Here is a 55,081-nt window from a genome sequence, read left to right as displayed (position 1 = left end):
GTACAGAAGGCGCAGAGCGCCTTCTGAAAGACCGTCAGCGCAGAGCGCTGACCGGCCGGCCTGAAGGGCCGGCCGAGAGCCGGCCCGCGAAGCGGACCGGGGGCGGTAGGGGGGTACTGTCTCGAATTCGGTTCCGCTTTCCGGGAGTTGGGGTCAGAGAATGGCTGGCTAGGTGGAGGGGTTGGCCTCGTGGTCCTGGCGGGCCTTTTCTGGGGTTTCCCAACAGGCTTTCAGGTTGTCCCGGCGGTGTTTCTCTGCGGGTGATCCTGATTCCCTGTGGTGCAAGACCATTCTAAGGGGCCGGTACCCTCAAATTCAAGCTGTGTAGCGGGAATTGACGGGGTATCCACTCCCCGAACCCCTGGGGCCGCCGGTGATGTCCAGGGTGGCCCTGTAAGGGCCGTAGCGGCAGCCTACAGGGGGCACAGCGGGTCAGGGAAGGGTTTTCCGGGGTGTGGTCCATGTGGGGCTGTGGAGAGTTTTCCGGGGGCCGTTCGAGGGTGGCGTTAGATTCAGGATCCGAGTTGGGCGGTCCGTTAGATTCGGTGGAGTGGAAGGCGTTAGATCCGGGCCGCTCCAATCGGCCTATGCGGGGCGGGCGTTAGATTCGCCGGTTAGGGTGCGGGCGGCCCTTTCCGGGGGCGTTAGATTCGCGCTGCGGGTGTGCGGGGTGTTAGATCCGGGGCCGCGCGGGGGCGGGGTGGGTGGCTTCGATGGGGGGCGGTCGGGTGGGCTGCGCGGGTCGGTCCGGGGTGGGGTGGTGGTCGCCGGGGGCGGGTTGGGTGGGGTGAGGTTTCTAGTTGGTGGGTGGTTTGGTGAAGCGTGGTGGGGCGATCCCGTTCCGATGTTGCGTATTCACGCTTCGATGTGTACTGTAGTTATCACGAGGTCGGGGGAACGAAGAACCGGCCGAGAAACCACCAACTGACCCTGATGGAGGGGACCCTCATGTCCGGTACCAAGACGTTCACCACCCCGGCCGGTAACACCTACTCGTACGCGGTCGAGACCGGCGAGAACGGCGAGGCGGTCTACGACCTGTCCCGCGTCCTCCAGGACGGGGTCTTCCCGATCGGCACCGTCGTGGTCCACCCCAACTGGGAGCTGTTCCCGAAGACCGAGGGTCTGCTGAACGTCCAGTTCGGCAAGGGCAGCGGCACCGACCGCCACGAGCGGACCGACGCCCCGAAGCTGGGCGACATGGAGCTCCCGTACGTGGTCGGCAGCCACCTGGTCAACCCCGCCGACCTGACCCCCGCCACGGACAACGCGGGTACACCGCTGCTCAAGTTCCGCAAGCGCATGCTCGGGGCGGCCTACCCGACCAACTCCCCCGCCGAGAACGCCAGCCAGGACACCTTCGAAAAGGTCCGCGACCTCATCACCGCACTGGTCACCACCTACCAGACCGACAAGACCACCCCCAAGCGCGAAGCCACCTACACCAAGTTCCTCAACAACCAGCGCGCCGAAGCCATCCAGACCCAGATCACCCAGCTCGACGACAAGGCCCAGGCACTCACCCTCTACCGCGCCGAACTCATCGAAAAGCTCAACGGATACAAGACCAACTAACACCCCAACCAGGGCAGGGCGGCCCCCAACCCCACCAACCCCCACCAGGGGCCGCCCCACGCCCCACAAGCCCAGCCCCAGCCACCCCCCACCCAAAGCCCGGCCCGGGGCTCACCCGCCCCCACCGGGCCCCCGGGGCCGGGCCACCCCGATCGCGAAGAGAAGAGGTGTAGGCACCATGACGGTCTACTGGGTGTTCGTACCGCAGACGGGGCCGCAGTTGCGAACAGGAGGGATGGAGTTCGCGCCGAACCTGGCCGTACCCAGCTCGGCGCTGCAGATGCGAGTGAAGAACAAGGTCAGCCGGGTGTACTACGACGGTGTACTCCGGACTCCCAAACAGCAGCCACTGGAGCATTTTCCGAGCGCAGACAGATCCGCCAGGATGCTCGTATGGCGACGCCCAGCGTCAGATCCGGTGCCCGCCCTGACCGAGCCCCCCGACGAGGTGTGGACGCTATCGAGCGGCGGACGAGTCATTCGACACCCCCCGAGCGCCGCAGGCAAGAACTGAAACGACGGGGCCCCAGGCCCTGAATTACGCCACGCTACCGACCCCAGGGCCCACCGCCGACTGTCCACCACACACCCGCAAGGACTTCCAGTGACACAGCCAATCTTCACCACGCGAGAATGCGAATGGCTCGACGAAGCGCTTGGAGCGCTCAGCGACGTCGCCGGTGAAACACTTAGCGACGAGACTGCGGCGGAACTGCAAGAACTGAACTTCAAAATCTGGCGCTTGGGACCGGAGCGACAGCGCGACCGCCAGCCCGAGATACGCACTTGCCCCGGATGGGGCGCGCAGTGCGGCAACGAGACGACAGGGGAAGCGGACCTCTGCCCCGACTGCCACATGGGGCGCCTCGACGCGCAGTCTCCCCGCATTCCTCTCTAACCCCTCCTCCACACGGTCCCGTGCCGGGACCACAGACCAGGGCCGGGCAGCCTCAACCCCTCCGGGGGCCGCCCGAGCCCACCACCGGACGGGCCCCGGCCCACACCCCCTCCAACGCGGGGCCGGGGCCCGGCCACCCTCAGCCCCCGGCCGCCAAACCAGCCGGGACGTCAGCCAGCACCGAAAGGGCACCCGATGACTACCAACGAGATCGCGGAGTTGCTTGGCCGCGCGGCAAGCGGCGACCCTGAGGCCGCCGCCGCGTTCAGGCGAGCGCGGGCGCTGCGAGTCCACGCGGCGGAACGCGTCAACGCCAGCGCACGGACCGCCGCATGGCGAATGATCCGGAAGGCTTCCTAAGGTCGGCCTCGCGCCCCTCCCCTCCCTTCCTCGCGCCCCACTCAGCGTCTCGCTGGGTGGGGCCGTTTGCGTTCCGCAGCCCTTCCCCGCTTCCCCGCTCCAACTTCACCGGCCCGCGCTTGGCACCCTCCCGGTCCGCTGACTCCTCACGATCGCTACGCCTTGCCCTTGGGGCTCTGGTCCGCTCTGACTTGTCATCCGTCCCGCTCTCGTCTGTCCCCGTCTCCTTAGCTGGTCTCTTCGGTTCTGGTGCTCTTCGGCTTCGTCGTCTCGCTCTTGTCCGTCTGGTTGCTCTCGCTGTTCGTCTGCTCCTCTTCCGCTTCCTCCTCTCCTCTCGCTGTCCTCCTCTCGACGTCAGTTCCTCAGCTCTCACCTTTCCGCCGACTCTCCTTTCCTTCGTTCTGTCATCGCTTCCCTCCTGTCGTTCGCCTGTGGCTCTCTTCGCTCAGTCCTCAGTTCCCTTGGGGTCTCTTAGAGAAGTAGTCGGCGCTCCCCAACCCCCTTGACCATCCTCCTGAAGTGCAGGTTTCCGCGTCGATGGCGCAGCGTGGGGGCAAGTTGCAGAGCAAGCTGAAAGGCAAGTTCTAGAGCAAGTTCTAGAGCAACTTGTGGGGCAAGTTGTAGGGCAAGCTGGCCTCTGACGGTGGTCTGCGGGGCCAAGTCCTGTCCGTCGCGGGGGGGGGGGGGGGGGGGGGGGGGGGGGGGGGGGGGGGGGGGGGGGGGGGGGGGGGCGGCGGGGGGGGGGGGGGGGGGGGGGGGGGGGGGGGGGGGGCGGGGGGGGGGGCGGGGGGGCGCCCCCCCCCCCCCCCCCCCCCCCCCCCCCCCCCCCCCCCCCCCCCCCCGGCGGTTGGGCTCTCTGGTGAGGGGAGGAGAAATCTCCCTCCTTTCCATGGGGGAGATTTCTCAGTTGCCATGGGGGAGATTTCTCTCCCTCTAGAGTCAGGGGAGAGAAATCACAGTCCGAGGGAGCGGCCCCCGGGACTACCGGCGCCTGCGCAGGTTGGGCGTGCAGCTCGGCGCCGGCGGTGCCGCCCGGGACGCGGTGGGGTCATGCTCCCTGCGGCGCCACGCTGGCCGCGACGGGCTCGCCGTCGGAGATGCGCCCGTCGAGGCAGAGCTCGCGGTAGCCGGTCGTGTAGGTGAAGCCGTGTCCTTCGCAGGTGGCGCAGTCCGGGGCGTGGCCGGTGGGGGCGCCGAGGCAGAGGATCGGTTCCTGGTGGACGGCAGTGTAGATGCCGTCGCCGTGGCAATCCCAAGTGAGCACGGTGAGGACTTCCCCGGTACCGGCGCAGCCCCCTGCGCAGTCGTGCGGGTGTGGGTCGCCTTCTTCCTGGTCGTCGAGGTCGCGGAAGGCGTCTAGGAGGTAGGCGCGGGCGCGGAGGTCGTTCAGGGCGGGCCGACTGTCGAGGGTCCGCAGGGCGTGGCCGGCTGTGGCTGCGGCTGCCGCCGCGGCGTTGTCTGTCGTGGCTGTGGAGGTGGCCCAGTCGAGGAGGAGTCCGCGGGTGATGAGGTGTCGACGTTGTTCGTCGGCGACGTCGACAGCGGGGAAGCGGGGCGAGCGGCTGAGGGCGGCCCAGGCGTAGCTGTCGAGCATCTGGTGGACCAGCCACGGGCCCGGTCGGTTGATCGGGTACCGGGGTGGCAGAGAGTCGTCTGTGACGTGAGCTGTTCGGCATGAGTCGCCGTGGCTGTGGTGGTGGAGCCGGGCGTACTGGGCGCGCAGGTGGTTGAGGCCGTTGCGGGGGTGGTCGTCGAGGGCCAGGCCGTCGACTTTACGGAGGAGCTCGCCGTGGTCGCGGGCGGCTTCGTAGAAGTCGGGGTCTCGGGTGCGCAGGGCGAGGACGTCGCAGAGCGCGCCGGCGTGGAGGAGCTGCAGGCGGCGCAGGGCAAGGGTGGTGGTGCTGTCGGGGTCGTGTTCGCGGGCATAGGTGAGGCGGTGGTGCGCCCATCGGGCTTCGAGGATGAGCCGGGTGATGGAGGGGCGTTCGTCGCGGTATGCCTTGACGACGTGTTCGGGGTGGAGGATGACGGGCACGAGGAGTCGCTTTCAGGTCGGTCGGCGGTTGGCAGGCTAGGGGTTGGCGTCGCGCCCTGGGTCAGGCGGGAGTGGAAGGGCGTGTCGCGGCGACGTCGGCCAGGCGGTCGAAGTGGGCGCTGCGCGGGGCTGCGGCTCTGAAGACACGGTGCGCGGCACCGGCTGGAGCATCGGGCAGGGCGAAGACGCGGCCGCGGTTGAGGAGGGTCAGAAGGCGGGCGGCGTGGAGCTCGCATCCGTCAGCGCCGGTGTTGCCCGCATCGAGCACGGTGACGGTTACGGGGGTGAGATCCAGCGGCAGGGCTGCGGGGCAGTGAGTCATCGCTCCTCATCTGATTGCGTCGGGGTAGTGCGGGGCCATCCGGGGGTTGGCCCCGCATCGGGGTGGTCGGGACAGGCGGTGGTGGGGCGTGTAACTGGTCGCGTGGCAGCGGGTCGCCGGGGAGAAGAACACGTCGGTCGGGTGGGCTCCGGGTGATGGGGTCAGAGGAGGCCGAGGGTGGGCAGCACGCCGCAGCCTTCGTGGCTGATGGGCCAGGCGATCTCGGTGTTGGCCGGACGCCAGTGGTTGGCGACGCGGGCGTGCTGGGGGTTGAGCTTGACCGTCATCTCGGTCCGCCAGTTCCTGAACTTGTCGCGTTTGGCGTCCGGGTTGGTGACGGTCATCTGCACGCCTTGGTTGTCAACGACCTGGTCGCCAGCCTGCACACCTTCGAGGAGGGCCGCTTCGACGTAGACCCTGGCGTTGAGGAACTGCTCGTAGAAGGCCGAGCGGCGTTGGATGGCGCGTCGGGTGCGCGGGGTTCTGTCGTCTACGGCGCGGCCGTGGAGCCGGAGGAGTTCGCGGTAGTTGCGGAGGTACGCGGTGCGTTGGGCGGCGGGGCGGTCAGGGGTGGAGAGCATGTCGGTGACCTCTAGGCGGAGGGTGTCGTAGATGGCCGCCCGGTGGATCGGGTAGAGGCAGAGGGCGACATCTACTCCGAAGGGCGTGGCGTAGACGCGCTGGACGGTGGACCGTCTCCCGTAGTGGCCTCGCACCGTTTGGCTGAGCAAGGGTGAGTCGGGGACGGGGTGCAGCTCGGGGTGGAGGAGGTGTTCGTAGGGGTCGACGTCGCCGGGCGGACGCGCTGGCATGAGGGTCTCCTTGGGATGGTCGCTCAGATCCGGTCGTGGAGATCGGTGTCGTCGTAGATGGCCTTGGGGACTTTCTTCCAGCCGGTGCGGCTGCCGTCGCGGAGCTTGAGCTCCCACGTGCCGTCTTGCCAGTGGCGGCCGGACTCCTTCCGGCCTGTGTACTGGCGCTCGCACTGCTTGGTGGGCTGTGTGCTTCCCGGGTTCGAGCTGGGAGAGTTGGGCTTGGTTCCGGATGCTCCGCCGGTCGTGAGCGACTTGCCGGGCTGTGTGCCGCCGGAGGTACCCGATGACGAGCTGTTTGTGTCGGTCTTGCGGGTGCGGCCTGACGAGCCGGACTTGCCGCCGCTGCTGCTGGATCCGCCGGAGCGGCCGGTGGTGAACGAACTGGTGCGGATCGTCGTGCAGTTCTCGCGGTCGACGTCTTCGTAGTCGACGATCCAGCGGCCAGTGTTGGCTCGCTTGTCGATGACCTCGCCGTGCTGGACGGGCTTTTCGGCGCAGCCGGTCAGGACGAGGGCAGCGCCCGCGACGACGGTGCCGATTATCAGGGTGCGGGGCGTAGGCACGATGGACTCCAGGGCGGTGTGTGGGTGCGCTCGTCTGCTACAGGTGCTTTCAGCGGGCGGCGTGTGACACGGATCCGGAACTTTCTCCGTCCGCAACGACACTACATATTGAAACAACAATAGGCAACATCTAGTTGGGGTCCCGACGCCTCACTCGTTGCGGCACTTGGTGCCGGGCATCGCTCGGTGCTTCAGCATCTCGTCCGGAACTTCAACAAGGAGACGCCTACTTGGCGTTGGCCCAGGTCAGGGAGGTGAGCCCTGCCGTCAGAGTGCGGATGCTGAAGGACTGGATGAGATGGAACGAGGCTTCGGCAGTGCGCTACGAAACTTCAGCGCGCAGGTCAGGGACCTGTCCCGCTGAAGTCCCGGATGACCCCCGACACTTGGAGTTGAAGCAGTGCGGGTCCGTCCCGGCCCTCAGGCGCCGCAGCGAAGGCCGCCGGTCAACGCACCATCTGGATGACCCAGGCGAGCAGGCACACAACGGCGATGATTGCCCACATGCGCAGGGCGGCCGGGTCCTTCGCGATCGGCTTGGCGTTGGACTCGAAGACCTCGGCTGTCGGGACCATTCCGGGGTGAGCGGTATCCCGGTGCTCGTCGCGCTTGGCGGCGGCCTGGTCCTTCGGTAGCCATCCGGTCGTCTCCCTGCACAGGCCGCACTCGTACCGCCACGCCACCGCAGGGCCCCTTCCGCCGATACTCCGGTCTGGTGCGACGGTACCGGTGGTTGCACCCCATGGGATGGGAACGGGCCGGTAGAACGCGGTAGATGGGCGCCGTAGAGGCATCTAGCGCGGCGATAGATCCGCAGGTCAGCCGGTCGTAGAGGTGACCGGTAGACGGTTGGCTGGCCCCCTTCCGGGGAGGGGAGTGGCGGTCGCGGACGGCCGGTTGTCAGCGGCGGAGGTGCCCCTTCCAGCCAGCGCCGGAAGGGGGCGGGGGAAGGGCGGTTCAGCCGGCTCCTGCAGGGGGTTGTGCGAGGGTGATTTCGAGGGGTGGGGCGGGGGGCTCGGCGGCGGGTGCGGCGGGGGCGTTGAGGGTGCCGTCGAGGACGAGCTGAGGGGGGAGGCGGACAGCCCGGCCGAGGGCGTGCTCGAGGTCGTCGACGTGGACTCCGAAGTAGTTCCGGCCCCGGATCCCCATCTGAGTGCGTACAGGGATGCCGAGGGTCTTGCACTTCTGTCTCAGCATGGGCTCGGTCCAGTCGGCCAGTATCCCGGCCGAGTGGAGGATCTTGAGCAGGGTGTCGGTGTGGACGCCCTTTCGGTCACCTTTGGGGTCCGTGCGGACGGCGAAGGCGACGTTGTGCTCGACGAACAAGCCAAATGCCGCGTCGGCTTCCGCGGGGCTGGCCACGGGCGTCTCGGGTTCTGGGTGCTCCTCCCCCGCATTTTCATGATCATTTAGGGTGCTGGGTTCGAGCGGCTTTTCCTCGGCCGGGGCGGGATCGGGGGCAGCTTCCAGGTCCTTCACCGTGCGCCCGGCCGACAGGCCGGTGCGGACGGCGACCGCGGTGACCAGGACGAAGGCGGTGCCGCCGTAGGCGTACCACAGCCCTGGATGCTTCTCAGCGACGTAGATGGCGATGTAGCCGGTGACGCCGAGGGCGAGCAGGCGGACGCCGAAGCCGCCGCTCTCCTTGTCGCCGGCGCGCAGCCAGGCGCCGACGTAGCGCAGCACGACCATGGTGGCGTTGGCCACCACGGGCACCTCGCGGACGAACGGGATCTCTTCAAGGGTGGGCCGCCTGGGCTTCTGTTTGGCGGTCTTGGTCTCGTCTGGTTTGCCGGTCATGCGCCCACCAGGGACAGCGCGGCGGTGGCGACGGCGATGATCGCCCTCCAGACGGAGAACTGGGCGGCTGACATGGCGGCGGCGGTGAGCATCCCCCACAGGGCTCCGGTGAACGGCACGATCGGCGCGAACGCGGACAGCACGAGCAGGATGAGCACCACGGCGGTCATGCTGCCGACGCCCAGATCGGGGTTCGCGGCCACCTGGCGCGGGATGTCCTGGATGGCGGTTCCGAGGTCGTGGGGCCAGGAGTCGGCGCGCAGGAAGGCGAGCTCGGCGAAGAAGCCGACGGCCTGGGCCGGGCCTCGGGCCAGCTTCTTCTTGCCCTTGCCCTTGATGCCGTAGATCAGCATGACGATCAGGACGATGCTGATGCCGGTGGCGGAGATCGGGCCGAGGGCGCTGGTTCCGGCCCCGGCGGCGAGCAGGCTGGTCACGGGTCTTCCTAGAGGGTGGGGGCGGAGAAGAGCAGGACGGCGATTCCGGCGGAGGCGACCGGGATGTGGGTGAGGAAGCGGACTGCGGCGCAGAACGAGGGCAGCCGGTGGAGCCACTTCTCTACGAAGGAGGTGATGGCGCCGCCGGCGATCGCGGCGAGCAGGATCACGCCGGCGCCGACGATGAACGGTGTGGTCGGTTCGTTGCTGCTGGCGGCAGCGTCGTGCATGACTGCGAGCGTCCACTGGGGCAGGCCGGTGTCCCATCGGGCGGTGAGCATGCCCCCGCCCCAGGCGCCGACGGCCGCGGCTGATCCGTTGTGCAGGATGAACCGCTGCCATGGCGTGAGCGAGGCCCACCAGCTGGTCAGGGAGCTGCGGTTGATGCGGCGTGGGCCTGTCCCCTCGTCTGCGGGCGGAGCGAGGGTGTCGGGTCCGGAGCCGTAGTAGTGGTTATGGACCTCGTGGGCGCCCGGGTCCGGTACCTGCGGATCGGCCTTCTTCTGGACGCGGAACCAGTCGGGTTTGTCGTGCACCGGCTCCTGGCCCTCGTCGCCGGGGTCCGTGACGGTCGGGGCGTCGACCTTGTTCCGGCGCCGGGGGGCGTAAGGCGGCCAAGGGACCTTCGGCGCCGCGCCCGCCGCGCGCCCGTCCTGGCGCGGTGGCCGGTCGGCGGGGGCCTCCTGGTCTTCGGCGAGCGTCGGTTCGTCCGCCGGAGCCTGCTGTGCAGGGGGGTCGGTGAGCTCGATGGTCTTTCCGGGCGCGGGGAGCCGGCCGCCGCCGCGCGTCGTGGAGATCAGCCGGGTGAGGGTACCGGGCCGTTCCGGTTCGGGTTGCTCCGCGGGCGGTGCAGGGGCGTCTTCGACTCTCTGCTCGGCGTGGCCGACGGGCCGGACGCCGATGCGGGACAGGACGCGGCGCAGCTGTGTCTCGTCGGCGCCCACGGTGTCCTTGGTCTCGGGTGCCGGAGCCGGTTCCTCACCGGTTGTCTCGTCGGGCGTCTGGTTGCGCCGGCCTCGGGCGAAGGGGGTGATGCTCACCGGGTGCTCCCCTGGCTGAAGGTGGGGCGCGGGACGAGCATCAGGCGGGGCCGGCCGTGCTGCGGCATGGCGCCGGCGGCACGGGCCGCCGTACGGGCCTCCGGCACCGGGCGGCGGGACGCTGCGAGGAGTGCGAGGGCTTCGTTGACGTGCTGGTCGAAGGAGGTGGCGGGCATGGTGGTCCTCACGGTCGTGCTCGTGGGCGGCCTTCGGGCGCCCTGCGGAGCGGGGCGTCAGGGCAGGTGTCGGGTGCCGGCTGTGGCGGGGACGAGGAGACCGCTGTCGTGCTGCTCGTAGCGGTCGCCCACGCGCGGATCGAGAGGGGAGAGTCCGTCGAGGGGCGGCAGTTGGCCGGCTGACGGTGGGGCCGCCGGGTGGGCCTCAGGGTCCGGGACCGGACGCAACGCCTCGTTCGCGATGGCGAGTGCTTGGTCGAAGTGATCCGGCTCGCCGTCGGCGATACCGCGCGTGGCGGCGGCATGGGCTTTGATCGCCTCGGGCAGCCACTCGTCTTGGGTTTCCAGGAACCGCGTGGCCCGCGGGTTGCCGATGCCGACGGCGTCGGCGGTCTTGTTGATGCTCCAGGCGAACTTGCCGTCATCGTTGCGCGGGACGGTGGCGACCAGGGCGGCCATGACCTCCGCGTCGGTCTTCGGCCTCGCGCGTGGTGCATCATCCTGCTCGTCGTCGACGTCCGGGTGCGGCAAGGGGGTGTCGCCGTCGTCGATGTCGCCTTCGGGCTCGCCACCCTCACCCATCCCGGCCTTGACCTGGTGGTTTTCGCTATCCACCGGGTGGGATGAGGGCACAGGATGGGGTTGTGCGACCTGGGATGGGATGGTCGGGATGGTGCCGATCAGGGTGTTGAGGATGCCCTCGAATGCGACGGGATTCCTCAGGTTCATCCCGGCGATGTCGGACTGGCGTACGCGCAGCTGCAGTCGGGCAACGACGCGGTTCAGGATGACAGGGTCGGAGCATCCTGCCCGTTCGCTGGCATCCTGGGCGCGGGCGTCGGCGTGCATCTCGGCGAGGCGGTATGCCCAGCGGGTCATCCTGGCGGTCCGCTTGACCGCGTCCTGGGCGCGGCGCAGCCGGTACCAGCGGTAGGCGGCCCGGGAGATGCGGACCTCCACGGTGGCGTCTTCCTGGGCCAGGTCCTGGCGGGCGGCGAGCAGCAGCGCGACGCGGAAGGCCTCGACGGGGTGGAGCAGTCGCACCAGGGCGATGCGGCGGTCCGGACGTCCGCCCTTGGTGCGGGCGGCGCGGCGCTCTTCGAGCGAGCCGATTTCCCAGAGCACGGCGGCCAGGACCGGCCAGACAGCGCGGACAGCGCCGCCGAGGAGGGATCCGGCTTCGGCCGCGGAGAAGACGGCGCTGATGACGGCGAGGATCCAGAAGAGTGCTCCGGACAGGCCGGGTCCCTCGCCGTCGCGGGCCCGGCGGCGGGCTCGGCGGCCGCAGACCATGGCCGCGACGTCGAGCGCGACGAAGGGCAGGAGATCGAACGGGGCGTCCAGGCCCATCTGGTGGCGGCCGACGCGGCGCAGACCGGTGGCCGACAGGGCGGCTGCGGCTGCGGCGATGACGACGGTGAGCAGGTCCTCGACGCGTCGGCCGCGGCGGTCGGCGGCAGCGGCGCGCTCGTCGTCGGTAAGTGCGGCCAGGGCAACGCGGCGCCGGCGCAAGGCGATTGCTGGCCCGAGGGTGAGGACGAGCGTTCCGAGGACGAACTGCCAGCTGCCGAGGAGTTCGGCCAGGGCCACGCCGCGGGGGGCGAGGTCGTGTGTCACGGGGAGTCCCTCCGGGCGAGGTTGCTGGCCGCTTCGGCGGCCCGGGTGCGCGCCGGTTCGTCGGTGGGCGGGGTCGGGTCCTGGGTGATCCAGTCCCTGTAGGCGTCGCGCTCGGCGGTGGCCTGGCGGAGCAGGACCAGGAGCAGCACGGTGAGCGGGTTGGCGGGCGGTACGTCGGCGCCGGCGGGTACGAGGACGGGGAGTAAGTGGACGTCGTCGCGGTGGGCGAGGGCGCTGACCAGGGCCCGGTTGAGGGCGTGTTCGTCGCCGGCGGGGGTCATGCGGCGGCCGTCCAGCCGGCGGCGCGGCGGTGGGCGGCGACGAGCTCGTCGCGGTGGCGTGCGGCCTCGTGGATGTTCTCGATGTTCTCCAGGCGCTTCTCGGGCTTCCCGGAAGAGCCGAGGTACTGGCCGGTGAGCCGCTGCAGTTCGGCGCCCGCGGCGATGCGGGCGCGCTGCTCGACGGTGGCACGCTCGTCTGCGGCACGGGCGCGCTGCAGCCTGGTGGTCTCGGCCATCAGCCGGCGTTGGAGTTTCTCCGGGGCCAGGCCGCCGCGGACTCCGACGGTGTCGTCGGTGCGGAGCGCGAGCTCGGCGCATGCGGCCCGTACCGGGCAGACGGTGCAGTGGTCGCGGACGGTCCGGGTGCGGCGCTGGTGCCAGTCGGCGTCCGGTTCGCCGTCCTCCTGGTAGAAGTTGTCGACGTCCGGCTGGACGGTGTGGCACACCGAGTGGGTGATGGCCCGGCGCAGTTGCGGAGCCCGTAGCTGCTGAGCGATGAGACGGCCGTCGTGGCCGGCCAGGTATCCGTCGGCGACGAGGTCGTCGAGGGGCTCGGTGTCGGCGATGTACTGGGCGATGCCGTCCTCGGTGATTCCGCGGGCGCGGGCCGGCGCCGGCGGGTGGGCTGCCATCATGGTGTTCACGCGTTCTCATCTCCTGTGACGAATCTGGTGGGTGAGGCGCGCTCACGGCCTCCGGGGGGACCAGCCCCGGGGGCCGCTTGCTTTTCAACACGCCATCTGCCTTAACTGCCTTAATGCAGATGCGTCAGATGATGCATGCGAATGGCGATCACGTCAAGGAAGAGGTGGAGCACGTGAGCCGGGAGCTCTGGCGGGTGCGGCAAGATGTGCCCATGACGTCCCATCACCCGCACGAGCAGGTCGCGGCCGCGCTGCGCGCCGACATCCTGAGCGGCAGGTTGACACCGGGTGAGAAGCTCCCCGGTCAGCGCGAGTTGGGTGAGCAGTACGACGTCGCCCCGAACACCATGGCCCAGGCCCTGCGACTCCTCGAAGAGGAGGGCTTGGTCGAGATGGCCCCGCGCCGCCGAAGCCGAGTGCTGCAGCCGGCCGCCGCCCTGGAGGCCCGGCTGCACGAGGACGGGCTGGTCCGGCCGACGGATGCCGGCAGCAGCGGCCACAACGACCTCAGGACCGGGAGCCCCGGCACCGACGCGGCCGCAGTCGAGGCCCTGGCCCTCGCCCCGGACGCCGCGCTGTCCGTCCGGCAAGCGGTGCTGCTGCAAGCCGGCGCTCCGTGGGCGCTGCAGACCCTCTTCACCCCGGAGGCGATCGAGGCGTTGGGAGCCGAGGCCGCCACCCTCGCACCGTTCACGGCGGGCCCGCTCCGGATCGAGAACAGCCACACCAACCGCTGGACAGCAAGGTCTGCCACCACCGAGGAGTGCTCGCTCCTCAGATCCAAGGGCGGCACCCCTGTATTCGAGATCCGAAGAGTCGGCTTCACAGAAGAACGCCCAACTTCATACCTGTTGACGGTAGTACGGGCGGATCGCGTGACCATCCGTACAGGAAGCGGCACTTAGTAGCGCCCTGCGTCAACTGCCCCTTTTGGCTGCACTTTTGAATGCCGAGCTCACAACGTGCTGAGTGCGTGTGCACGACGGCCGTCAGGGGATAGGCTGACTTTCGCTTGATCCACTACGCCTCGTCCCCGGGCCCCCGGCGCACAGCGCCGAGGCTGAGCCCCGCGAACCGAGAAGGCGGTTCTCCCATGACCAGTTCCGCGCAGATCCCGAGCCGTTTCACCGCGCCGGGCGCGGCGCTGCCGTGGGCGCTGCCCGGCACGCTCGGGCCCGAACATGCGAAAGCCCCCTGGAAGGGGGAGTTGAGGATGTCGTAGATCTTCCGGGCGGGCGCCTCTAGCAAGGCTGCTCCTCGCCCCTCTCCGCCGGCTTCGGAGTTAGCAGCTCCTCTGCCGGCCGTCACCGCTCAGTCCTGGGTTAGCAGCCCATTTTGAGCGAGGGCCAGACCGAATGGTCCGGCAATTACTGCCCTCCAGCAGCAATCCCCCCGAGGGGGTTTGTCGTTTCCCGGGGCGACCCGGGAGAACGGGGTCCATCTTGCAGTACACCTATGCCCTTTGTCAGCTCGGACGCCACCGAAGCACGCCGTTCACGGCGGATTTTCGCCCGTCCGTGACGTCCGGTCGACGCAGCGTGCTCGCGCACTCGGTCCCGGTTTCGGCCCCGGACTGCCGTGGCGTGCAGGTCTCCAGCGGTCTGCCCTTGACCAGCGCCAGCCGGTCCCCCTTGACCAGCAGCGCCGACGCCTCGCTCGCGACGCCTGCCCGGAGGCTGTTCACAGGCCTGGTCAAGGGGGTCTGCCGCCGCCGGGAGCACCCCCTTGACCTGCAGGTCACAGGCTCGCCAGGGATTTCTTCGGCCGGACTGTCACACCGTCGGCCTTTCCGACACCCGTAGCAGCTGAAGGGCCTGTTCCTTCAGATCCCGTCCGAGTGCCTCTGGCCAGACCCCAGACCGCGCGTCCCTTGCCGGACGCCGTCGAGACCCAGCGCACCCCAGTCGCCGCTCCGCGGCACCGGTGCGCCAGGAGAAGCGTGCCCCGCACAACAGCACGACCGACCAGCCCGCCGACGGGCGGTCAGGCGCGCCCTCAGCGCCGCCAGCGGGTGAAGGTGCCCCTGCGCCTCGTCGCCAACGCGCACTATGCCGACGTCGCGCTGACCGCGTACGTGAAGATCGCCGCGCTGGCGTCGCGTCCCGAGGGGTGCACGGCGGCGACCGTGACCATCGCGGAGTACCTCGGGCTGTCGAAGTCGTCCGTCGAGCGCGGCATGACGCAGCTGATGCGGCCCGGGCCCGACGGCGTCATCGAGTTGTCCTCGACCCGCCGTTCCCTGCCCGGCGGGTGCGGCACCTCGGCACGACGCCGTGCCCGGCCGCTGTCCGCGACCGAGCGGTTCGTATGGATCCCGGTGGCCGCGTCCGAGGACCTCACCCCGCGCCAGCTGCGCGCGTACGCACTCATCGCCTACGCCCAGGCCCAGCGGATCCCGCTCACCGAGTCGGAGATCGCAGGCGCGCTCCATCACCACAGCGGTCGGCGGGCCGGCCAGCCGCTCACCACCGCAGCCGCCGGGGAGATCGTCGACGAGCTGGAGGCGACGCGGTGGATCACCGTGGAGCGGCGGGCCGGCGTACGCGGCCGCCACCACTTCATCGCCCACGACATCCCGTCCGCCCTTGCCCAGGACCTGGTCTGTGGACAACCGTCCGCTACGGGCATCAGGCCCCCCTCCACCCCAGGTCCTGGTGAGGGATCGGGTTCCTCGGCTGGTGAGGGATCACTCGCGAACAAGGAAGAACCTAGGACTGACCGACCTGATGACGAGCGAGCCCCCCTCTCACCCGCCGTAGGCGAAGTACAGGTAGGTGAGGGTGTGGAAAAACCTGGTGCGCAACTGCCGCGCGTCGAGGGCAAGGGCGAGCTCGCGCTGCGCGCGGATAACCACCAGACCCCCTTGACCAACCCCTTGACCAGTCCCTCGGCCACCCCCTTGACCACCCGCACCGGCGCCTACAGCGGACCTGAGCTCACCATCAGCGCCCGGGTGCACGCCGTCCTTGAGCCGGTGCACCGGCTCTTCCGGCAGACCAGCGTCTACATGCAGCGGCGTATCGCCCGCGAAGTCGGCCGCCAGCTGCGCTCCGGCGTTGACGACGACCGGCTGAGGCGCCGTCTGGAGACGCGGGCCTGCCGGACGTTCGCCGACGAGATCCGCGATCCCGGCCGGTGGATTCTCGGCCTCGGCCTGCCGCACTGGGGCTGCGGGATCTTCGACTGCGAGGCCGGGGTCCTGTGGAGCAGCGGCCGCCGGTGCGCGGTGTGCGAGGAGATCGTCCACGACCGGCGCCGCGCCGCCGTGCAGTCCGAAGCACCCCCTTCCGCCGTCCACCCCGCCCCCACTGGCGCCGCCGTCCCGCGTCCCGCCCCCATGGCTCCCCGGGGCCGGTGCCCGGAGTGCGGCTGCGCCGTCCTGGTGCTGAACGGGGCGGAGCCGGTCCGGAGGTGCAAGCCGTGCCGCGAGGAGCACGAAGGCGCGCCCCGGCCGTCCGCAGTGCAGCCCGCGGCGTGCGGGGGTTGGGACGGCAGTGGATGCACCCGCCCGGCGCTCGGCTCCACCGGCCTCTGTGTCCGGTGCCGAACCTGCCGGATGGAGTGGGCCGCATCGTGAGCCGTCCACTCCACCGGTCGAGGCCGGCCACTCCAGGGTGGCGTCGGGTCCCACCAGGCTGCGTTTCACGTGGCCCCCGTTGACCGGCTTGCGCGAATGCCGATTTCTCCTTGACCCGCAGCCTGGTCAAGGAGAAGCCCGGGTCCCACCCCGGGCTGTGTGAAGTGGGGACGAGCGAGGGGACGGTGTGTCCGCACGCCACCGACACCGCCATCGAGACCGAGGCGCTGCCCACCTCCACCCCACTTCGGACCCTCGCGGAGACCACTCCCCATCGCCCGGCATCGCGCACTCGGTGGGCTCCATCCGGTGGAGCCGCGTACTCGGTGGAGCCCACCCGATGGAGCGCCGTCCACGCCATCGGGTGGAGCCCACTGCGCGGTGGGACCGATGGGCGCCACCCGATGGCGCGGGGGTCTGGTCCATCCACTCGGTGTGCCCCATCGGACCCGATGCACCGATGCCACCTACCCAGTGGACCGGGGGTAGCGGGTGGGCGACTGCGGCCCGGGCCGTAGCCCGGATCTCGGTGAGGGCGGCGTGTGCCGACCAGCCGGGGTGATCGCCGGCAGGCACCTTCGGCGATGTCTCCGATGCTCTCGCCGTCCCCCTTGACCAACTTCACCGCCACACGTTCGTCCGGCGGTCACCCCCCTTGACCAGCCTTGTCCCACCCCCTTGACCACGGCCCGGGCAGCTGCCGTTTCCCCTTGACCTGGGCGCGTGTCAAGGAGAAACCCGCAGGGGCCCGGCGAGCCAGAACCGTTGCGGTCGGCGCACTGCACCGACGCCGACGCTGGCCTGTCCTGCGAGGCGGAGGGCGAACAGCGGCAGTACGACGGGGCGAGCCGGGCTCCTCCCCAGGGCGCGTACCGGAGCTCGGCGTCGTGCAGGACGACGTGTGGAGGCGGTGGCGGCCGGGGTGTCTCCAACCCGAGTCGGCGATGGGGTCCATCGCGATGGGCGGAGGGGTGGGAGTCCCGGCCCCACTCCGGATCGCGGGTGTGTGGACGTACGCGAGCGGCGCAGTGGATGACGCCGACTGCGATGGCCCGAAATCCATCCACTGCGGGTGGCCTCCACCGCGCCATCGATGGGAGTGGGCTGCATCTGTCGGCTCGCCGAGTGGGCGCCATCCCCCTTGACCACTCCATCCACCCCTTTGACCACAGCCCCCTTGACCGGCTGAGCCACTCAGTGCCGAAGACCGGTTTCCCCTTGACCTCGTCATGTCGGCATCGCCGTCAGACCGCGGTCAAGGGGGGCCTCGGGAGTGTGAGCGCCATCGAGACCAGATGGCGCGAAAGGACGGACACGGACGTGGCCACCACCCAGCACACCCCGGCATTCGACTCCTCCGAGTCCACGACCCGCTACACCACGCTCACCCTGATGAACCGCGACTGGGACGACCTCTGCCGTGACCTTCGGGCGGCGGACCGCGTCGCTATGTGGGCCGAGGAGCACCCGGACCTCACTGGCGCCGCCGGCCCCCAGGACGTGGTCGACAAGGTCTCCGCCTGCCACCGCCGCGGTGACGTGGACGGTCACGACCGCCTGATGCACCTGCTGGTCGAGCGAGCGGGCGGGACCGGTTTCGACGCTCACCTCGCGTGGCGGGTGGTGGTGCGGGTCCTGCTGCCCAAGGCGGTCTTGATGGCCAAGTCGCAGCGGCGGTCCTACGGCCTGCCGTGGGACGACGTCTGCGCGACAGTGCTGGGCGCCGCCTTCGAGGTCGTCCGTACCTACCCGCTCGACCGGCGGCCGCGGCGGATCTTCAACAACCTGGCCCTCGACACCCTGCAGCTGACCCGCCGCACCCTGGCCGCCTGCACCGATGAGGTGGAGGAGGTCCAGGAGTTCGCCGCCGGTGTCGCGCCTCTGGCCGCGGCCGAGTGCCACACCCGCTACGTGCACGTCGTCGCCAGCGAGGACCCCGACACCCCCCACCGCACGGTCGAGCTCGTCGACCTGCTGATGCGCGCCGCCCAGATGGAACTCGTCGACGCCGACGAGCCTCCCCTGTCGCGTCACGAGGCCCGGACGGAAGTCCTCGGCCTGCTGCTGTGGGCGGTGGAGATCGGAGCGCTGAAGGAGCTGGAGGCGCAGCGCATCGCCCGGTACTACCTGTCCGCCTCGCACGACCCCTCGCAGCGGCACATGACCACCCGGTCCATGGGCCACGAAGGGAACCTGCTGCGACAGCACGCCAGCCGTGCTCTTCGCACGCTGCGCACGAAGTCGGACCTCGGCCAGTACCTCGCCGCGGCCTGAGAGCAGAGGCCACCGCCGCCAGCCGGCTCGGCCGCTCGCGGAAGTCGCTCGAAAAACCTCGGCCCGGCTGTCACACCGCGCGCTTCTCCCACACCTGTAGCAGGCGAGAGGCCCGCCAGAGCGGTCCAGCCCCACCTGAACGCCCCGCCCCAACCTTCTCGACTCCGGGAGAACCCACGTGACGACGATGCCCCCGGCCGGCACCGGCCGACAGCTGCTCGACGCCGACGAGGCCCGCGTGGCCCGTGCCTCGCGCGAGCTGACCAAGATCGCCGCCGCTCTGGTGAGCCGGCCGATGGACCGCGACCTGCACGAGCAGATGCGCGCCTTCCTCAGCAGGGACTCGGAGCCCGCTCTGGCGTCATGGGACGTACTGCTCTCCCGTACACCGGCCGAGCTCAAAGAGCGCATCTCGACCGTCCTGACCGTCCAGGCCCTGCGGACGGCGTCGTGAAGCGCCAGCGTCGGCAGCGGAAGGCCGACGAGAAGAGGCAGTTCGTCGAGGCGGAGGCCTGGGACGAGGAGGTCGAGGAGCCGCAGGAGTCGCCGGCGGACGAGCCGGATGAGACCGGGTGGAAGACGAGCACGGCCCACCTGGCCGGTATCTCCCGGATAGTCCGCGTCGGTGTCTGGGCGCTCGTGGGGTCCGGCCCGGCCCTCGGGATGCTGGCGTTCCTCAGCTCGTCCGGCCCGGCCCAGGGCGCCACCAAGCCGGTTGCCGCGGCGCCGCCGGCGTCGCCGGTCGGGCCGGCCGGCTTCGCCGAGCTGTTCGTCTCCGCCTACCTGCAGGCCGGCCAGGGCACCGAGCGGGACCTGGCGCCGTACTACTCCGGCTCCGTCGCGCTGGCGGTCAAGCCCGGGAACCGCGAGGCCACGCAGTCCACCGTGATCGCCTCCCGTGAGATTCAGCCTGGCTACTGGTCGATCACCGTGGCCGCGGACGTCACGGCGCACGACGACAAGGGCAAGGCGAAGCGCCTGGGTGTGCAGTACTTCCGCGTCGGCATCCAGGCCACGGGCCCCGCCGGTGGCGGCGGCACCGAAAAGGCGGCACCTGCTGCGGGCTATGGCGCGACGTCCCTGCCGGCGCAGGTGGCTGCGCCCACGGTCCTCAAGCCCGGCGGCCTGGCGTACGAGACCGATCGCGGGTCGAGCAGCGCGGACCCGTCGGTGGAGACCGCACGCGGGTTCCTGTCCGCCTACCTCACCGGTTCGACCGAGATCGACCGCTACACCTCGCCTGGCACGCGCCTGCAGGCCATCAGCCCTGCGCCGTATGCCGCGGTGAAGGTGACCGGCGTCCAGGACGACTCGCTCCACGCCGGCCAGCAGAAGGTTCCGGCGGACGGGGCGGTGCTCCATCAGCTGGTCCAAGTCGACGCCACGGACCAGGCCGGCAGCGCTGTCTCGCTGAGCTACGCGCTCACCCTCAAGTCCCGCGCCGGCCGCTGGGAGGTCGCCTCCGTCGACGACGCCCCAGCCATCCGCGCCAGCGGCACACCGTCCGCGGCGCCGCACACCACCACCCCCAGCCCCGGCGTCCGGGCGGCGACTCCCTCGCCGTCGCCGTCGAGCTCCTGAAGAAAGAGGAAACGTTCATGTCCACGCTGGCCGCCAACCCCGACCACGTCGTCCTTGCCGGCGACGTCCTCGACTGGGCCAACACCAAGACGGGCCAGGTCCGCGCGCTGATCCTCACCGTGGCTGTCGTCATGGCGATCATCGCCGTGCTGATGGCCTGGTGGAAGACGCGTTCCTTCGTCGGCACCCTCGTCGCCTTCGCCCTGGCCGCACTGGTCCTGTGGGGCATCAGCAACCTCTCGGTCCTGCAGACCAAGGTCGGCTCCGAGGTCACCGACACCAACGCCATGTCCTTCCACCCGGGCGCCAAGACCGGCCCTGCCGGAAACGGCCCGGACTGGCAGCTGTCGTGAGTGCCTCGGACGAGGAGCTGGTCGGGCACTCGTACACGCGCGCCCGTAGGCACCCACTGGTCATAGGCAAGCTCCCGGGAGCCGGGCGGCTCCCGGGAGGGCCCTACACGATCACCCAGGTCATGACCATGGTGATCAGCTTCGGGCTCCTCGTCATGACGAGGGACCTGTGGGCCCGCTTCGGCGCCTTGAACTTCATCCTCATGGTCTTGGTCCCGTGGGGCCTGGCCTGGGTGCTGCGGTATGCGCGGCTCGACGGCCGGGACCCGGCACGCGCCGTGCGCAGCCTGGTCATCTACTCCTCCACCCCGGCCCAAGGGCGCCTGTCCGGCAAGCCTCAGCGGGTCGCCCGACCGCGGCTGGCGACCGCCACCTGCACGGTGCGCGTCCGGTCCTCCGAGCGGCCCGACCCGGTGGCGGCCGTCGCGAAGCCCTCCCCCTCACCCGTACCTGCGCGCAGAGCCCGTTCTGCGTCGGCTCCGGGCCCGGTGCCGGCGGCGGTTTCGGCTGCGCGGCCGGAGCCGAAGACCGGGCTCCAGGCCCTCCTCGCCTCCCTCGACGAGCAGTAGCCAGCCACCTCGCCATCACCACCAGCACAGAAGGAAGAACCCCCATGCGTCTCCCCGTCCGGCACATCAGCGGCCACCTGATCTGGACCACCGCCGCCACCGTGTGGGCGGTGTGGCGCGTCGACACCGAGAACTACACCCACGCCTCCAAGTCCACCAAGCGCGAGAGGCTGGACGCGCTGGAGTCCCTGTTCAAGTCCCTGCGGGGAGAAGCCCTCCTGCTCAGCCTGTGCCCGAGCGTCGACGCCGCGTCGGTCGTCACCCGCATGACCGCCGGCGTCGACCTCGACGCCTCCCCCGAGTACGTCGACCTGGCGCTCAAGGTCCTCGACCAGCTCCAGGACCTCGAACTCACCGGCCGCGTCGACTTCCTCGCCATCCCCCTGCCCCACCTCGACCTCAAGCAGAGCACCAGGGCCGTCCTCTCCTCCCTCCAGGCCGAAGTCATGGGCGCCCTCGGCCTGCCCACCGCCCCGATATCCCTCTCAGAGGAACGCCAACGCCTGGAGCAGGCCACCCGCCTGGCCGCCGGCTGGCCCTCCGGCATCAAAGTGCGCCCCGCCACCGAAGCCGAAATCCTGTGGATCTACGGGCACAGTGCCCGCCGCGGCCTGAACGAGCCGCTCCTTCCCGAGGACGGCGCGCCGCGGGCACTTCGCGGCCGCGGCCACACGGTGACCGCGCACACCCAGGTCATCCTCGACGAGGGCGGCCGCGGCAACCGGCCCACCAAGGGCCCCACCAACCCCTTCAAGCGCCGCTACCTGCGCGCCACCAGCGAACACGGAGACTCCTACCAGGCGTTCTGCGTGCTCTCCGAGATGCCGGAAGCCTTCCGGTTCCCCGGGAGCGAGTACCTCGCGGCTTTGGATGAGTTCAACTTCCCCGTGGACTGGGCCGTCCGACTGCGCGTGGAATCCGGCGCAAAGGCCGAGCCGAAGTCCCGGCGCCAACAGCGCGAACTAGCCCACCAGCGCGGCGAATACGACGGCGAGACCTCCGGCGTGCCGGCCTCCCTCGACAAGGCGAGCTTCGCGCTGGACGAGTACCGCGACCGCCTCACCGCCTCCTCCACCGAGGTCGAGATCCGCGCCACCGTCGCCACCTGCGTATGGGGCACCACCCCCGAGGAAGCAGACGAAAAGGCAACGTCGCTGGCCAACCACTTCGGCGGCAACGACTACACGCTGGTGCGGCCCACCGGCGACCAGGTCGCGCTCTTCCACGGCATGCTGCCCGGCACCAAGACACCCGCCCCGATGCTCGACTACACCCAGTACCTCCTCGCCCGCGACTTCGCCATGTCGATGCCGTTCTGCGGCGCCGGCCTGGGCGACGACTCCGGCAGCCTCTTCGGCCTCCAGCTCAACGGCGGCGGCGTCCGCCCCGTCCTGGTCGACTTCTCCCACGGCCCTCGCGTCAACGCCTCAGCGTCCGCCGCGTTCGTCGGCGAGCTCGGCTCCGGAAAGAGCGTCGCGATGAAGTGCGCGATGTACAGCATCCTCACCACCGGCCACCGGACCGGACAGAGGAACTCCCGCGGCCGAGCCCTGGTCATCGACCGCACCCCGCAGCAGGAATGGTCCCGGTTCGCAAACGCCTGCCCCGGCACCACCCAGATCATCAACGTCGACGAGAACGCCGGCGTCAGCCTGGACCCCCTGCGCGTCTTCCGCGGCCCGCGCGCCGCCCGCTACACCGAGTCCTTCCTCACCCCGCTCCTCGACATCGGCTCGATGAGCATCGAGGGCATCACCCTCGCCGAAGCGATCGAGGCCACCCGGCTCGGACCCACGCCGAGCATGACCGCCCTGATGGACACCCTCGCCGACCGGGCCCGCACACCGGACCCGGACGAGCCGAACGACAACGCGGTGCGCGCCGCCGCCTCCGAACTCGTCCGCAAGCTCCGCTCGCTGGCGAAGAAGGACTTGGGCCGGGTCATCTTCGACCCCACGCTGCCGGTCGTGCGCATCACGGACGCCGACTCCATCGTCTTCGCCGTCGACCGGCTGGGCCTGCCCACCAAGGAGGAGCTGTCCGAGCACCGACTGCCCTCGCTGGAGGTCGAGAAAAGGTTCGGCTGGCGGCTGATGTACCTGATGACCGCGCTGTGCCGCGAGATCGCGTTCGCCGATCCCAACGAGTTCACCGGCGTCTTCCTTGACGAGTGCTGGTGGCTCACCTCCTCCGCCGAGGGCTCCAACCTGCTGCTCGAACTCATCGCCGACGGCCGCAAGCACCACGCCGGCGCCTTCGCCGGCTCACACGACCCGTACGACATCGGCCCGAAGTCCGAGATCGGCGACAAGATCCGGGCACTGCTGTCCCACATTTTCGTCTTCCGCCACCGCGGCAAGGCCCTGGCCGCGCGCTGCCTGGAGTTCCTCGACCTCGACCCGGCCGACGACGAGATGCTCAAGGTCATCACCGAGAACCTCTCCCCGCTCAACGTCAGCGAGACCGAACGGGTCCTGCGGGCCGGCGAGGGTCTGTACCGAGACCTCCGTAAGCGGATCGCCGGCATCAAGGTGCTGATCCCGGCAGACGAGGACGCGGCCGCGGCGATCACCACGACGCCCGGCCAGGGCACCGAAGAGGATGACGAGGCTGTGGAGTTGGCCGCGGTGGCGGACGGAGCCCTCGTATGAGCCCCGCACCGCGGCAGCTGGCCATCCGGCGACGCCTGGGCCTGATCGGTCTCCTGCTGGCCCTGTTCACGATGGTGCTGGCGCCCGCCGCTTTCGCCGACCCCTCGCCCACCCCCACACCAAGTACATCGGCCTCTCCCACACCGGACAAGCCGGCCAACGGAGACAAGGAGGGCCCCGAGGCCGACAAGAAATCGAAGGACGGCAGCGACGGCATCCTTCAGCCCTTCAACGTCACCGACAAGGACGGCGTACCCATCTCGGCGTACTCCGTCAGGACCGACACCGGTGGATGGAAGGACATCGACCTCAAAATCTGGAACATCCTCGCGCAGTTCCTCTTCGGGGTCGCGAAATGGGTCATCGGTTTCACCTGCTGGCTGATCAAGTGGGCGTTGAACTTCGGCCTGGCGGAGATCCTGATCGGGCCGGTAGACAACATCTCCAACACCATCAAGCACCAGGTGATCGACCGGCTCGGCCTGCCCGGGCTGTTCCTCTTGTTCGCCGGCTTCTACGCCGGCTGGCTGATCCTTTTCAAGGAGCGCTCGCGCGGCTTCGCCGAGATCGGCGTCTCTCTCGTCGTCGCCGCGGTGGCCACCACCGTGCTGGTCTCCCCCGCCCAAGTCCTCCTCGGCCAGCACCAGCAGGAGCAGCCGCAGGGCTCGACCATGCTGCTCTCCAGCCAGGGTCTGCTGGGCAAGGCCAAGGACTTCACCGTCGAGGTCGCTTCCATCGTGCTGTCCCACGACCCGGCGAACGCAAAGGGCAGTTCCGACCCGAACAACGTTGCCAAGCCGATCACCGACGCCCTCGTCGACGCGTTCATCGTCAAGCCGAACGAGCTCATGGTCTATGGCCAGACCTTCGACGGCGCGTGCGACAAGGAGTTCCGCCAGTTCAAGCTCACCGAGTTCCAGGTCAGCGAGACAGGGCTGAACTACTGGGAAGCCCAGAAGATGGACTCGATGTATAACACAACCATCATCGATACGCTGAACAAGTCGGCCGCGAAATTTCAAGCGGCATGCGGCGGCACGATGACGACGGAAGCCAAGCGTGCCTCTGCAGACCTGGTGTTCAGTGCCCTGTTCCTTGCCGTCGCCGCCATCATCGTGGCTGTCCTCATGGTCCTCGTCACCGGCGGCTTCCTCACCGCGCAGGGCTGGCTGGCTTTCGAGGCGATCCGCGGCCACTGGGCCCTGTGCGCCGGAATCCTGCCGGGCGGCGGCCGCGCCACGCTGTGGCGCTGGTTCTCCGCAGTCGTCAAGGCCGTCCTGGGCGTCATGCTTGCCATCCTGTTCCTGGCAATCTTCATTCTGATCATCCTGGCCCTGATCGATTCGGACACCGGAAATGTCCTAGCCGTCAAATTCATCGTCATCGACGTCACGGCTATCGCCGGCCTGGCCGGCCACAAAAGGATCAAGCAGACGGCACAGAACATCGCGGTCAACCTCAACCGCAAGCTCGCCAATGCCCGCGTCGGCGGCTCTCGCCGCTCGGTGTTCACCAGCCCGGGCCGCTACGCCGAGACCGCCCCTGGTCTGAAGCAGATATGGGGCGAGGCCCGCGGCGAAGCGCGGCGCATGAGCCAGCCAGTCGGCAAGGGGCTGAAGACCGCCCGCAACGCCTGGGTCGGCTCTCCGCAGGCGAACCGCAAGGCGAGCCGGCTGCGGACTGCGACCCGACTGGCCACCAACGCCGCGGCCGCCATCGGCACCGGAGGCGCGAGCACGGCGGCGAAGGCCGCGGCACAGCAGGCGGCCAAGCAGACCCTCAAGAAGCGGCTGGCCACGGCCGCAGCGAACAAGATGTCCCAAACCCGAGGCGGCCGGGCCACCTTGAAGACCGGCAAGGCAGCTGCCGCCACCGCCAAGTACGGCACCAAGGCGACGAAGTTCGCCTTCATGGCCACGGTGGGCGCGCCCGTGGGAATCCCCCGCGGCGTCGCCGCAACCAAGCGCGGAGGCGCTGCGGCCATGGCACGAGGGAAGAAGGTCGCCGCCGACCTCCAGGCCGTGAAGGCGCGCACCGTCGACAAGAAGGTGCAGGAGGCCAAGGACTTCGGAGCCGAGTACAAGCGCAACGTCGCTGCGGCTGGCAAGTTCGTGGCGAAGAGTGGCACGAAGGCGCAGGTGAACCTCGGCCTGGCGCAGATCCAGCCCAACCCGAGGGCTGCGACTCCTCCCGGCACTCGGGCCAGAGCCATCGCGCCGCAGACCCCTGGGGGCACATCCGGGGCCAAGACGGCGGGAGCGAAGACGGGTTCAGTAAAGCCGCCGGCCGCCGGAGCGACTGCAGTGCCCCATATGCCGACGCCTGCCCAACCGGCGCCGCCGACACCGTCGGCCGCGAAGAAGTCGACACCGTCCAAGCCGCCGGCCACACCGCGAGTTGTCCGTCGCGCAACCCGCCCGCCCGGGCCACCTAAGCCTCGGCCATAGCTGAAACGCGGCCGGGGCCCAACTGGCCCCGGCCGCCCGCATCACCGCACCACAACCACCTGACGGGGGACCCTTATGCCTCAAACCGATGTCACGCATGCCCGTGCCCGGCGCGGGACGATCATGCTGTTCGTCGCTGCGGCAGTCCTTGCAACTGTCGGTATCACCCTGCTCGTCGGGCTGAAAGGGGCGGAGCATCCCACCGCCTCCGGCCCCACTCTTACGCCCGCGCCCTCCACTGCTGCGCCCGAGAACGGCACCAGCAGCGCAAGGCCGACGGACACTTCGCCTGCGGCCGTGCGGCCCAAGCCTCCTGCTGCGTCAGGGCCAAGCCCGCTGCCGACCCCAATCCAATCGGCAGCCAACGCCTTCACCACCGCCTGGGCCAGCCACGACGCCCGACCGGGCCGGGACACCTCGTTCGACGACGCATCCCGACGCGCCGCTGCCTATACGGACGGAGTTCTGGCCGAGGACCTGCGCACCCACACCAGCGGCAGCGCGGGCGCACAGCAGTGGCTGGGCTGGAAGGACCGCCAGGTCCAGGTGACGGTGGCCGTTCTGCGGGTGTCGCTGCCGGACGGAGCTCCCGCGCCGACCGAGGACTCCGGCTTCGCGCGCGTGATCTACAAGCTGACCGAGACGCCGGCCAAGGGTCCCGCCACCGAGTCGGAACAGCAGGTAGCGCTCAAGCTCCGCCGCAGTGCCGACGGCAGCTGGCGCGTCGTGGAGCTCCCCAATGTCTGAGCAAGGCGAGTCCAAGGTCCTGCGCCGAGTACTGATCTCGATCCTTGTCTCGTGCCTGCTCGGCTTCGGTTTGATACTGGCTGCCGTGCTGGCGCTCACGTCGGCCATCGGTGAGGACAACACCAGTGACGCTCTGGGGAACACAGGATTCGGCGGCGGCCTGTCGGACACCAAGGACATCCCTGACTGGCTGCGCCCCATCATCCTCGACGCAGTGGCGAAGCACGGATGCGCGGAAACCACCCCCTCGCTGATCGCCGCCCAGCTCTACGAAGAGTCCAACTTCCAGACCAACCCTCCCGACGGCGGGGCCGGTGCCCTGGGTATCGCCCAGTTCATTCCGGACACGTGGGCTGTTGAGGGCATCGACGGCAACAACGACGGAAAGAAAGACCCGTTGGAGCCGAAGGACGCCGTCCCGGCGATGGTCTCGTACGACTGCAAGATGGCCGATGAGATCCGCAGCGTGCCCGGCGACGTGGTGGACAACATGCTCGCCGCCTACAACGCCGGCGGATACAAAGTGAAGAAGTACGGCGGCATCCCGCCGTACGAGGAGACGCGCAAGTACGTTCGCGAGATCCGGGACCGGGCCGAGAAGTGGGCTGCCCCGATGGACGGCAAGGTCTCCGGTGGTCTGGACAGGGTCGTAGCCGGCGCGAAGGAGGCGCTCGACACTCCCTACGTTCTGGGCGGTGACTGCAAGCCTCCGTTCAAGGGCGCCAACGGGTGCGACTGCTCCAGCCTGGTCAAATACGCCTGGAGCAAGGTCGGCGAGAACCTGCCCCGCGTCACGTACGACCAGGTAGACATCGGCAGCAACGTGAACTCGGTGAAGGATCTCCGGCCCGGAGACCTGCTCTTCTCCGGCGGCAGCGCCTCCAGCCCGGAGCACGTCGCCATGTTCATCGGGGGCGGAGAAGTCATCGACGCCCCGCACACCGGCGCCACGGTCCGGATCAAGCCCCTGTCGTTCTGGACGGAGCGGATCTTGGTCATGAAGCGACCGGACTACACCGAACCCGGCTCGGGCGGTACTTCGGGCACGTGGGTCGCGCCGGTCGCCGACGAGCGCATCGGTACCGGCTACCGCGTCTCGGGGTCGATGTGGTCGAGCGGCTACCACACCGGCGTCGACTTCCCCGTGGCTAAGGGCACCGCGATCCGCGCCGTCGGACCGGGCACCGTGGTCACGGCCGGCTGGAACAACGCGTACGGGAACCAGGTGGTGATCAAGCACGGGGACGGCAAGTACTCCCAGTACGCCCACCAATCCTCCCTGGCCGTGGTCGTCGGCCAGAAGGTGAAGGGAGGCGACCGGATCGGATACTCCGGCGACACCGGCAACGTCAGCGGCCCGCACCTCCACTTCGAGATACGCACCGGACCCGAGTACGGATCGGACGTTGATCCCCTGAGCTACCTCCGCGGTCACGGCGTCAAGATCTGACCTACCGGCCGGCCTCACAGACCCCCTGCGGGCCCGTGGTGTTCCGTGACAGCGAGCGTGGACCGGTTGCCACCGAAGGTGGACCAACACGATTTCGTGACAGCGAAGATGGACCACCGCAGGTCAGGAGCCCGCACTCCTTGACGGCGGAGCGGTTCCGGCGGGGCGCCATCCGCATAGGCCGTCCACCCGATCGCGTCAGCCGTTCGCCCACCAGCTCGCGCCGGAGCCGCCCTCCACCGCTCTGACCTGGGGTGGTTCATCTTCGCTGTCACAAACGGCCGTCGGTCCATCTCCGATGGCAATCGGTCCACGTTCGCCGTCACTGGACACGTGGCGCCGGCCGGAGCAGCTCGGGCGAACAAATTCCGAGCGCACTGTCACACCGAGCGGGATCCACACACCTGTAGCAGACGAAAGCCCGTTTGCTCTTGGAGGTGCCGCCGTGCTCCCGACTTTCCCCGTGCCCACCCCGGCCCACGCCGTGGTGATACTCACCCCGTCCTCGGGTGGTGGACGATGAACACGACCGAACTCATCGACGGCGTGATCGACTTCGTGGGGGACATACCCGGCCACGTCAAGCAGTTGGCCGACTGGACGCTGTCCAACGCCTGGTGGGTCGCACTGGCCGCCACAGGTACAGGCGGTGTCATCGCCATGGCCCGCTGGGCAGTCTCCCGCGGACCGATGCCTCAGCGAACGGCCCTGGAACTGCTGCCGACTACCGACTTCGATCCGAAGCCGGAGGAGATCGTCCGCTTCGGACACCAGATGGCCCGGGCCCATAAGAGCGTGTCGCGCTGGCTCATCTCCTCGTCCCGCACCGGTGCCCTCCGCGTCCGCTTCACCTGCTTCGACGGATCACTGTCCATGCGGGTGGAGGGGCCCGACCGGGCCATGTCGGTGCTGCGCCACCAGGGCTACGCCCAGGTCGAGATGCGGCCCGTGGAGGCCGATGGACGCGCTGCCCGCGAACGGCCACAGATCCGCCTCGGCTCCCAGACCTCCTGAACGCACGCCACAGACAGGCAGATCATGACCATCGCACCAGACCCGACCGCTGCGCCCCCGGTCAACCTCACCAAGCCGGAAGCAGACGACCCCGGCCAGCCGGCCGCACAGGAGATGCACTACGCCCGCGCCGAGCTGGCCCTGGCCCTCCCCGACCAGCTCGCCCTGCGCGAAGTACCGCTCACGCCCGACCCCCTCGAAGCCCTGGCCAACGCGGTGGCTGACATACGCGAGGACCTCGGCGAGAGCGCCGACGTAGTCCTGGACCTCCTTCCCATCGCCCCGACCCGTGTCAGCAGCCGCCGCCGGCGCCTGCTGGCCCAGGCCCGCCGGAACCCCGCCGACCGGTTCGGCTTCGACCTCAGCGCGGTGATGTCCGAGATCGCCACCGAGATGAAGGGCAACCAGGGCGACGGCGCCCGGCAGCGGTCGCCGCAAGCCCAGCGCGCCCACGGCGCCACCGACACGAAGGCCGCCCTGGGCAAGCTCGCCCCTGGCGCCGAACCCGTCTTCTCCATGCAGTTGCTCGTCCGCACCTGCGCCCGTGACGAGTACCGGGCCCGGATGATCCTCGACCAGGTCCTCGCCGCCCTGGAGCCGTGGTCCGGGGAAAACCATCTGCGCCCCGTCGGTCTCCACCTTGGTGTCACCCGCCTGCGGGCGGACCACTGGATCTACCGGAGCAAGTTCGACCGTCGCTTCGAAACCGGGCTCTTCGTGCCGCGCCGGCACTCCTGGGTGACCGCCCAGGAGATCGCCGGCCTGCTCAAGCCGCCCACCAAGCACAACATGGCCCCGAACATCACCCGCTCTGGTGGAGTCGTCCCACCGCCGCCCGCCGCCCTCCCGACGTGGACAGGCCAGCACGGCCTGCTCCCCCTCGGATGGGTGGCCAAGTCCGGCGGCGGCGAACGTCTCGCGGGCGTCCCGCTGCGGTACTTGCTCTTCGCTCTGTTCCTCGGCAAATCCGGCTTCGGCAAGACCGAGATGTCGCTCGTGCAGGCCATCGCCCTGGCTCACAACGGGTTCGGCATGCTGTTCCTCGACCCGCACGGCGACGGCTGGATACGGGCTCGCCCTTACCTTGCGCACAAGGAACTGGCCGACCGGATCTGGGAGATCGACCTCACCAGCCCCGAGCTCGACAAGATGGTCGGCTCCTGGAACCCCCTGTCCATGGAGCGCCGGCGCGAAGCCGAGATCCCGGACATCGTCCAGTACATCGTCACCGGCTTCGCTGCGGCCGTGGGCTGGAACGATGCATCAGCCCGCGCCAAGACCATCTTGACCCGGGCGGTGGAATCTCTGGTCCACCTGTCATGGCAGGTATGTCAAGCCGGAAGGCCGGACTTGGCTCCCACTGTCTTCCAGATTCGCACAATCCTCACCGACCCCGTCTGGCGCACGGGCGTCTTGCCGTACCTGCCCAAGGACGTGCGGGACTTCTGGGAGCAGACCTTCCCCGGGTACTCCAAAGAAGCCATCCCTATTGTCATCGGAATCATCGAACGGCTGTCCTCCTCCAACGCCATCAAGGCGTTCCTGGGGTCGAGCCGGTCTACGTACGACATCCGTCACGCCATGGACACCGGGAAGATCGTCTTTGTCTGCCCCGCCGGCACCGGCGACGTCGACCGCATCATCAGCTCACTGCTGATCTACGACCTCTTCCGGGCCGGCCTGTCACGGCGCGACACCCCACCCGACCAGCGCCGCGACTTCTACTCCTTCATCGACGAGCTGACCAGCGTGGACGGCGCGTCCAAGGGAACCCTGGCTCAGATCACCGAGCAGCTGCGCAAGTACAACGTGAAGCTGCTCGCCATGACGCAGATGGCGCAGCGGCTGAGCCCCACCACCCGGCAGGGCCTGCTGCAGAACCTGTCCATCCTCTCGACGACCGCGTCCGACATCGATGAGGCGACCCTGGTAACCCGCCGCTGGGGCAAGAAGGTTGCTCCCGACACGATCGTCCAGCTCAACCGCTACAACTATGTGATGTCGGTGACGCTCGACGGCGGCACGACCGACCCCTTCCGGGTCCGTGGCGCCTCGGTGGAGGACCTGTACGGCGACTACTACCGGCCGCAGAACGAGGAACGTCTGGCCCGAGCCATCGACGAGAACCTGCAGCGCCGCACGGTCCGCGACATCCTCACCGACCTGCGCCGGCTGGATTCGCGGCTGCGCGCGTTCATCCTCACCCTCCCTGTTCCCCCGGACGACGGCCCCACCATCGGTGACGCCCCTTGCGACGACGAGGGACCGCACGGACCGGCCGACGGCCCGGGGCCAGCGGTCGCGGCGGCCAAGCCACGGGTCCACGACAGCGAAGGCACCGTCATCAGCGGTGGACGGCCGGACCCGGAGGACGAAACCCCGGACAACGTCCACCCGATCAACCCCCACCAGAACCAGTCGAGGCTCGGATGAACACACCCCTTGCCGATACGCCCGCGATGTCGGCCCCTACCCGTAGCTTCCACGTGATCGGCCGCGAGGTCCTGGAGCTGCTGTACCAGCACCGGGTGCTCTCCACCCATCAGCTGCACGTACTGCTGACCCTGCCCGAGAAGCGGCCGGCCCGCCCCGTGTACCTGCGCTGGCAGCTCGGCGAACTGCACCAGGCCGGGCTGGTCAACCGGATCCGGGCACACGGGGCCGGCGGCCGCGGGCGTGTCCAGAGCCAGCCGTTCCTGTGGTTTCTCACCGAGGTCGGCGCCGCGTCCGTGGAGGAGGCTGGAGAGCTGCCTCCCCGGCCGTACCGGGTGACTCCCGAGTCGGTCGCCGGGGCCCGGCAGGCCCACACCCTCGGTGTGAACGAGGTCGGCACGGCCTTCGTCGAGTGGGCGCGCCGGCTCGGCCACGAGTGCGGGCCGCTGGACTGGACCCCCGAGGTCGCCAACAGGATCCGCGACGGCCAGCGCCGCTTCGAGGACGACCACGTCATCAGCGACGCCGTCCTCAACTACGTTCACATCGAGCGCGGCGGCCGGCGCACGATGCTCAGCTTCTTCGTCGAGTTCGACCGGGCCACGATGACCTCCGCCCGGCTCGCTGCGAAGTTGCAGTCTTACGGCCGGCTGTACGAGTACGTGCCGCAAAGTGCGGACCGTACACGGCGGATGCTGAACGCGACCCGGCCGGCGTGGATGTACAACTACCCGGTCTTCCCGCGGGTTCTGGTGGTGCTCGACGCGGCACCGCCGAAGGCCGGTGTAGCGGACCGGCGCCCGCAGCGCCTTGCCGCGCGTACCGAGGACCTCTACACGCGTACCGTCGCGGACGTCCGCCTCAGCCGGCTCAAGGACAGCATCAACATCGGTGTCACCACCCTGCAGCAGCTCCAGGAGCACGGGCCCTTCGCGCCGATCTTCACACCGTTGCTGAGCGGCACATCGTCCGCACGCCCCGCCCTCACCGACCTCTACCTCTCCACGAAGTGACCGGCCGCGCCACACGGCCCTGAAGGAAGCAGCACGATGACCAGTACCTCGCTCGGAACTCCGCCCGACGGCGGGAGCATGATCCGGCTCACCGAGATCCTGCACCGCAGCGTCAAGCTGCGGCAGCGGCGATTCGAGATGCTGCCCCTTCGCGGCCAGGGCGCCCCCTTCACCGAGCCCCACGCCCGTAACCCCAGCGATTCGCTCCCTCCGTCCGAACTCGCCGACCTCATCTCCTCCATGTCCGTCATCGGCCTCCTGGAGCCGGTCCTGGCCGAGGAGATCGTCGTCGACGGCAAAGCGCCGACGATCCGCCTGGTCACCGGGGAACGCCGACTGCGCGCGATGCGCTGGGGGGCCGTCAACAGGCCCGACAACCCCCACTTCGCGGCCCTTCCCGCGGTGGTCTGCCCGGGCCCGTTGTCCGAAGAGGAGCGCCACATGTGGCGCTTCGTCGAAAATTTCGCCCGTGAGCCGCTCCGTCCCGGCGAGCAGGCCGCCGCGCTGCTGTACCAGCGGTGCGCCATCCTCGTCGGCAAGCTCCTGCGGGCCGGCAAGCCGGTGCCTCAGGAGGTCTACGCCGTCCCTGACCCGGCCGAGCGGTTCCTCGCCCTGGAGAAGATTCGCGGCACCGACAGCTCCTGCGCCGCCCCCTGGGCCGAGGTCTTGGACCGGCTCGGACTGCAGCTCAACGAACGCAAGGCCGGTGAACTCGTGCGAGCCTTCCGGGCTTTGCCCCGGGATCTCACCGAGGAGATGGACGAGGCCGCGGTTCGCCTGAACACGAGGATCCGCTTCGCCGAGCTCCGCAACGGCCGGGCGCAGGCTGCTGCGGGCATCTGGGCCGCGCTGAAGTCCTCCAAGCGGCTCCACCTGCTGCCGACAGCCGTGAACGTCGGCCTGGAGGAGCCCGCTCTCGAACCGGAAGAGATCATCGCCGAGGCCGAGGAGCGCCAGGACGCGGCCAACGCCGGCCGCCGCGCGAAGCTGACCCGGGTTCCCAACACCGCCGAAGACAACGCGGAGTTCGAGGACACCGACGACGAGGCCCGCCCGTCGGCCTACGGCCGAGAAGAAACGGCCGACATCACGGAGCTCGATCGTCCGTCGCAGAACACACCGGCGCCGGAAGCAGATGCTGCCACCGAGGTCGCCACCGCGAGCGCTGCCCCGAGCCAACCGGCCGTAGAGACGAACACGATCCGCACGGCCCTGGACGGGATCCGCGGCCTGCTGGTCGAAGTCCGAGCCGGCAAGGAGATCTCCCGCTACGACCGCGGTTCCCTCCGCCTCGCTCTGCGCGAACTCAGCACACATCTCGACGACGCCCCCGCCGGTGCACAGACCGCCCACGATGCACTGAACGAAGGAAGCGAAGCAGCATGACCAGTGTCTCCCTGCCTATCCCGACCGTCGGCGTACCGCTCCCCGGCCGCGGCTGCGACTGCAACAGCTGCGCCTTCTACGCCGGCCCCGACGGCCAGGGAGGCCCGGCAACCGTCGAGCCCCTGTGCTCCGGCCAGAACTCGGACTGCCGGTTCTGCGGCTGCGCGGCCGCCGAAGCGGACGCCCCGGCGAACGCGTGCGTGACACGCAAGTGCCCGATCCGCTGCGGAAGCCGCACCGACATAGCCGGGTGGATGGCCGACGTCGGCGGCACCTTGACCTTCGACGACATCGCCGTCGACAGCACCGTGCCCGACGGCCTGCCGTCCTTCATCCCCATGACCGACGGCTCCGCGATCACCAAGCTCGACGCCAGCCTGAACTGGCCGGCCTACGGCGTCGGCCTGCGGCGCGTCTTCTCGCCCGACACCCACACGCTCTACAAGCGGTTCACCGACCAGACCGCTCGGCAGGCCCTCGCCCTCAGCGAACACCAGAAGGCCGTGCTCGTCGGCTACGGCGAGGACCCCCTCGTCGAGGCCTTCTGGACCCGGCGCGAGCGAGACAGCCTCGTCGAGCGGATTGCCGAACAGCAGTGGGACCTGGTGCTCTCCTGCAACTACTCGATCTACGGGGACTGGCCGCGCACCGAGCACCTGCTCAACATGCGGCGCAGCCTGCTGCTCGCGCAGGAATTCGCCGAGGCCGGCGTCCCGGTCGTGCCGAACGTGTACTGGTACCGACTCGAAGACCTCCAGCGCTACCTCGCCTGGATCGAAGACACCCAGCCGGCGGCAATCGCCATCAACGTCCAGACCGTCCGCGACAACGCCGACTGGGACAGCTGGGAGCGGCCCGGCCTGCACTGGCTCGCCGAAAACCTCCCCGGGGACCTGCCGGTCATCCTCACCGGTCTGTCCCGCGCCAACCGCATCGCGGAGATGGCCGAGATCTTCGGCCCCCGGCTGACCCTGATCTCCCAGAACCCCCACCAATACGCCCTGCACGGGGCGATCATGACCGCCAACGGCCGCGAAGACGTCCACGCCCGCACGGAGGACGCCTTCGCCGCGACAGTCCAGTACATGTCCTCGCTTCTGCCGCACCGCTGAAAATTCTTCGCGCGCACTGTCACACCGGCGGCTCCTCCCACACCTGTAGCAGGTGAAACCCCCAATAGGAGGAGCCCCCGATGACGACCGACCCCAACAAGCCCACTCCGCAGACACCCGCCCCACTGGCGCCTCCGCCCGGTGCCCTGTCACCGGCTACCGAGGAAGAGCCGATGAGGCACCTGCTCTCGATCATCACCCCAGTTCACCCGGGCAGCGCGGCATACCTTCCGCTGGCCTACGAGTCCCTCGAACGCCAGCAGTGCCCGCCCGGTTGGGACTGGGAGTGGCTGGTCCAGGAGGACGGGGAGGGGGTCGACGCCGCGGCGCACCTGCCGTCCGACCCCCGAATCCGTATCGCGCAATCCCGCCATGGCGGTCCGCACGTCGCGCGAACCGTGGCGCTCGGCCGGTCGGCTGGGCGGTTCATCAAAACCCTGGACGCGGATGACCTGCTCGCCGAGGGCGTCCTGGCCCGCGACATCCGCACGCTTGAGGACAACCCTCTCGTCGGCTGGGTGACGTCCGCGGCGCTGGACCTCCTTCCGAACGGGGAGCTGGTCACCTTCGACGGCGCGCCGCCTGCCGGCCTCCTCAAGCCGGGTTCGGTCCTGCACCACTGGGAGCGGTACCGCGCGCCTCTCGTCCACCCGGCCACGCTCTGCGTGCGACGTTCCCTGGTGGTGGCGCTCGGCGGATGGATGGCGCTGCCTGCCTCCGGTGACACCGGCCTGCTTCTCAGCCTGGAAGCACTGGCTCCCGGCTGGTTCCAGAAGGAAGCCGGGCTCCATTACCGCAAGCACGCCGCCCAGATCACGGCGGATGCACGGCACACCCAGGGCCCGGAGTGGGAGGCCCGAACGCGGCTCATCGGGGAACGCGCCCGCCTGCTGCAGCAGCACCTACAGCTCGGCGCTCCACCCGCAACACCGTCCGTCCTGAACGCCGCCTAGCTGGCCGCACGCCGACCGGCGCGCAGCAAGCAGCAACGACACCTCACCCCGGCCGAACTCGGCCGCCCATCCGCGTCCTTCACGCACCAGAGAGAAAATGAGCACCACGCCCATGCGCATCCCTTCCGCCCAGCGGTTTGCCCTCACCACCTCCGCCGCCCTCACCGCCCTCATAGCCGGCGCCCTGCTGGCCCCCAACTCCGCGGCGGCCGCCGACCGGGACGGCCATGAGGCCCGCGGTGTCGGCTGGCAGCTGCGCACCGGCCAGCACACCGCGTTCTGGTCCGGCACCCACGTCCTCGACAACGGCAGCCCCGCCCTCTGCCTCGACGTCAACCTGTACGGGCCACTGGACGGCACCACCAACGGCTACAAGAAGTCCGACGCGCCGCACCAGCTCAGCCAGGACACCCAGTCCCAACTCGCCTACCTCGCGGCCCACTACGGCAAGCTGCCCGACACCACCAGCGGGCGGAACTCCACCGCCGCCGCCTCCCTGCTCGCCTGGGCCCTGGCCGCCCGCGACGGCGTCGACGAGAACGGATACAACGGCGAGAAGATCCCGTGGGCGGCCTGGCTCACCAACGGGATGCCCACCGGCGCCGTGATGGGCACCGGCGCCGACGCCAAGATCGACACCAAGCCGGTCATCACGGAGTTCAACCGCATGCGGACCGAGACCCGGGCCGTCAGCTCCGCTCCATACGCCCTGACCGTCCCCAACACCGGCCACACCCTCCCCTACGAGCGCACGCCCGGCGAGAAGAACCTCACGGTGAAAATCACCCAGGGCGGCAAGCCGGTACCCGGCGTCAGCGTGAACACCACCAGCCTGACCAACATCGCCACGCCGAAGACGCCCGGCCCGGTGGGCCGCACCGACCCGCAGGGCCAAACGGTGTACGCCTTCACGCCGGCCAAGCCTGGCGCCCCCGCCGGCGCGGCCTTCAGCGCCGACATCACCGTGGACTCCCCCACGTTCTGGCACACCGACAAGCAGGTCTCCGGCAAGCCGATGCAGCGCATGGTCTACTTCGCCGCGGAGAAGAAGACCCTCACCACCAGCGGCGATATCCAGTTCCAGCCCCAGGCCATAGTGACCGCCTGGAAGAAGGACCGTGACACCAACAAGCCGATCACCTCACCGGCGACCTACGAGATCCACACCGGCAAGACGCCCTCCGAGCCCGGCAAGGACAAGCCCGCCTCCAAGGACACCCCCGGAGAGATCATCACGACGGTCACCACCGGAAAGGACGGCAAGTCCGCCCCCGTGGACCTGGCGGCCGGTGTCTACTGGCTTGTGGAGACCAAGGCCCCCGAGGGCTACCAGCTCAACACGGAACCGACCCGCGTCGAGGTCAAGCCCGGTGAGCAAACCGTCGTGACGGTGCTCGACACGGCTGTCCCGAAGCCGGTCACCCCCACCACCCCGCCGGTCACCCCCACCGCGCCGGCCAGCCCGAAGCCGTCCGCGCCCACCCAGCCCGTCAGCCCGAGCATGCCGCACGTCGCGCCTCCGGCCGCGAACGCGACCCCGCCCGCTGGTGAACTCGCCCACACGGGCGCCGACGCGACCACCTGGGTGGCCGCAGCTGCCGGCGCACTGCTGCTTCTCGGTGGTGCGGCCCTCGTGATCGCACGGCGCCGCCGTACTGCCCGCACGAAGTAGCCGACGCAACTCGTCGCCATCCTCGCGGCTGCGGGCCGGCCCAGGGCCGGGATACAGAGCTCTGTATCCCGGCCCTGCGGCGCGGGTCCGGGATACAAAGCCGCTGCTGGCGAAGCGGGTCGAGGCCAAGGGGCGACGGTCGTCCTGGACGCGACGACATGACCAGTTGATCTTTTCCGCGCGACCCACTCGGCCTCGGCAGACGGGCAGGCGGCACGCCCCTTAGAAACTTCTCGCTCGAAATTGTCACACCGTCAGCTCCTCCCACACCTGTAGCAGGTGAAAGCCCCGATGGGAGGAGCCTCCATGACGACCGACCCCAACCGGCCCGATGCCGTGACGACGAAGCCGTCGACGACCACTTCCGCCTGGCGGCTGTGGATTCTGCTCGTCTGGCATCCGGCGCTCGGGCTCCCCGTCGACCCCGTCGCCATACTCGGCCTTGACGAGAGCCATCAGCCGACCACGCGGGTCGTGCGCTGGGTCCCCCTCGTCTACGACACAGCCGACCCCTGGCGAGAGCGTCTGGGGGAGAGCACCACCAGCGCAGACGTCGAACACTGGATCAGGCAGTCCGGCGGCGTGTGCTCCATCGAGCCCGTCGACGTTCCCGAGGGGGCGCTCGACCTCACACACGCAGCCGACCTCGCTCTCGACGAACTGCTCGCCGAGGTCATCCCTGTGCTCCCGCCGAGGGAGGACAGCTGATGGGCACGGGCAGCAAGTCCTCGCACGCCTCCTACGCGGTGGGGCCCACCTCTGCTTCCGAGGCGGACGACGTGGTGGCCGAGGCGCCGGCGCACCCGATGTCCGACGAGGAAGTCCAGGCCAAGGCCGACCTGCTGGTCGCGATGAACCTCATGGAGGAGATCGCCGACCCTCCCTTCAACGTCGAGCCCGAGGACGAAGTCCCGACGGATCCCGTGGAGCGGTACGACCTCTTCGTCGGCCAGGTCGAACAGGCTCAAGGGGCCATCGAGAAGTTGAAGTTGGCTGGTGTCCCCGAGGAGGAGATCGAGGCCCACACCAAAGCACTGAAGGCGCAGACGCTCGCCTACCTGACCTCGCTCGACGAGGACGATCTGCGCGAGATCGCCGAGGCCAAGGGCTTTGAACACCCCGCACTGGTGGGCCTGTCCGGCAAGGGCCAGCACCCCTTGGTCCACTGGCTCGACCCCGCGTACCCGGGCGACATCCCGTCCAAGGCGAAGATCCAGGCCGCGGCACTCGACCGGTACAACGAGTTGCTCGCCGGCAAGACAGTCGGCGGGATGACGCTCGCCGACCTGCACGAGATCGAAGGCACCGAGCCGCCCCTCGGCGGCGGTACATGGAAGGCGACACCGGACGAGGTCGGGGCCTCCGCCCAAGCGGTGGCCGAGTCGGTCGACGCCTGGAACGCAGCGAAGAAGACCTTCGGGCCTCAGTCTCAGGAAAAGAGGGCCGAGGCCCTGCACACGATGCTCGCGGCCGAGCAGAAGCTGGCCTCAGCCGACTGCCCCGAGCTCGGCGAGGACTTGACCAAGACCAAGGCCGAGGCCAAGTCGGCGATCGACCAGGCTCTCAACCACGCGTACGTGCCGGCGAAGGTCGTCCAGCCCCTGGTACAGGAGGGCCTAGCCTCGGGGCAGCTGAGCGAGCCCGAGGCCATGCACCTCACTGGTCACCAGCTCGTGGCACTCATGCGGCCGACCACACCCGAGAGCGAAGTGGAGTCGCTGAAGGCCCTGGCGGCCACGCGGCAGGGGCAACTCGCGAACCTCGACGCCAGCTACGCCGCCCACGTTGCGATGGCTCCCGGCGGCGGCCAGCCGCTCGACCTGCCGCCGGCGGGCGACCCGGGCGCGCCGCAAGTGATCGCCGCGTGGGCGCAGAACGCCGGCGCCGTCCGGGACATGCAGACGGGCGTGAACGGCTGGTACCCATACACCCAGCAGGCGGACAGCGACACCCCGTACGCCGATCACCCGGCCCTCGGCCCGGGGAAGTACATCCATCCCAACAGCCTCACCAACGACTTCAAGGCGTGGGCCACGAAGCAGAAGCTCTCCGACCTGCGCGCCGTCGCGGCCGAGCTGGGGATGGACAACAACGCCAAGGCCACACGAGCCCAGGTCCAGAACTACATCGCCGCGAGCTTCAACAAGAAGTACAACCAGCAAGCCATCAAGGACAAGGTCACTGCGGACGTCGCGAAGAAGGAGGCGGCCAAGGCCGCCAAGACGGCTGCACCTGCGCTGCAGGCCAACGGCGGGCTCTCCTCCGACGAGGAGTCCCAAGCTCTGGCGAGCAAGCTGTCGAAGAGTGACGCGAACTCCACTGCCAAGCCCGCCTCGCCCGTATCAAAGCCCGCGAAGGCCCCGAAGCCGGGATCGTTCAACGCGAACATCCAGGCGATGATGGCCGAGGTCCAGCACGCGAAGGCGACCAGTCAGGACGTGCCCGCCTACGTCGACGCCAAGGAGGTCGCCGGCTGGACCTTCGGCCCCGGCACGAAGGCATCGAACCTGGGAGGGACGTACGCCAAGACCCTCCATGCTGCCCCGGACGGCTCGCCGTGGATGTTCAAGGCGGACCACAACCATGGCGGGGCCCTGGGCCACACCGAAGCCGCCGCAAGCCAGGTCCTGTCGGCGGGCGGCGTACCGGCGATGCCGGTCTACCACCACAAACAGGCCAACGGAACAGCCGGGTCCATCCAGCCCCTGCTCCGGGGCGCGAAGCCGTTCACGTCCAGCCCGAGCCAGTGGACGCAGTCCCAGGTCGATGCGATCGTCCGCTCGCACGTGGGGTCGTGGTTCATCGGCGAGCACGACGGACATCAGAACAACTGGCTGAGTACACCCTCCGGCGGGCTGGTGCAGATCGACCGCGGCCAGGCCTTCAAGCACTTCGGCCTGGACAAGCTGTCGGTCGGCTACGCCCCCAGCGGTGGCGGCGGGTTCACCCCCGTCCACCAGAAGCTCTACCAGTCCGCACTGGGCGGTGGTCTCGCCAAGGGCGTCAAGATCAACCCCGCCGCCGCGCACCCGGTGATCAAGAAATTTGAGTCCATGCCGGACGCGCAGCTCCGCTCGATGCTGCACTCCACCGCGCACGAGGGCGCCAAGGCCGGTGTGGCGTGGGTGCCGCAGATGCGCAGCCGGGCGGCCAAGGCCTTGAAGATCCCGCAGTCCCAGGTCACGCACTCACAGATCGCTACAGCGTTCCTGGACCACGCCGTAGAGAGGAAGAACAACTTGCGCCAGAACTTCTCCGACTTCTTCGTCAAGCAGCTGGGTCTGTCCTCCGGAGCCTCTCTCAAGCACGGCGGTGGTAGCTGATGGGGACCGGATCCAAGTCGAGCCACCAGAGCTACGCGGTCAGCCCCACCGCGGTCGCCGAAGCACCCGCTGCCCCGGTGGACCTGGCCGGGGCTCCGGCCGCCGGGGAAGGCAGCGATCTCACGGGCCCAGCGGCGGGTGGTGCGGGAGGCCCAGGGTTTGAGATGCCAGAGCTCCCGGAGTCGCTCGCCGAACCGGTTGCCCCTGCGGAGCCGCCGGTCGCCGAGAACCCGATGGCGGACCTCGACGGCTTGCCGGGGCTCGAACTGGAGCCCGCTGCGACCGTCGAGCCGGCGGCGCAGGAACTGCAGGAGGCGCCTGCCGAGCCCGAGGTCTCCGTCGCCGAGGGGGATCTTCAGGGCAGTGGTGAGGAGCCGCCGGCAGAGGAGGCCGCGCTGCTGCAGGCCGCGGACATCGAGGAGGTGCAGGAGGAGGAAGAGGATGAGACCGACCCGCCGCTGACTCCGGTTCCGGCTGCTCCCCCGGTCGGCGAGCCGACCGGGACGCCGATCCTGGTGGGCGGGGATGACTTCATCAACTCCGAGGCCACCTTGGTCGCCTACGACTCGCCGAACGGTCCGCGGGAGGTGCTGCTCACGCACATCTCCGAGGAGGCCGAGGAGAAGCTCCTCGACGCGCTGAGCATCCCAGGGACACACATGGAGGAGGTCCAGGTCGAGGAGGAGGTCAAGGAGCGCCTCGACCTCGACAAGGAGAAGAAGCTCGCCGAGTTGACCAAGACGGCGGTCAGCTCGGTGCAGCACAAGCTGAAGACCGGCTCCGATATGTCGGACGCGTCGATCGCTAAGCACCAGGCCGCCGTCGACGCGGTCTCCGCGGTCCTCAACAATCCGTCGATCAGCGACGACGAGAAGGCCATGGCCCAGCACTACATGGACCAGCTGAACGTGGTCAAGGACAAGATCGACAACGGTGGTGCGCCCATGCCTTGGATGGACGCGTACGAGGTGACCGAGACCAAGATGGTCACCAAACAGATATCGGTGCCCAACGGGGAGCCTGAACCGGGCACGCTGGCCGCGACGGTCCGCAAGGCGAGCCGGATCAAGGCGACCCTTGATCCGGAATCGGGCCAGACGTCGTGGGACGGGGTCACCCGCAGCTCCGCCAACGGCACCGAGTACGAGATCGACATGGGTGACGGCTGGACGGCCGTCTACCGCCCCTACCAGGAGAACAACCCCAAGAACACGGAGTTCTCGCTGCGCGGGCAGCTCGAGGTCCACGCGCCGGCCGGCGCGGGTCACGGTAAGGACCTCGTGGAGCGGCTGGAGCAGCTCCACCTGATGAACAAGCCGATGACCGCGGCCGAGGGTGAGTGGACGTACCTCGCGAACAACATCCAGGCACAGGGGCTGGAGGGCTCCGTCGGCATGCAGGCTGCCATGGAGACAGCCCAGGGCCTTCAGGATCTTCAGGCCCAGGAGATCGTGCACCAGCGGATGGAGTCCCTCATGGGCCTCGACAGCGGCGCCCTGCAGACGGCGATGAAGCGGATCCACCTGGAGGCCGCCCACAAGGTGCTCCCGATGAAGGTGGAAGTCGTCCGAGACGCGGTCGCCAAGGCCTCCGGCTTCGCGGGCGGCGCCGAGCTGGCGGCCAGCCCGGGCTACGAGCCGACGCCCTCGACTTCCGGCAAGTGGCTGACCTGGTCCCGGTTCGACGTGACCGGGAAGAAGGCCGAGATCGCGGGCGCATTCAAGGGCAGGTCACTGACTCACGGCCTCCACGGCGGCGCGCTCGCCAGCCTCCTCGGGACCGGTGTGCTGGCCTCCACGGAGAAGCGGGCCGCCATGGGAATCGGCGGCGGGATCGGCATGAGCGAGCAAGCCGACAAGATGACCGGCGGCGCCAACTCCGTCTTCCTGCGGGTCAAGAAGACCCCCAGCCAGCCGGGCGGCGGCATGCTGATCTGGGACGACCCGAGCGTGCTGATGCGGCGCAGCGACTACTACGCCTACAACGGCGACCACTACGGCGCAATCAACCCCGCGCACCAGAACTACAGCGAGAACGCGATCACCCGCGACCCGATGAAGATCGCCAAGTTCTCCAGCTCTGGCAACGAGGTCATGTTCAGGAACGGGATCGACCTGTTCGGCGCGGAGGCGCCCAGCCGGATCGTGTGCCACACCGCAGCGGAGCGGAACACCATCCTTGCCTCCCTCACCTCGCGGGGCATTACCCAGCTCGGCGGGAAGCCCGTCGAGGATGTCCTGTGCACGGCCAACGACTACAACAGCTGACAAGGAGCGAATCAGTGACAGCAGAGCAGTGGCGACAGCGGGTTGTCGACCTCATCGCGGGCGACCACAGCCCCACGGGGGACCCGGTGGACGCCGGCGCGCGCCTGATCGTGTCGGACCCGGACGGCACCGAGGTCTTCCGGGCCGCCCTCGCCCGGCATCATCGGTTCGAGGACGGCGATGACCAGGTTCTGTGGATCAGGCCGCTGGTCGGCGGCGCGGATACCGAGAGCGGCTACCTGTTCGATCTCAACGTGGCCCGGCGGCGCTCCCTGTCCTACCTTCGCGCTGGCCTCGTCGATGACGGTGTGGAGATAGACCTGTCCAGCGGGCAGCGGGCACGGATCGAGCCGGCCGACGGCCCCGAGCTGGAGGAGCTGACCCGCTGGGACGACTTCACCAACCGGCTCACCCCGGACGAGGACGCAGCGCTGGGGCGTCTGGACGCGGACTCATGGCACGGACGCTATGCGTGAGTGTCCCCACGGTCGGCTCCGAGGAGCGGCGACAAGGCGTATTGGCAGGATGGCCTCCCGGCCCCGGTGGCCGCGAAGAACCAGCAGGGGGCTTCGTCGCGAGGGCAACCTGCTGAACGGGCCTGGCTCAACAACCAGGCCGCAACCGAGAGGAGGAAGGACATGGCGGATCGAGCACATCCGGTAACGGAGCAGCGGCATGCAGACCTCCGAAGCCCGCTGCCGGCGCACGAGCGCTACCTTCCTGTCGAAGTGAACTGGCTGCGCCGGCGTGCCAAGCAGTTCGCGTTCGTGTCCCAGCGAGACTTCCACGTGGTCGTGGACCTTGCGGCGTACGCCTCGATCAGCGGCATGCCCTTCCTCGCGCACTATGCCGCCCAGGTGTACGTGGGGCCGAAGAATGCTCGGCTGAGGGTGCCGTTGATGGCCATCAACCTCAAGCTGGTGACCACGCGCGAAGAAGCTGACCGTGCGCTGGCCCACGAGACCATGCACCTGGTCGTCCCCTCGTACGGCCACAAGGAAGCTGCTTTCGCCCGGGCACAGCTCCTGCTCGACGAGGTCGGACAGCTCACCGCCGCGTCGGCGTAGGCACCAGGTGCGGTCAGACCGGCCGACTATGCGGCCGCCTCCTCGCGCACATCCCCGCGCGTCGGGTCTCATCCGGTGCTTCGGCGGGGCAGGCCTCTGACCTGCGCGCTGAAGCTCGCAACGCGCGACCGAAGTCTCGTTCCGTCTCATCCGCTCCTTCTGTATCCGCGCCCTGACGGCAGAACACACCGCTCGGACCTGCGCCAATACCAGGCAAGGACCACCTTGCTGAAGGTCTGGACGAGATGCTGAAGCACTGAGCGACGCCCGACACCTGGTTGGCGGCTGCTGGGCAGCCAACCCCAACCCCCCAACGTTGCGTATTCACGTTTCAATATGTAGTCTCATGGTGTCGGGCGGGAGAGACCGCCGACCAGGGCCGTCGTTCGCGGCCCTCGAATCCAGCCCCAGTCACCGTCGTCGCGCGTCCTTGCGCTGGTAGTCCAGGGCCCATCCCTTCTCGGAGACCTCATGCCGAGCACAACGAAGAGTCACTTCAACTACGTCGAGTCCGCGGCCGTCAAGGCAGCGGTGAAGCGCGCCCGGACCGGTCAGCCCATTCGACTCGGGCCGGACCCGACCCTCCACAGCCAGGACGCCGAGCTCCACTGGGTGCGGGAGGTACTTCGTCACCGCCTCTCACTGCACGCCCTGGGCCGTCCGGTCAGCATCCGCGCCAACGACGACAACATCCATCCGCTCCTCGCGGACGGTCAGCACTTCCCCGCCGTCGCAGTGTCCATCCCCTTCGCGGACAAGGCGCTGGACTTCCTCGCGACCTACGACAGCCACCACCGCCTCACCTTCGACGTCCTTGCCCCGTGCGACCAGTGCCGGAAGCCGGTCCCCACCGAAGAGATCAACTGCCTGGAGGACTTGGGCGACTACCTTCTCCAGACCCGCGACGCCCTCGGAGGCTCCCCCCGCCTCCGTACCTCCCCCGCGCACATCGGCGGGTGCACCGCACGCGGCGACTGACCGCGCTTCGCCCTTCCCGACTACGGCGCCCCCGGCTCATTCAGAGCCGGGGGCGCCCTGCATGGAGCTACCCCACGTCATGACGACAGCCAATCCCTCCGCGGGCGCCAGCAAGGAACTCGCGGACCTCAAGACAGACCAGCCGCTCACCCCTGGGTACGGCCCTTTCGGCCTCGTGGTCACCGACCCCGAAGGCCAGACCTTCGCATCACAGGCCTGGGTGACCTGGCTGCTGTTCATGGTCCCGCTGTGCATCGCCGAGTTGCGGGGCCTCCCGGAGCCCGAGATCGAACGGATCTCGGCGGAGAGCGCCGATCTGATTGCCAGTCACGGGGACGACGCCCAGTACGGCGGCCATCACCAGCGCAGCGCGCGTACCGCCATCGCCAAGGGGCTCGCCGTACTCGCAAGGGCCGACGGCGGCGTGACCGCTCTCGGGATTCACGCGTGCCTCCGCCCGCACATCGGCTGCCCCGGTCGGTTTGCCACCACCGGCTCCCCTTCTTGAACACGAGGAATGACGATCATGCCTGAGAGCCCGAAAACGCCCGGTCGAACCGCACGCAAGTGGCTACTTACGCAGAATTCTGATCTGCGAAGGATCGGGGTTTTCAACTGGACACTGCCAGCTTTTGTGGTGGAAATGCCCGATGGGAGCCACTTCAACGTGTGCCCCCAGGCAAGCGCGTGTGCCAATTTGTGCTACGCCCGGGTGGGCACCTACCGATTCAAGAATGTCCGTTCAGCCCATATCCGGAATCTCCTCCTCTGCCGGGACGCCCCGGAAGAGTTTGAGAAGCGAATGACAGATGAACTCAGCCACAAGCGATACGCCGATAAATGGATTCGTTTGCACGATTCTGGCGACTTCTATTCCGACGAATACCTATTGACCTGGATGCACATAATGCGCAATTCCCCGGGCGTTCGGTTCTACTGCTACACCAAGGAGATCAGCCGCTTCAAGCGGCTCGTCGAGAACAATGCGCCCGAGAACTTCCTCTGGTGCTACAGCCTCGGGGGGAAGGAAGACCACCTGATCGACCTGGGCACCGAACGGCACGCGGACGTGTTCCCCGACGTGGAAGCGCTGATCGCCGCCGACTACACCGACCAGACAGAATCGGACCTTCTGTCGGTTCTCAGCGAATCGCCACTCGTGGGGATTCCAGCAAATCGAATTCCGCACCTTCTCAAGAAGCAGGGACGGGAAACCTTCGGCAGTCTTCAGCGGAAGCGCGATGAGAAACTGCGCGCCAAGAACTCGGGCGTAACGCGAGAATCCGAGCTGGTGCGCTGACAGGCGCGGGGATGCTTTCGGGGCCGGGCGGGATATCCGCCCGGCCCCGAAAGCATCCCTGTGGGGCGCTCCGCGTCGATCGGCGAAGCATGTGCCGCGTTGCGTATTCTAGTCACGTGATGTACTTTGACTCCTACCCCTGCGCGATCGAGGGGCCGGCGCAGGCAAGTAACCGACGATGCCGGCAATAACTCGTCGAGCTCGTTCAACCCAGGCCTCCGCCCGCGGGGCCACGACCACGGCCTGCGGGTTCGCTGCCGGTCCGACAAGGAGTAACGGTGATTCCCGCCGACGCTGGTGAACTCGTGACCTCACGGGACATCGCGAACAAGTACAAGGTCAGCGAGGTCGTCGTGGACTACTGGGTCAAGCTCGAGGGCTTCCCCGAGGGCTGGCCGTCTGGTCCCGGACGGACCCTGGTGCGCGATGCCGCGCTGGTGGATGAGTGGCTGCGTGAAAACCTCCCGGTCTACTGGGCGCAGGGGCAGGACTCGGACAACCCGTACGGTCTGCCCGAGGGTGGTCCGAAGGACCTGGTGACGCTGTCGGACATCTGCGCCTGGGAGGGCAAGGCTCTCGGGCGGACGGAGCCGGTGCCCGAAGGCACCCTGCGGACGTACATCTCCAAGAAGAAGCTGGCGGAGCCCGACCGCACACCCGGAGACGGGAAGCAGCCCGAGGTCACGGAGCGGAGGTGGTACCGGGAGACGGCGTACAACTTCGTGAACCGGAAGCGCCGCATGCGCCGGCAGACGAAGACCGAGGAGCCAGTGGGCGCCGATCAGGCTCCCGCAGCCGCGGACGGCCTTGCGAGTCGTGCGTCCACTGAACGGACGGGGTACGTCGACGTCCAGGCCATCGCAGTGACCTACCGTGTCGCCGGGATGACGGCCAAAGGGTGGACCCGAGTTGAGGGGTTCCCGCAGGCGGGCGAGGCCGGCTACAGCGCCGCCGAGGTGGACGAGTGGGTCCGGGACAATCGCCGGCGATCCTGGACCGCGGCTCAGCGCCTCACTGGTCAGGCGTGGGCCGGGTCACCGACGGCGGACTCGACCATCCACACCCGGGGCAAGCAGGCTGAGCCGGCCTCGGCGGTCGAGTCGGCCAGCGAAGCCCCAACCGGGCGAGTCGAGCTGACCGCTGAGATGATCGGCCCGCGGTACGGCGTCTCCGAGTACACCGGCCGCCATTGGCTAACCGTCAAGGAGAAACGGGAGGGCGACAAGGTCGTCCGTCGGGCTTTCCCGGCGCCGTTGCGGACACGGCCACGCGTGTACGACCAGGACCAGGTCGACGTGTGGGTGGAGGAGCATCGCCCGCATGTCTGGGCGGCTTTCAAGGGCACCGGGCCGGCTCTGCTCAACCCTCTGCCCGAAGGTGACCCCCTGGACCTGCTGGACATCTACGATTTCGCCGAGGTGGTGGGCATGGCCACCCGCGGCGAGCCCCTCGCGCGCGAGACCATCCACGCCTACCACGCCCGAGGGCAGGTCCCGCTCGCCGACCGCACCGCTGAGGATGGCAAAGAGCCTCTGGTCCTTCAGGACCACTGGTACCGCCGGACGGTCTACGAGTTCGTCCTCAGCCGCCGGGGGGCGGGCAACTTCGACGCACGAGAGCCTCAGGCGTAGCCCAGGGCGCTTCCGGCACCGTCGACGGGGCCCAGAGAAGCCGACCGCCGCCCGACCGCACGGGTGGGGCACCCCTTGCGAGGTGCCCGGCGAAACGCGTCAGCCCGCCGGCCATGAGGCCGGCGGGCTGACGCGTGCAGTTTGTTCCCTGGTTGTGTCGTGGCAGTGATCTAGCCGGTGCCTTGGCCCGTAGTGTTGGCCGCTTCTTTCGAGGTCATCGAGTTCGGCCTCGCTGACGACGGAGGAATGGCCGCCGGGCTGCCCCGGCGGGCGCCTTGCTACTGGTGGTGGATCGATGGTTGGCGATGCCGGGCGCGGTCTGCCTGTCTGCCTGCTGGAGACCGCGCCCGTGGCCTCGGCCGCGTCAGCCGAGCCTGCCGAAGGAGAACCAACGCCGAGGCTGAGGCTGAGGCTGCGGGCGGTGCGGCGGCTGCCCGGCCAGCTCGTAGACGGCGTCGTGAAGCTGCTGGTGGGCCAAGAGGGTCCAGCGCTCGCCAAGGGCCTCCCAGACCTCCGTCAGCGCCGTGTGTGGGTCGGTGCCCAGGAGCGTGCTGTATGCGGCGGCCACGGCGGGAGTACGCGAACGGCCCGCCACGCAGTGGAGGAAGACCCGCTTGCCTTCCTGGCGGAGTCGGAGCACCTGTCGGGCCGCCTGGTCGAGAACGAAGTGGAGGTTGGGGTTCTCGCCTTCCTTGTCGACCAGCCAGACGCGTACGTGCTCGGCACCGGCGCGGGCGAAGACCGGTTCCCGCCCGACACGGCACAGGGACACCACCGCGTCGATCGGCGGAGTGCCGGTGTACTCGGTCATCGGAAGGTTCCCGAGGACGACTCCGGGGTCTTCCGGGTGGGCCACGGTGAAGGCCTTCCCCGCGTAGCCAGGAATCTTGACGCGAGCGGCTGACGGCCAGCCGTCGCCGTCGTCGGCACCCTTGCGGGCGGTCAGGACGGCTAGGCGTACCAGGTCGGGACCGGACATGTTCGGCCAGCCGTTCACTGCCTCCTGCCAGGTGAGCGGGATGGCCGAGACGCCCCAGCGCGCTCCCAGGAGCGCGGCCGCGATCGCGGCGACGGTGTCGGTGTCGTCGCCCGCCCGTACGGCGGCCTCGGTGGCGAGCTGGAAGTGCTGGGCGGGATAGGAGCCCTTCTCCGGAGCCAGCTCCGGGACCGGCGTGCGGGTGATGGCGGACCACGCGGCCTGGAGGGCGGTGACCACGTAGCCGTTCCGGCCCCAGTGGTGCGGCTCGTTCGCCTCGGCCTCGTCCAGCTTCGCGTGCCAGGTTTCCCGCCGGTTCTCGGGGAGGAGCGCGACGCCCTGGCGGACTCCGTCGAAGGTTCCCTCCAGGACGGCGGTGCGGATACCCGAGCACCACAGGATGCACGCCTCGACGCAGTCGGGGTCGCTGTGCGTGAGGGAGCTGATCGCGGTGGCCGCCCTGACCATCCCATCGACATCGTCCAGGTAGGCGAGGGCGACGATGCCGGTCCGCATCAGTGAGCCGTTGCCCGCGCTGAGCTGGGTGCGGGCGGTGTAGGCGTCGGCTTCCGCCGCCATGGCCTGCGACGGCGTTCCCGTCTTCCGGGCCTTCGCGGCGCCAAGCACGCTTCGCGTCTGGTTCCCGATGTCGCTTGCGCCGCCGTCGCGCCATGTGTGGAAGTTGCGGGCGATGTGGTCGAGCGCCGTGACGCTGGTCAGATTGGCTCCGCTGGAGGCGACATCGGCGATGCACACATGCATCTGCGTGTCGTCGGAATACTCGCCGGGCTTGTACGGGCCCAGGCCGCCACCGATCATGACGGGCCGCTCATCGTCGGTCAGCCGGCGGGCGAACTCGTAAGGCACGCCCAGGGCGTCACCGCACGCGGCGCCGATGAGGACGCCGGCTGCGCGGTCGGTGGCGTGGACGCTCAGCGGGCGGGACGCCGGGATCAGGGTGGCGGAAGTCGGGTCAACGAGCTTGTTGTTCACGGGCTTTCTCCCGAGTCATGAACCGCGTGGGTGGTCTGAGAAAAGCAGAGCCGGGGAGCGCGGCGTCAACTCGCCTCGCGCTCAAACCCGCTGTCACTGCGTCAGAATGACACGATCGACCCGCTCTCGTCAACATGACGATTAGCGTTGCGTATTCAGTTTTCCATGTGTATTGTGATCGGTGTTGGAGGTGCTATCGCCACCTCGTACGACGCACCCCCTCTTCCCTTCGCGGGTTCAATGCCAGCGCTACGACTGGCGTCTCAACTCCCCGCCGATTACTAGGAGTTCCGTCATGAACAAGGCTCAGCTCGTCGAAGCGATCGCGGAGAGGATGGGCGGTCGCCGTCAGGCTGCCGAGGCAGTCGACTACGTGTTTGACGCCATCGTGCGCGCCGTCGTCGCTGGCGAGCGCGTTTCCGTCACTGGATTCGGATCGTTCGAGAAGGCCGACCGCCCGGCCCGCTACGCCCGCAATCCGCAGACGGGTGAGAGGGTGCGGGTCAAGGCGACTGCCGTTCCCCGTTTCCGCCCGGGACAGGGCTTCAAGGATCTGGTCAGCGGCGCCAAGGACCTCCCCATGGGCGGCGAGGTCTCTGTCAGGAAGGCCCCCAAGGCAGGCCTCACCGCCGACGCGTCCGTTCAAGTGAAGCGGACGATCCTGCGTGCTCGGGTCATGCCTTCGGTTGCGGACACGGTGCGTTTGCTGGTGATCGGCGACGACGAGAAGAGCGCCGAGAAGTCGCCCGGCTGATCCGCCCTCGTCGGGCCGTAGCCCCGCGTGCCGATTCCTGCTCGTCGGCCGGGCGCTGGCAGCGCCCGGCCCAATCAGAGAGACACCGACATGTTTCTTCTTGTGGTCGACGGCGACCGTGTCGTCTCCGCCCATCGAACTCTGGCCGCTGCTCGGTTGGAAGAGGCGCAGGGACTTGGGCCCAGCACTGAGCCCGGCCCACTGGTGGGCGGCGAACCGGCCTGGTGGTCCAGGACGCAACAGGGCAGTGGGGGGCGGAGATCGGCATCCTTCGGACCACTGCGACCGAGCTCGGGTTCCGCTTCGAGCTGCGCGCCTGCCAGGCACCAGCTGGTTCCTGCGGCCACCGGCCATGCGCCGCATACTCCACCTGGGCCGTCAGCCGGCAGTACGAGCTCCTCAGCGAGCTCGCCTCCTTTGTGCCCTTGTCCTGGATGTGGGTCGGTCTGCGTAGCGACGACCCCCGCGGCGACGCCCCGCAGTTCCTCACCGAGGGGCGGGCCCTCGTCGACCGACTGACGGCAGACGTGCGGCAACCTTTGCGTGCAGTCGAGCAGCCGCCGGACGACACCCGGACTCTGGATGAACGCGCACAGACCGCTCACGCCCTTGTCGTGAGGTTCCTGGCGCGGCACTTCGGCCCCGACTCCGAAGCTGGGGCCACCATCGTGGTCCACCCGATGCTCCACGGCCAGGACCTGCATCTGAGGCTTGCCCCGTCAATCCCGGCGAACCTGGCCGTCTGCGGCACAACTGTGCCAGACCGCTACGGCGATGCCACCGGCGCCGAACTGGGCGCACGTCCCTGTGACCGGTGCTTCGGGCACGCCCCCATCGTCCCGCCCCCTGTTCTGACCGCCGCCGAGTACGAGGCGTGGACCACGTACATCCACCAACCCGCGTCATAGCCGGGGAACCAGAGGAGGAGTCACCTCGTGTCCGAGGCTCCAGCCGCCGTCTCGGCCTCATCCAAGCAGCTCGCGCTTCGCCTGCTCCGCCGCAGGCCCTTCAGCGCTGGCTACCTGACGCAGGTGATCGACCTCGCCGTACGGGAGGTTGTCCGCAGCCAGTTCGACGAACCCGACGAGCGCGAAGCAGCCCAAGTCCATCAGCGGCTGGCCTATTACGCCGCGAATGGGCAACCCGGCTCCACCGAGCTGGCCCGCGCCATGCTGGACGTCAGGCACGCCCTGGGCCTCGTGCGGCACGAGCACTACCGGGCCTCCACCGTTCCCGAGAGCGGACTCGACACGACCGTCTCCGCGGAGCGGCTGCTCGAGCTGGTCGCCGAAGCCGGCCAGGACCGAGTGCTCGCGGCGCAGGGGGGAGCCCTGGTCGTCATCACGGAGGACGACCATGCCAGCACCGTCTACCGTCCGGTGTCCGCCGCGCAGGCGAACGCTCTGCGGAGGGCGGCGCGGAGCGCGAAGGAGGAGTCGATCCGCCTCTACGAGGGTGCAATTGAGCTGCTGCGCCCGCACGTGCGCATGGCTGACTGGAGCAAGGACGACGGGTACGGGGTCGCCCTCGACGTGGTGCGCGACGGAGTTTCGGTGCAGTGGTGGCCGGCCGGGCTCCCCGAGACCCGGGCGCTGTGGGAACAGGGAGGAATCCGGCAGCTCTGTGTGGCGCTGCTGTCGACCCGGTTCACCGTGTCCGGAGGAGATGGGGGAACACCCCACGACATGGCGTTGCGTATTTAGATTTCAGTGTGTACATTGATTGTGTCTGGTCGATCGACCGCCGTCTCCATCACAGCCCGTACGTCGGCCCTCGCCGACGCCGTGAGGGCGGCCGCCAGGCAACTGCACCGCTGCGTGGCGAAACCCGCAGCCCTTCATCTCACCGCCCCGGGCCACGACGCGCCCGCCTCGAAATGGGAGACCGCCATGGGCCCGAGCAGCCCCCAACCGCGCCGGACACCGCCCCTCGACTCGCTCAGGGAGCTGGCGCCGGGCGCCGAGCTCGTCAAGCTCCGCGCCAACCCGCACAACTGGAGCCAAGCCGAGCTCCTCGCCGCGTACACGTGGCCGCAGTACCAGGGCGACCGCCTGGTCCCCTTCGACCACGGCACCTACCCGGACGACTCCCGCCACACCGCTCTGGCCATCGGCGAGTTCCTCAGCCAGTATCGGCGGCTCCCCGTGGTCCGTCTGCTCCAGGCCAGCGACGCCACCTACACCTTCCTGGTCGAGCTCGCCCGCCCCTCCTGGGAGCTCGTCGGTGGTGATTCCCAGTGAGCGCCCCGGCGATCCCCACAGCGTGTGCGCACCGCCCCACACACGGCGGCCTGATCGTCCCCTACGTCTCGTTCGAGCACAACGGGCTGTCGGTGTTCGGCGGGCTCGACCCGTCCAAGCGCGCCCGGGCCTTCGAGAACAGCCTGTGCCAGATCTGCGGAAGGCCGCTGGAGCGGTGGTTCTACGTGCTGGTCCGTCCGCAGGACGTGAGCGTCGGGTACGCGCCAGAACCGGGACTCCACCCGCCGTGCCTGATGTATTCGGAGAAGGCGTGCCCGATGCTCAGCGGCGCCAGCGCCACCTACCGCCAGGGCGGCGTCATCTCCCGACATCCGGCGGGCCGTCCGTGCGACGACCCGGCCTGCTCCTGCCCCTCGACGGGGCCCACTGCGGAATCCCAGGTGCGGGCCGGGCGCAAGGCCGACGACTGGGACGCCTGGATGCTCTCGACGCCCCAGTACGAGCTGCGCCGTGATGCCCACGGAAGTGCAGTGGGCATCCAGCTTCCTTCCGATCCGAAGCGCATCCGCCGCGTGCGGGTGTCCGCCGAGCGCAAGCGCGCCCTCGACCTGGTCGAGGCGCTCCTGGAACTGGGCGCGTAGCCCCCTCCCCTTCTACGCCGCCGGGCCCGCCCGTGCCCGCCGGGCCACTCACGAGGATGACCATGCTCGCTGAACGTTTCCGCCCCTCCGACATCGAGAGCCTGGTGCGCATCGCCGGCACCCTGGCCCACTCACCGGCCGCCGCCGAACTTCCCCGGCAGTACCGCCAGCGCGTCCACGCCGAGATCGTCGCCGAGAGCTCCGGGCATCTCGTCCCGGCGCCGACCCTCGCGCTGGAGGGCCCGCGATGACCGACGGGGCCTACCCGCCGGCGCCCAAGCACCTCCGTACCGCGTGCGTCCACCCGTCGGGGCACCTCACGTCCCACGGCAGCCGCACGACGCTCCAGGTCTATCTGGACGACGGCCTCGTCTACCGCTACGACAGCGACGACTACCGGCTGCCGCCCGAGTTGGCACAGGCACATGGCGTCGGCCCGTACTTCATCACCGGCGCCGGGCGGCGGGCGATCCTGAACGACTCCCAGCTGGCAGCCATCGACTCCGCCGACGAGGACGGCGCGCTGCGGGACGTGAGCTGGCCCACCGCCGCCGCCCTAGCCCGCCTCACCCTCGTCGAGTACCGCGACGCCGACGGCGCCCCGCAGCCCACCGACGGCGACGACGGCCGCACAGGCCCGAAGCACCGGCCCTACTTGACCCCCTCGGGCACCGACGCCGCACGCGCCGCGAAGCCCCAGCCCTGATCCCCCTCTCATCCGGCGGGTGCGGCCCTCCCCCGGCCGCACCCGCCCCTTCCCCACAGGTACGCCCATGACTTCCCTCGCCCTGTTCGAACCCGACCTCGACGATGCCGCCGCCACAACGTCGTCCTCCGGCGTGCCGGCTCCGGCTCCGGTCGCCTCCGCGGAGGCTCTGGAATCCTTCCGCGCGACGAATCACAAGTCGCTCAACTTCGGGCTCGGCGTCGACTCGACGGCGCTGGCCCTGGCGATCATGGAAGACCCGACCGCCTTCGGGATCGCCGAGGACTTCTCCGACTTCTCGGTCGTGACGGCGATGACCGGGTTCGAGTTTCCCGACACGATTGCCGACGTTGATATCGGTAAGTCCGGCTATCAGGACTTGCGGAATGCCTTCCGGCGGGAGAGTTCGGCAGCGTAGTCAGCTCGTGTGGAGCCTGCCTCCTTGGTCC

General features: G+C 69.1%; 50 protein-coding genes and 1 pseudogene. 38 read left to right on the top strand and 13 right to left on the bottom strand.

Annotation, left to right across the window (positions count from 1 at the left end):
• Positions 1 to 948: 948 nt before the first annotated feature.
• Together ACIBK6_RS37760 and ACIBK6_RS37755 are read left to right on the top strand one after the other, a co-directional pair.
• On the top strand, positions 949 to 1,575 hold the full coding sequence (locus ACIBK6_RS37760) for a hypothetical protein (RefSeq protein ID WP_399057252.1): 627 nt from the start codon (positions 949 to 951) through the stop codon (positions 1,573 to 1,575).
• 604 nt (positions 1,576 to 2,179) lie between these two features.
• Entirely contained in the window at positions 2,180 to 2,473 is a 294-nt protein-coding gene (locus ACIBK6_RS37755; RefSeq protein WP_399057250.1) for a hypothetical protein, read from the top strand.
• Positions 2,474 to 3,881: 1,408 nt separating this feature from the next.
• Here ACIBK6_RS37755 and ACIBK6_RS37750 read toward each other — a convergent pair.
• The 12 genes from ACIBK6_RS37750 to ACIBK6_RS37695 form a co-directional block, all read right to left on the bottom strand.
• Positions 3,882 to 4,868, bottom strand: coding sequence for a hypothetical protein (locus ACIBK6_RS37750; protein WP_399057248.1), 987 nt, complete (start codon positions 4,866 to 4,868; stop codon positions 3,882 to 3,884).
• A 61-nt stretch (positions 4,869 to 4,929) separates the two neighbouring features.
• Positions 4,930 to 5,190: a hypothetical protein gene (locus ACIBK6_RS37745; protein ID WP_399057246.1), complete on the bottom strand. Its 261-nt coding sequence runs from the start codon at positions 5,188 to 5,190 to the stop codon at positions 4,930 to 4,932.
• Between the two features lie 161 nt (positions 5,191 to 5,351).
• Positions 5,352 to 6,002 carry a hypothetical protein gene (locus ACIBK6_RS37740; protein ID WP_399057244.1) on the bottom strand — a complete coding sequence of 217 codons (651 nt, stop codon included), beginning with the start codon at positions 6,000 to 6,002 and terminating at the stop codon, positions 5,352 to 5,354.
• A 23-nt stretch (positions 6,003 to 6,025) separates the two neighbouring features.
• The gene (locus tag ACIBK6_RS37735; RefSeq protein WP_399057242.1) at positions 6,026 to 6,568 is read right to left on the bottom strand and encodes a hypothetical protein; all 543 of its coding nucleotides are present in this window, start codon (positions 6,566 to 6,568) and stop codon (positions 6,026 to 6,028) included.
• Between the two features lie 446 nt (positions 6,569 to 7,014).
• The gene (locus tag ACIBK6_RS37730) at positions 7,015 to 7,251 is read right to left on the bottom strand and encodes a hypothetical protein (RefSeq protein WP_399057240.1); all 237 of its coding nucleotides are present in this window, start codon (positions 7,249 to 7,251) and stop codon (positions 7,015 to 7,017) included.
• A 274-nt stretch (positions 7,252 to 7,525) separates the two neighbouring features.
• Entirely contained in the window at positions 7,526 to 8,368 is an 843-nt protein-coding gene (locus tag ACIBK6_RS37725) for a hypothetical protein (RefSeq protein WP_399057238.1), read from the bottom strand.
• On the bottom strand, positions 8,365 to 8,805 hold the full coding sequence (locus tag ACIBK6_RS37720; RefSeq protein ID WP_399057236.1) for a hypothetical protein: 441 nt from the start codon (positions 8,803 to 8,805) through the stop codon (positions 8,365 to 8,367). Before ACIBK6_RS37720 ends, ACIBK6_RS37725 begins: the two co-directional genes overlap by 4 nt.
• 8 nt (positions 8,806 to 8,813) lie before the next feature.
• Positions 8,814 to 9,845 (bottom strand): hypothetical protein, encoded by a 1,032-nt coding sequence (locus tag ACIBK6_RS37715; protein ID WP_399057234.1) that lies wholly within the window; start codon positions 9,843 to 9,845, stop codon positions 8,814 to 8,816.
• Positions 9,842 to 10,021 (bottom strand): hypothetical protein, encoded by a 180-nt coding sequence (locus tag ACIBK6_RS37710; RefSeq protein WP_399057232.1) that lies wholly within the window; start codon positions 10,019 to 10,021, stop codon positions 9,842 to 9,844. The genes ACIBK6_RS37715 and ACIBK6_RS37710 overlap by 4 nt, the downstream gene beginning before the upstream one ends.
• 57 nt (positions 10,022 to 10,078) lie before the next feature.
• The gene (locus tag ACIBK6_RS37705) at positions 10,079 to 11,638 is read right to left on the bottom strand and encodes a DUF2637 domain-containing protein (RefSeq protein WP_399057230.1); all 1,560 of its coding nucleotides are present in this window, start codon (positions 11,636 to 11,638) and stop codon (positions 10,079 to 10,081) included.
• The gene (locus tag ACIBK6_RS37700) at positions 11,635 to 11,919 is read right to left on the bottom strand and encodes a hypothetical protein (RefSeq protein WP_399057228.1); all 285 of its coding nucleotides are present in this window, start codon (positions 11,917 to 11,919) and stop codon (positions 11,635 to 11,637) included. The genes ACIBK6_RS37705 and ACIBK6_RS37700 overlap by 4 nt, the downstream gene beginning before the upstream one ends.
• Entirely contained in the window at positions 11,916 to 12,554 is a 639-nt protein-coding gene (locus tag ACIBK6_RS37695; RefSeq protein ID WP_399057256.1) for a WhiB family transcriptional regulator, read from the bottom strand. Before ACIBK6_RS37695 ends, ACIBK6_RS37700 begins: the two co-directional genes overlap by 4 nt.
• A gap of 221 nt (positions 12,555 to 12,775) precedes the next feature.
• Between ACIBK6_RS37695 and ACIBK6_RS37690 the strand changes: the two genes are divergently transcribed.
• The 28 genes from ACIBK6_RS37690 to ACIBK6_RS37555 all read left to right on the top strand — a co-directional run bounded on the left by ACIBK6_RS37690 (position 12,776) and on the right by ACIBK6_RS37555 (position 48,361).
• Positions 12,776 to 13,468 carry a GntR family transcriptional regulator gene (locus tag ACIBK6_RS37690; protein ID WP_399057226.1) on the top strand — a complete coding sequence of 231 codons (693 nt, stop codon included), beginning with the start codon at positions 12,776 to 12,778 and terminating at the stop codon, positions 13,466 to 13,468.
• Between the two features lie 188 nt (positions 13,469 to 13,656).
• Positions 13,657 to 13,785 (top strand): hypothetical protein, encoded by a 129-nt coding sequence (locus ACIBK6_RS37685; protein WP_399057224.1) that lies wholly within the window; start codon positions 13,657 to 13,659, stop codon positions 13,783 to 13,785.
• Positions 13,786 to 14,502: 717 nt separating this feature from the next.
• Positions 14,503 to 16,140: a hypothetical protein gene (locus ACIBK6_RS37680; protein WP_399057222.1), complete on the top strand. Its 1,638-nt coding sequence runs from the start codon at positions 14,503 to 14,505 to the stop codon at positions 16,138 to 16,140.
• A gap of 1,320 nt (positions 16,141 to 17,460) precedes the next feature.
• Entirely contained in the window at positions 17,461 to 18,414 is a 954-nt protein-coding gene (locus tag ACIBK6_RS37675; protein WP_399057220.1) for a hypothetical protein, read from the top strand.
• Positions 18,415 to 18,601: 187 nt separating this feature from the next.
• Positions 18,602 to 18,868 (top strand): hypothetical protein, encoded by a 267-nt coding sequence (locus ACIBK6_RS37670; protein WP_399057254.1) that lies wholly within the window; start codon positions 18,602 to 18,604, stop codon positions 18,866 to 18,868.
• Positions 18,865 to 19,995: a conjugal transfer protein gene (locus ACIBK6_RS37665; RefSeq protein WP_399057218.1), complete on the top strand. Its 1,131-nt coding sequence runs from the start codon at positions 18,865 to 18,867 to the stop codon at positions 19,993 to 19,995. Before ACIBK6_RS37670 ends, ACIBK6_RS37665 begins: the two co-directional genes overlap by 4 nt.
• A 17-nt stretch (positions 19,996 to 20,012) precedes the next feature.
• Positions 20,013 to 20,348 carry a hypothetical protein gene (locus tag ACIBK6_RS37660; protein WP_399057216.1) on the top strand — a complete coding sequence of 112 codons (336 nt, stop codon included), beginning with the start codon at positions 20,013 to 20,015 and terminating at the stop codon, positions 20,346 to 20,348.
• Complete coding sequence (locus ACIBK6_RS37655; protein ID WP_399057214.1) at positions 20,345 to 20,917, top strand: hypothetical protein; 573 nt, start codon at positions 20,345 to 20,347, stop codon at positions 20,915 to 20,917. Before ACIBK6_RS37660 ends, ACIBK6_RS37655 begins: the two co-directional genes overlap by 4 nt.
• Positions 20,918 to 20,961: 44 nt before the next feature.
• Positions 20,962 to 23,568 carry an ATP-binding protein gene (locus tag ACIBK6_RS37650; RefSeq protein ID WP_399057212.1) on the top strand — a complete coding sequence of 869 codons (2,607 nt, stop codon included), beginning with the start codon at positions 20,962 to 20,964 and terminating at the stop codon, positions 23,566 to 23,568.
• Complete coding sequence (locus ACIBK6_RS37645; RefSeq protein ID WP_399057210.1) at positions 23,565 to 26,015, top strand: hypothetical protein; 2,451 nt, start codon at positions 23,565 to 23,567, stop codon at positions 26,013 to 26,015. Before ACIBK6_RS37650 ends, ACIBK6_RS37645 begins: the two co-directional genes overlap by 4 nt.
• A gap of 297 nt (positions 26,016 to 26,312) precedes the next feature.
• A complete protein-coding gene (locus ACIBK6_RS37640) occupies positions 26,313 to 26,762 on the top strand; it encodes a hypothetical protein (protein ID WP_399057208.1) in 450 nt (149 codons plus the stop codon).
• Positions 26,755 to 28,212 (top strand): peptidoglycan DD-metalloendopeptidase family protein, encoded by a 1,458-nt coding sequence (locus ACIBK6_RS37635; protein WP_399057206.1) that lies wholly within the window; start codon positions 26,755 to 26,757, stop codon positions 28,210 to 28,212. The genes ACIBK6_RS37640 and ACIBK6_RS37635 overlap by 8 nt, the downstream gene beginning before the upstream one ends.
• Positions 28,213 to 28,731: 519 nt before the next feature.
• A complete protein-coding gene (locus tag ACIBK6_RS37630; RefSeq protein WP_399057204.1) occupies positions 28,732 to 29,226 on the top strand; it encodes a hypothetical protein in 495 nt (164 codons plus the stop codon).
• A 24-nt stretch (positions 29,227 to 29,250) separates the two neighbouring features.
• Positions 29,251 to 31,659, top strand: a complete 2,409-nt coding sequence (locus tag ACIBK6_RS37625) for an ATP/GTP-binding protein (protein ID WP_399057202.1) — start codon at positions 29,251 to 29,253, stop codon at positions 31,657 to 31,659.
• Positions 31,656 to 32,672 carry a replication-relaxation family protein gene (locus tag ACIBK6_RS37620; RefSeq protein WP_399057200.1) on the top strand — a complete coding sequence of 339 codons (1,017 nt, stop codon included), beginning with the start codon at positions 31,656 to 31,658 and terminating at the stop codon, positions 32,670 to 32,672. Before ACIBK6_RS37625 ends, ACIBK6_RS37620 begins: the two co-directional genes overlap by 4 nt.
• Positions 32,673 to 32,708: 36 nt before the next feature.
• A complete protein-coding gene (locus ACIBK6_RS37615) occupies positions 32,709 to 34,058 on the top strand; it encodes a ParB N-terminal domain-containing protein (protein ID WP_399057198.1) in 1,350 nt (449 codons plus the stop codon).
• Entirely contained in the window at positions 34,055 to 35,170 is a 1,116-nt protein-coding gene (locus ACIBK6_RS37610; protein WP_399057196.1) for a DUF4417 domain-containing protein, read from the top strand. The genes ACIBK6_RS37615 and ACIBK6_RS37610 overlap by 4 nt, the downstream gene beginning before the upstream one ends.
• Before the next feature lie 80 nt (positions 35,171 to 35,250).
• Entirely contained in the window at positions 35,251 to 36,123 is an 873-nt protein-coding gene (locus ACIBK6_RS37605; protein WP_399057194.1) for a glycosyltransferase family 2 protein, read from the top strand.
• Between the two features lie 97 nt (positions 36,124 to 36,220).
• A complete protein-coding gene (locus tag ACIBK6_RS37600; RefSeq protein WP_399057192.1) occupies positions 36,221 to 37,795 on the top strand; it encodes a prealbumin-like fold domain-containing protein in 1,575 nt (524 codons plus the stop codon).
• Positions 37,796 to 38,101: 306 nt separating this feature from the next.
• Positions 38,102 to 38,503 (top strand): hypothetical protein, encoded by a 402-nt coding sequence (locus ACIBK6_RS37595; RefSeq protein WP_399057190.1) that lies wholly within the window; start codon positions 38,102 to 38,104, stop codon positions 38,501 to 38,503.
• Positions 38,503 to 41,118, top strand: coding sequence for a hypothetical protein (locus ACIBK6_RS37590; protein WP_399057188.1), 2,616 nt, complete (start codon positions 38,503 to 38,505; stop codon positions 41,116 to 41,118). The genes ACIBK6_RS37595 and ACIBK6_RS37590 overlap by 1 nt, the downstream gene beginning before the upstream one ends.
• 164 nt (positions 41,119 to 41,282) lie before the next feature.
• Positions 41,283 to 43,385, top strand: a complete 2,103-nt coding sequence (locus ACIBK6_RS37585) for a hypothetical protein (protein ID WP_399057186.1) — start codon at positions 41,283 to 41,285, stop codon at positions 43,383 to 43,385.
• 14 nt (positions 43,386 to 43,399) lie between these two features.
• Positions 43,400 to 43,861, top strand: coding sequence for a hypothetical protein (locus ACIBK6_RS37580; RefSeq protein ID WP_399057184.1), 462 nt, complete (start codon positions 43,400 to 43,402; stop codon positions 43,859 to 43,861).
• Between the two features lie 162 nt (positions 43,862 to 44,023).
• Positions 44,024 to 44,452 carry a hypothetical protein gene (locus tag ACIBK6_RS37575; protein WP_399057182.1) on the top strand — a complete coding sequence of 143 codons (429 nt, stop codon included), beginning with the start codon at positions 44,024 to 44,026 and terminating at the stop codon, positions 44,450 to 44,452.
• A gap of 471 nt (positions 44,453 to 44,923) precedes the next feature.
• On the top strand, positions 44,924 to 45,430 hold the full coding sequence (locus ACIBK6_RS37570) for a hypothetical protein (RefSeq protein ID WP_399057180.1): 507 nt from the start codon (positions 44,924 to 44,926) through the stop codon (positions 45,428 to 45,430).
• A 79-nt stretch (positions 45,431 to 45,509) separates the two neighbouring features.
• Complete coding sequence (locus ACIBK6_RS37565) at positions 45,510 to 45,938, top strand: hypothetical protein (RefSeq protein ID WP_399057178.1); 429 nt, start codon at positions 45,510 to 45,512, stop codon at positions 45,936 to 45,938.
• A gap of 18 nt (positions 45,939 to 45,956) precedes the next feature.
• The gene (locus tag ACIBK6_RS37560; RefSeq protein WP_399057176.1) at positions 45,957 to 46,730 is read left to right on the top strand and encodes a hypothetical protein; all 774 of its coding nucleotides are present in this window, start codon (positions 45,957 to 45,959) and stop codon (positions 46,728 to 46,730) included.
• 278 nt (positions 46,731 to 47,008) lie between these two features.
• Entirely contained in the window at positions 47,009 to 48,361 is a 1,353-nt protein-coding gene (locus tag ACIBK6_RS37555; RefSeq protein WP_399057174.1) for a hypothetical protein, read from the top strand.
• Between the two features lie 364 nt (positions 48,362 to 48,725).
• On the opposite strand, the gene ACIBK6_RS37550 is transcribed toward ACIBK6_RS37555, so the two are convergent.
• On the bottom strand, positions 48,726 to 50,330 hold the full coding sequence (locus ACIBK6_RS37550) for an ADP-ribosylglycohydrolase family protein (RefSeq protein WP_399057172.1): 1,605 nt from the start codon (positions 50,328 to 50,330) through the stop codon (positions 48,726 to 48,728).
• Positions 50,331 to 50,625: 295 nt separating this feature from the next.
• Here ACIBK6_RS37550 and ACIBK6_RS37545 point away from each other — a divergent pair.
• The 8 genes and pseudogenes from ACIBK6_RS37545 to ACIBK6_RS37510 all read left to right on the top strand — a co-directional run.
• Positions 50,626 to 50,985: pseudogene (locus ACIBK6_RS37545) on the top strand (HU family DNA-binding protein); the annotation flags it as partial.
• Positions 50,986 to 51,308: 323 nt separating this feature from the next.
• Complete coding sequence (locus tag ACIBK6_RS37540; RefSeq protein WP_399057170.1) at positions 51,309 to 51,992, top strand: hypothetical protein; 684 nt, start codon at positions 51,309 to 51,311, stop codon at positions 51,990 to 51,992.
• Positions 51,993 to 52,019: 27 nt separating this feature from the next.
• Complete coding sequence (locus ACIBK6_RS37535) at positions 52,020 to 52,787, top strand: hypothetical protein (RefSeq protein ID WP_399057168.1); 768 nt, start codon at positions 52,020 to 52,022, stop codon at positions 52,785 to 52,787.
• A 21-nt stretch (positions 52,788 to 52,808) separates the two neighbouring features.
• A complete protein-coding gene (locus ACIBK6_RS37530) occupies positions 52,809 to 53,324 on the top strand; it encodes a hypothetical protein (protein WP_399057166.1) in 516 nt (171 codons plus the stop codon).
• A complete protein-coding gene (locus tag ACIBK6_RS37525) occupies positions 53,321 to 53,926 on the top strand; it encodes a hypothetical protein (protein ID WP_399057164.1) in 606 nt (201 codons plus the stop codon). The genes ACIBK6_RS37530 and ACIBK6_RS37525 overlap by 4 nt, the downstream gene beginning before the upstream one ends.
• 62 nt (positions 53,927 to 53,988) lie before the next feature.
• A complete protein-coding gene (locus ACIBK6_RS37520; protein WP_399057162.1) occupies positions 53,989 to 54,177 on the top strand; it encodes a hypothetical protein in 189 nt (62 codons plus the stop codon).
• The gene (locus ACIBK6_RS37515; protein ID WP_399057160.1) at positions 54,174 to 54,632 is read left to right on the top strand and encodes a hypothetical protein; all 459 of its coding nucleotides are present in this window, start codon (positions 54,174 to 54,176) and stop codon (positions 54,630 to 54,632) included. Before ACIBK6_RS37520 ends, ACIBK6_RS37515 begins: the two co-directional genes overlap by 4 nt.
• A 67-nt stretch (positions 54,633 to 54,699) precedes the next feature.
• Positions 54,700 to 55,050, top strand: coding sequence for a hypothetical protein (locus tag ACIBK6_RS37510; protein ID WP_399057158.1), 351 nt, complete (start codon positions 54,700 to 54,702; stop codon positions 55,048 to 55,050).
• Positions 55,051 to 55,081: the final 31 nt, after the last annotated feature.

The sequence above is a fragment of the Streptomyces sp. NPDC050485 genome, assembly GCF_044458185.1.
Taxonomy (GTDB): Bacteria; Actinomycetota; Actinomycetes; order Streptomycetales; family Streptomycetaceae; genus Streptomyces.
The sequence above is the reverse complement of the archived record's forward strand: the minus strand, read 5'-3'. Positions and strand labels throughout refer to the sequence as shown.

Coding starts and splice junctions, on each gene's coding strand:
- ACIBK6_RS37725 (WP_399057238.1), bottom strand. CDS start 8,368: ATGACCGGCAAACCAGACGAGACCAAGACCGCCAAACAGAAGCCCAGG.
- ACIBK6_RS37745 (WP_399057246.1), bottom strand. CDS start 5,190: ATGACTCACTGCCCCGCAGCCCTGCCGCTGGATCTCACCCCCGTAACC.
- ACIBK6_RS37565 (WP_399057178.1), top strand. CDS start 45,510: ATGACGACAGCCAATCCCTCCGCGGGCGCCAGCAAGGAACTCGCGGAC.
- ACIBK6_RS37690 (WP_399057226.1), top strand. CDS start 12,776: ATGACGTCCCATCACCCGCACGAGCAGGTCGCGGCCGCGCTGCGCGCC.
- ACIBK6_RS37740 (WP_399057244.1), bottom strand. CDS start 6,002: ATGCCAGCGCGTCCGCCCGGCGACGTCGACCCCTACGAACACCTCCTC.
- ACIBK6_RS37630 (WP_399057204.1), top strand. CDS start 28,732: ATGAACACGACCGAACTCATCGACGGCGTGATCGACTTCGTGGGGGAC.
- ACIBK6_RS37710 (WP_399057232.1), bottom strand. CDS start 10,021: ATGCCCGCCACCTCCTTCGACCAGCACGTCAACGAAGCCCTCGCACTC.
- ACIBK6_RS37595 (WP_399057190.1), top strand. CDS start 38,102: ATGACGACCGACCCCAACCGGCCCGATGCCGTGACGACGAAGCCGTCG.
- ACIBK6_RS37585 (WP_399057186.1), top strand. CDS start 41,283: ATGCCAGAGCTCCCGGAGTCGCTCGCCGAACCGGTTGCCCCTGCGGAG.
- ACIBK6_RS37635 (WP_399057206.1), top strand. CDS start 26,755: ATGTCTGAGCAAGGCGAGTCCAAGGTCCTGCGCCGAGTACTGATCTCG.
- ACIBK6_RS37685 (WP_399057224.1), top strand. CDS start 13,657: ATGACCAGTTCCGCGCAGATCCCGAGCCGTTTCACCGCGCCGGGCGCG.
- ACIBK6_RS37515 (WP_399057160.1), top strand. CDS start 54,174: ATGACCGACGGGGCCTACCCGCCGGCGCCCAAGCACCTCCGTACCGCG.
- ACIBK6_RS37520 (WP_399057162.1), top strand. CDS start 53,989: ATGCTCGCTGAACGTTTCCGCCCCTCCGACATCGAGAGCCTGGTGCGC.
- ACIBK6_RS37615 (WP_399057198.1), top strand. CDS start 32,709: ATGACCAGTACCTCGCTCGGAACTCCGCCCGACGGCGGGAGCATGATC.
- ACIBK6_RS37620 (WP_399057200.1), top strand. CDS start 31,656: ATGAACACACCCCTTGCCGATACGCCCGCGATGTCGGCCCCTACCCGT.
- ACIBK6_RS37575 (WP_399057182.1), top strand. CDS start 44,024: ATGGCGGATCGAGCACATCCGGTAACGGAGCAGCGGCATGCAGACCTC.
- ACIBK6_RS37700 (WP_399057228.1), bottom strand. CDS start 11,919: ATGACCCCCGCCGGCGACGAACACGCCCTCAACCGGGCCCTGGTCAGC.
- ACIBK6_RS37760 (WP_399057252.1), top strand. CDS start 949: ATGTCCGGTACCAAGACGTTCACCACCCCGGCCGGTAACACCTACTCG.
- ACIBK6_RS37695 (WP_399057256.1), bottom strand. CDS start 12,554: ATGATGGCAGCCCACCCGCCGGCGCCGGCCCGCGCCCGCGGAATCACC.
- ACIBK6_RS37625 (WP_399057202.1), top strand. CDS start 29,251: ATGACCATCGCACCAGACCCGACCGCTGCGCCCCCGGTCAACCTCACC.
- ACIBK6_RS37570 (WP_399057180.1), top strand. CDS start 44,924: ATGCCGAGCACAACGAAGAGTCACTTCAACTACGTCGAGTCCGCGGCC.
- ACIBK6_RS37670 (WP_399057254.1), top strand. CDS start 18,602: ATGCCCCCGGCCGGCACCGGCCGACAGCTGCTCGACGCCGACGAGGCC.
- ACIBK6_RS37645 (WP_399057210.1), top strand. CDS start 23,565: ATGAGCCCCGCACCGCGGCAGCTGGCCATCCGGCGACGCCTGGGCCTG.
- ACIBK6_RS37660 (WP_399057216.1), top strand. CDS start 20,013: ATGTCCACGCTGGCCGCCAACCCCGACCACGTCGTCCTTGCCGGCGAC.
- ACIBK6_RS37605 (WP_399057194.1), top strand. CDS start 35,251: ATGACGACCGACCCCAACAAGCCCACTCCGCAGACACCCGCCCCACTG.
- ACIBK6_RS37510 (WP_399057158.1), top strand. CDS start 54,700: ATGACTTCCCTCGCCCTGTTCGAACCCGACCTCGACGATGCCGCCGCC.
- ACIBK6_RS37560 (WP_399057176.1), top strand. CDS start 45,957: ATGCCTGAGAGCCCGAAAACGCCCGGTCGAACCGCACGCAAGTGGCTA.
- ACIBK6_RS37590 (WP_399057188.1), top strand. CDS start 38,503: ATGGGCACGGGCAGCAAGTCCTCGCACGCCTCCTACGCGGTGGGGCCC.
- ACIBK6_RS37600 (WP_399057192.1), top strand. CDS start 36,221: ATGAGCACCACGCCCATGCGCATCCCTTCCGCCCAGCGGTTTGCCCTC.
- ACIBK6_RS37650 (WP_399057212.1), top strand. CDS start 20,962: ATGCGTCTCCCCGTCCGGCACATCAGCGGCCACCTGATCTGGACCACC.
- ACIBK6_RS37610 (WP_399057196.1), top strand. CDS start 34,055: ATGACCAGTGTCTCCCTGCCTATCCCGACCGTCGGCGTACCGCTCCCC.